Origin of the sequence: Actinobaculum sp. 352 (genome assembly GCF_003957265.1) — a bacterium.
Lineage (GTDB): Bacteria > Actinomycetota > Actinomycetes > Actinomycetales > Actinomycetaceae > Asp313.
This window is the reverse complement of record NZ_RQSN01000013.1, coordinates 1-55446: the sequence shown is the minus strand read 5'-3', so window position 1 is coordinate 55446 and position 55446 is coordinate 1. Positions and strand designations below refer to the sequence as shown.

The following is a 55446-nucleotide window of genomic DNA, read 5'->3' as shown; positions in this document are numbered from 1 at the left end:
TTGCGGCGAATCGGTTTGGGCGGGCTGGTAACGAGGTTAATGCGACGCAGGTCGGAGCAGCGTCGTCGTCTGGTGTTGCGGGCTGGGCCGGTGAGGCTGCCGATGCGTATATGGATCAGATTGAGGGATTGCATTCTAAGACGATGACCTTGTATGACGTGTTGCTTGACGCGGCGACGGCGTTGCGGACGTATGGGGATGCGGTGTTGGAGGCGATTGCGGATGTTGGCCGGGTGCAGAGTGACTATGACGCGGCAAAGGAGACGTATGAGCGTGGGTTGGACGTGGTCGATGGGTTAGAAGCCGATCTGGCTGCGAATCCGCATGTGGGTTACACCCAGTCGTATGTGGATACGCGTCGTGAGCGGTGTGAGTCGGAGTGGGAGGCGGAACAGTCGAGGTTGCAGGATAGGTATCGGGGTGTGTTGGAGGTTTTGGATGAGGCGGCGTCTACGGCGATGACGGCGTTGGCTGCGGCCCAGGACAAGATTGTGGATCCGAAAATGCCTTCTGGTTCGCGTGATGAGGTGGCGCTGAATGTGTTCGGTGATCTGCCCTATGTCTCGGGTGAGGCGGCCTGGGACCTTGCGCAAACCGATGCTCTCGAGATGTCGGACTACATCCTGGATGAGAAGGTGACGGCGGAGGAGGTTGCCGAGTTCAACGAGAAGTATGGCGATAAGCTCTCCGATCCCTTCGTCGCCAACGCGTTGATGCAGTACGTCACCCCGGAGGACCTGGTGAAGTATTCCCTGCAGGTGGAAGGGTTATCGCAGACCGTGCCGATTGACTCACAGTTGGTTGATGACACACTGGCTAACATTGGTGGGGCGATGGTGTTGGGTACTGGCGGGATGAATCTGCACGGTAGCAATGCCGAGCGGCAGGCGTGGTTGGAGGCCGTGCGGCCCGGGCTAAAGAACTCCTCCGGCCAAACGCTGGACCAACAGAATGACGCTTTCTTGCAGGCGATGAAGAAAACAGGGCGGACACAATACACACCACTCGGTCGTCTTGATCCCGGCTACACTCCGACAAATACATCACGGGATCCGGTTGATGGGTATTCACTGATAACCCAGATGATGGGTGAGGCGGGACGCCGGAACCCAGACCTTGCCCTCGGTTCCGCCTTCTTCCAGGAGACCAGTCGGGGCGTATCTGTCGCGGACGATATTGTGGCGTGGGACGCCGAGACTCTCGAAGACAGAATGGGTGGTAGAAATGCGTACGGCACCGGCTACGGCGGTTTCTCTACCTATCCCGAGCCAGTGGAACTGTTTGATTCCAGCACCGGCATGTATGACCCGATGCATGCCTTGTATACGTTGATGGACCGACCGGAGACTTTTGATGCCGATAGTGCGACTCCTGTACTCGCAGACTTGGAGGAGGGGCGGTTACGCGCGGTGCAGAGTTTCCTTGTCTCAGACACCCCTGAGGGTATGGATGTCAACCATGACGGAGTAGTGGATGCCGAGGACGAGCCAAAGAATATGACTCGCTATCTCACCGGTGATCGCCTGTACGGGGATTACTGCGGCTTCCCAGATGCTGGGGAGCAGTACGGCCAGGTTATTCGGCAGGCATCAATGCCGGAGGAAGCGCCGGAGTGGGGGCAGGTCAGCGAGGAGGAATGGCAAGCGTGGCGAACTGTGGACAGGAATGTCACGGAGATCGCTGCGAATTTCATGTTTGGATACCAGGATGGCTTGGATGCTCACGCGGGTGATTATGTTGATGGTCAGAATAAGTACGGTTACAACAATGCGGCGCTGCGATCATGGTCGGGTCTTATTCTAGCGCCTCATGTTGAAGGAATTGCCCTGTCATTCCATGGAGCTGGAGCATACAGCAGTGAGGGAATCTCGGCCTATGAGGACGGCTATGTCATTGCGCTTGACAGCGAGATGCGTGACAGCATATTCGGTGCCAACGGTATGATCCGTGACTTGGGTTTTGATTCCCCTGTGCGCAACAATAACGGTACCCCCGGCAATTTGACTGATGACTATTGGGAGGGTGGCCGTGCGCCGGCCATCGACAATCTGATCTTAGCTAGTCAGGCGCTGTTTGAAGAGCAGAGTAACGAGGCCTTCGCCGGTACTGGGAATGACGAACCGTCGACCGTTGTTGAACGCTGTACGCCGATGTTCGAAGCACTATTCACCGCTCCCGAGGATGCTACAGATCAACAGAAAGAAGCATTCAACCGGGTCAATGCGCGCTGGAGCGGGCTTATCGAGACTGGGATCAACCTTCTCCCCTACGGTCCCGTTATCAAAGGAGAATGGAACCAGTATTTTATCGAGCAGGGAGGTAAAAACGGTGTCGCGCCACTCTTACAGTCCTTTTTCCCGGAAGACAGTAAGGTTGTTGGCAATCAGACGGGGGCGCAAGTGAAGGTGGAACAGTATATGCAGGACACCTTGTACCAATCCATGACCACGTATGGTTCGTTTGATGGTGCTGCTATGTCGCCGGAAGAGTACTGTGAAAGGCTAAGTGAAGGTAGCGAAGACAAAAAAGGTGAAGATAGAGAAATATTTGTCGACGCCGACGGCGTCGTGATCCCTTTCAATGAGATGACTGATACTCAGCAGGAGACTTTTCGTGGCTATATAACCGCAATGTCGGACACGTCGGGAGGCTATGACGATGCGGTAGATTCAATCCGTTCATCGATGACAACCTCAGACGCCCACCATGACAATGCCTATGCAACAACTGGGGAAGAGCGGGACAGTTGATGTTCCGCAGATGCCATGCGACTCCAATAAGGTTGATCGCGGTGCTGGGCGCGGCGGTGTTCGCTATGTCATCGGCGGCGTGTGTTTCGGGTGGTCAGGACGCTGCGACGACGTCGTCTGTGCCGTCGTCGTTTGTGGCGACGGATGAGGTGGCGGATGTGATGGAGGCGGATGTGCCGGATGGGTGGGTGGAGTTTCCTCCTGATCCGCCGTTGGAGTATTTCGCGTCGTCTGATGGGTCGTATGGGTTGGATGCGCCGTCGATTCATGTGACAAGGTTTGCGCCTGCAGCTCTTCGGGCGAGTGGTAGGGACGGTTCCTTTGGTCTTGAGAGTCGTCTGATTGATGTGTTGCAGTCTTTGGTGGGTGAGCATGATGCTACGGATGTTGAGGTGTTGCCTGCGCGCTTTATTGATGGGAATCCAGCATGGGGCTATACGTACATTGAGACGGGGATGGAGACGGGGCGGCCAAAGCGGTGGGAGTGTTGGATGGTTGGTCGGCATGATGGATTGTGGAATATCAAGTTGAGATCGGCGCCTGGTCAGACGGAATTGCCGTCGGAGTTGGATGGGGTGTTGGACACGATCACGTGGAGGGAGCCGTAGATGAGCGGGCTGAGACCATGCCGTGTTCTGGAGGTGACAGTGGTTTGCGTGCTTGCGGTGTGCTTGGTGGCGTGTGGGGTGTATCGTCCGAAGGTTGCGGAGGTAACGCCGTCGGTGCCGTCGACGTTTGTGGCGGTGGAGGAAGAGGTGGCGGATATTGTGGAGATGGATGTGCCGGAGGGATGGGCGGCGGATAGTAGTAAAGGAAACGAGAGGTTGCCGGTCGTTCTTGTGTCACCTGACGGGGTGTATGACGGGGCGCATCAGGGGATTTCTATCCGTCTTTGGTTGCCAGCTGTCATATGGCCAGAATATGCGGTGGCTGAGGATACGTTTGATTTGGATGAGTTCCTTCGCCCCAGGATTCTTGGTGATATGAAGGATCATGAGTATACGGATTTAGCGTTGTTGCCCGCGCGGTTTGTTGATGGGAATCCGGCTCGCGGCTACACCTACGTTCAGACGGATGAGGCGACGGGGTCGGCGCAGCGTTGGGAGTATTGGGTTGTTGGTCGGCATGATGGGTTGTGGTCGATTGCCTTGTATTCGGAGCCTGGTCAGACGGAGTTGCCGCCGGAGTTAGATGGGGTTTTGGATACCGTCACGTGGAGCGAGCCGTAGATGCTCTGGCCGGGTGTGTCAGTGAAGCATGAGCGCGCGACGCCGCAGCAGGTGAAGGGATGGGAGTCGTGATGGGGGGTGTGTGTTCGCGTCGCGTGGCGGCGGTACTTTTGGCGGTGTGTGGGTTGGCCGTGTCACTGGTTGGGTGTGCGCCGAGTGTGCCCGGGGGCGGGCAGACTCCGACGGTTGTGAGTACTGCGACGTTTACACCGACGGAGCGAGACGCTGATGTGATGGATGCGGATGCGCCGCGGGGGTGGACGGTGATTCCGCAGGATCCGGATCCGGGGATGGATTATTTGGCGTCGGAGGATGGGAGCCGAGGGTTTACGGCGGCGTCGATCAGGGCAACGCGTGTTCCCGGAGACGTGATGTATGGAGTTGTCAAATTCGCCGATGAGCCAGGGACATACAGCTTGGATGTGATTGCAAAGGCGTGGCGGAGCCAGATCGAATACCATGGCGATCGGCGTGATGTCTCCGAGGTTCAGAGGCGTGTGATTGGTGGGAGTGAGGCTCGGGGGTATTCGTATGTGGAGACCGCTGGCAAGAATGGTGACATGTATTACGAGGTGTGGCTGGTGGGGCGGCATGATGGGTTGTGGCGGATCACGTTGACGTCGGCTCCGGGGCAGACCAGCCTGCCGGAGGGCCTCGCCGACGAGTTCCTGGACTCGATCACCTGGACTACACCGGCGGGTGCTACGTCGAGTGCGTCTGGTTGATGGGAAGGGGTGCCGTGGTGGGGAATGAGCCTGGTGTGCCCGGTGGCACGATAGGCTGGCGGTTTGTGGTGCTGGTAGCGGCGGGCATGCTTGCAGTGTCACTGACGGCGTGTGTTCCGGGTGGTCAGGGCGCTGCGACGACGCCGTCGGTGCCGGGGACGTTTGTGGCGACGGATGAGGTGGCGGATGTGATGGAGGTGGATGTGCCGGAGGGGTGGGTGGAGTTTCCTTCTGATCCGCCGTTGGAGTATTTCGCGTCGCCGGACGGTTTACATGGTTCGATGTCGGCAGCGATTGTCGTGACACGATATGGGCCGTCTGCTATTGGGGTGGGGACTAATGAGTCTTATAGTCTTGAGAGTCTTCTCATTGATACGTTGCAGAGTCGGATAGCGGAGCATGATGTTACCGATGTTGAGGTGTTGCCTGCGCGTTTTATTGATGGGAATCCGGCTCGTGGCTATCGGTACATTGCGACGGATGTAGAGGTAGGAGAGCCTGTACGGTACGAGTATTGGGAGGTTGGTCGGCATGATGGATTGTGGTCGATCACGCTGAAGTCGGCACCCGGGGAAACGGAGTTGCCACCGGAGTTAGATGGGGTGTTGGACACGATCACGTGGAGGGAGCCGTAGATGCTGTGGTCGGGTGTGTCAGTGAAGCATGAGCGCGCGGTGTTGTTGCGTGTGAAGGGGTGGGGGTTGTGATGGTTGGTGTGTGTTCGCGTCGCGTACTGGCAGTGCTTGTGGCGGTGTGTGGGTTGGCGGTGGCTCTGGTTGGGTGTGCGCCGGGTGTGCCTGGTGGTGGTCAGACTCCGACGGTTGTGAGTACGGCGGAGACTTTCGTGGTGGCTAGCGAGGTGGCCGATGTGATGGATGCGGATGCGCCGCAGGGGTGGGCGGTGATTCCGCAGGATCCGGATCCGGGGATGGATTATTTGGCGTCGGAGGATGGGAGCCGGGGGTTTACTGCGGCGTCGATTAGGGCAACGCGTATTCCGGCGGACGTGTTGTATTCGGCTGATTACGTGGTCCTTGGTGAGCGGGACGTCTATGACTTGGATAGGATTGCCGCTCGGACGCGGTACCGGGCGACTCGGCAAAGTAGTGTGAATCGGGAGGCGTCGCCGGTTCAGGAACGGATGATTGGTGGCAGTCCCGCCCGAGGCTTCTCGTATATCCACACCCGACAAGGCGTTGACATGTATTACGAGGTGTGGCTGGTGGGGCGGCATGATGGGTTGTGGCGGATCACGTTGACGTCGGCTCCGGGGCAGACCAGCCTACCGGAGGGCCTCGCCGACGAGTTCCTCAACTCGATCACCTGGACCACGCCCGCGACCATACCGGCAACCACACCGGCGGCATCCGCAAGCTCATCTGGATAAACACGCGAGCGCCTTGTGATGCGGCGGCAAGCCTGCCGAACCGGCATGAACCAAGCTCTGCTTTTATGTGCATGAGCGGGCGAGTCGCTGGTCTGCCCTGCCAGGAGACGACGGCCGATTTGCCTCGTGCGCCTGAGCGCGCGTCGCCTCAGTTCGTCTACGTGAGGGGCGCTGGCCCAGCCGAATACGCCGACCAGACGCCCCTCACAACTCCCTCACGAGTGCTCCCTACCCGCACACCTAAAGAAGTGAACGATACAGTGCCTCAATATCCTCGCGCGTGGCGGGGCGAGGATTACCCGGTGTGCACACGTCCGCGAAGGCATCCTCGGTCAGCGCGGCAATCCCGGGCTCGTCCACACCGATCTCGCTAATCGTCGTCGGATTACCCAAATCGCGGGTCAACTGTGCCACCGCATTAACCGCAGCCGTGCGCGCATCCTCCAGCGGCATGGTCTGCGCGTCGTCGACGCCGAAGGCCTCTGCGATATCCCGATACTTCTCGCCGGTGTATTCCGCGTTGAAGGCCATCACCGGGGCGAGCAGGATTCCGTTGGCGACACCGTGCGGCGCGTTGTAACGTCCGCCAAGCGGGTGCGCCATTCCGTGTACCAGGCCGAGGCCGACGTTGGAGTACGCCATGCCATTGATATATGCGGCGAGGCCCATCTGCTCAACGGCGTCGGTATCCCCATCGGCTGCCTTTCGCAGATTCTTCGCAATCATTTGAATGGACCGCAGGCACAACGCATCCGAGAGTGCCCATGCCCCGGGCGTGATATACCCTTCGATCGCATGCGTCAGGGCATCCAGGCCGGTCGCCACCTTCAACGAGCGCGGCATACCGTCCATCAGGCCTGGGTCGACGACGGCGATCACCGGGATGTCGTGCGGGTCCACGCAGACGAACTTGCGCTGCTTGGTCGTATCGGTGATGACATAGTTGATTGTCGTTTCCGAGGCGGTTCCGGCCGTTGTTGGCACACCGATAATCGGCACGCCCGGGTTCTTGGTGGGCGAGAGCCCCTCCAGTGAGAGCACGTCCTCGAATTCCGGGTTGGTGGCAATCACCGAGATCGCCTTGCACGTGTCTTGCGGACTTCCGCCACCCAGGCCGATGAGGATGTCAGCCCCGGAGGAACGGAAGGCAGCCAGACCCGCCTGTACTTTTTCTACGGGCGGGTTGGGAACGACGTCGGAGAACACCTCCCACGCGATTGAAGCCGCGTCGAGCAGATCGGTAATTCGGGCAACAGTTCCGTTTTCTGCCAGTACCGGATCTGTGACGATAAAGGCCTTGTTCAGGCCCCGACTGGCGATCTCGGCGGGGATATTTGAGATCGCGCCGCGACCGAAGTAACCGGTCTGATTGAAAATCATGCGGTAGGACATGGATACTCCTTTGCCATCGTCTGCCACACCGCATCGACTCCATGCTGCCGCGATTTCGGATCGCTGCGACGGCGCCTGGTTTGCGACGCCGCACCGCAGGGCCGCGTCGCCCACATAGGGTATGTGCGGGCTGTCGTAGCACCCATGCCGGCCCGCGACGAGCCATGTAAGCCCGCGACAAACCGCGTAAGCCCGCGACAAACCATGTAAGCTTGCGACAAACCATGTAAGCTCGCGACAAACCGCGTCAACTGCGTCCTTAATCGCCTGTGCATGTACGACCGCGCTGTGGCATCACTTTTCTTTGAAACTACATCGCACGCTTGGGAAGATCCAGGATCCAAGGTCCCGGACGGGATGCTGTGACCCGGACGGGATGCTGTGGTCCCGGAGGGGAGGCTGTAGCCCCGGAGGGGAGGCTGTGCGCGCTGCGACCGTTCCTGACGATGCCGCGATACTGAACCGCTGGCTTGCGAACGGAGCAAGGCAAGCAGGCCTGATAATGGTGCGATACTGACCCGCTGGCTTCCGAGCGTCACAAGGCAACCGCTAGCGTGCCCTCGCTCTTCGTACTGTTTTTGCTCTCCACGAATTCCGCCCAGGTACCCGTTGATCACGCACGCCGCTGGCAGTGCAAGATCGTTACCGCGTCACGCCACCATGCGCACGAGTTCACCGAGCATGGCTTTCCAGAAGGCGCGGGTTTCCTCCACAGCGTTCTCCGGCAGGTGTGAGTGCCGGACGATGACCCGGCTACGCGGCGTTCCGTCAGCCATGTCCGCCAGGGGCTTCAACGAAATACGGATACGTGAGCCGTCTGCGGCAAGAAAGTTTATACCCAAGCGTCCTTCACGTGCGCCCACCTCAAACTCGCAGTCCAGCCAGGCCCGGCGAAGATCGTCGTCGTCAAGCAATGGCCAGAGGGAAATGACATCACTGTGGACGGTGGCGGTAATGACGGCCGTGGTGGTGGGGTCGGCAACGGTGGGCGATACAGGCGCCTTCCGCTTGTGTTCGTAGTCAATGGCAACAGACTGCGCCCACCAGGCGTCGGCATCTTCTTTTCCACCCAACCAACGCACAATACGCTTATGATCCCAGTCGAAGGCGCCGGCTTCGTCCAAAGCATCAAACCACTCGCGGCGGCTACGCCCTGTTGCGCGCCGCAGCTGGGAATTACGCACCAGGTGGCGCTTGCCCACGTGCCGATAGTCCTTCGCCGAGGTCTTACCTCGTGCCACACGGTGTTCATTCGCCATGTCGGCCTCCCGCAGCTGTGCTAGTTTTCGGTCTATGTTCATTGTGCGGCCTGAACGATGTTTTTGGTAGCGATTTTCTGGAGCATCGTGAGAGGTCCGGGACAGCCGCCGAACAGGGGCGTGATCGTGGAGCGACAGGACAGTGAAAGAGGAGAAACAGGATCGGGATTACGGACAAACAGGGTGCCGGTTCTACAAGCGAGTGAAACCTTAGCGTGCTATGTCGGCATTCAGCGCTTAGCAAGCTGCCTCGCGGCGCAGAAGAGTGTGCCCTACGATGGAAACAAGGAATCAGAAGTTGATCCGAAGGAGCTGACATGAGTGTCAAATCATTCGTTCTTGGCGGCATCGCGGGCTATGTACTGGGGGCCAAGGCGGGGCGTGAACGTTATGAACAGATCGTCAAATTCTCGTCCGGCGTGTGGAACTCCAAACCGGTGCGAAACAGTGTAACGAAGGCACAGGACGCAGCTACTACCGCCGTCGATTCCGTCAAAAGCCGTGTCAAGCACGATGATGCAGGCAGCGACGAGATCGACGTTCCAGCTGTCGACTTCTAACCGGGGTGCACGTCGCTGACCTTTCGCCGGTAGCTTTCGAGGTTCTCGACGTCGGCGGGGTGGTGGTAGCTGCAATACTGGGCGGAATGGTCGCCCGCGAGCGGCATTTCGATCTGGTGGGTTTTATGGCCCTCGCCATCATGGCTGCTCTCGGTGGCGGAATGCTCCGCGATGTATTGTTGCAACAAGGTCCACCCGTGGCCTTGACTAATCCGCATTATCTACGCGGCGCACTTGCCGGTGCCACCATCGCCTTTCTTCTGCGCTTGCGGGGTAAATGGTGGAATCGCCTCCTTGTTGTGGCGGACGCATTTGTGCTGGGTTCCTGGTCGGCTACCGGTGCCGTGAAAACCCTGGAGGCAGGACTGGGCATCGCTCCCGCAGTGATGCTAGGCGTGATAACCGCAGTTGGCGGGGGTATGATCCGCGATATTGCCGTTGGTCGTACCCCCGCTATATTCGGCGGGAACACTCTTTACGCCACCTGCGCGCTCGTCGCTACAGTTCCCGCGATCCTTTTATGGAAGGCGGGGCACCCGTCGTTGGCCACGATTGCCGCAGCTGCTCTTGGCGGCGTGTTGTGTATCGCCGCGCGCTGGTTCAAATGGCGGCTGCCGCAGAATAACGATTACTCCGTTGCGACGTCATATGCACGCCTTAAAGCAGCAGCGGCGGATTATGCGCGGGCACGAGAACGTGCTGCCGCACATTCACGGCGCAGGAGGCGCGGGAAGCGGCGTGTGCGCAGGGGTGCGGCGTCGCCTACGAACGCAACTGCTACTGACAGCGGGCCGGAAGAATGCTGACAGCCTACGAATGATGAGCCGACAGAGCTAGAACACTGCAGGGCGGGTAAGGACGGCACCGGGCGGGTAGGGATGCCGCCGGGAGGGTAAGGACGGCACCGGGCGGGTAGGGATGCCGCCGAGCGGAAGAAACCACACTGGCAATGCGGTCGGAATGACGACCAAAGAGGATGCGGAACTCTTCGGGGCGCCGTCGATCATTGGATGGAGCCCCGATGGCTCGACGAGGACCTCGCAACAGCGAGGACTTCGCTCTTACGCTGCCCTATTACTCCGCGCGACATTACTTTGCGACGAGACTATTCCGCGACGAGCGTTCGGCCTTGCGCGCGTACCGTCTGTTCCGCCAAGTCTGCCAACTGCTCGCCGGTCAAACCGGGCCATCCATGGACATCGTTCGCCCACTGGGCAGGTACTGCGCTTGCACCATGCGCGGCGCCAAGCAGCGCTCCGGCAACGGTGGCAATAGTGTCGGTATCGCTGCCGAGACGTACAGCCTGGATGATGCCCTCCCGGACGGCGTCCTCGCCCGCCAGGTCGCGGACGGACCATACCGCAGACCAGGCGCACTGCAACGCCACTACGGTAAAACCGTTGCGATGCGGGATGATATTGCCGCTTTCGGCATCATCCAAGGCCTTCTCCCAGTAGTCGCGAGACTCCGGAATCATCAAGTCAAACCCGGAACGGATATCGATCTGGCCGGTGGTTACCGCTACGCGAATCGCCTCACTCCAAAGAATGCAGGACTCGTCGACCAGTCGATCCCAATGCGTGAGTCTGGCGATCTCCTGTGCTGCCTGCGCGGTAAGTTCCCGTGATCCGAGGTAAGCAATGCCAACCGGAGCAGTTCGCATAAGAGCTCCATTTCCGGCGGCGCGCTCTGTGCCCTCGGAGTACTCGCGTGCGGCTTGATGAAGACGATCAGATACGTCGTTACGCCGCCCCAGTTCGGTGGCACGAGTGAGAACTGCGCGGGTCTGGGTGCCGACATCGGTAGCGCCATCCTGCAGCCAGCCGAGGAATTTCTCACCCACGCGATCTTCGGCTGCCGGAGTCAGAAGCGAGATACCGCTGGCCGCCACTTGTGCAATACAGACTGACATCTGCGTATCATCCGACCATTCGGCCGGGGCGTAGGGGCCGAGTCCTCCTCCTATCATCTCGGGATTCTCCGGGACGGCCGCGAATTCATAGGGAACGCCGAGTGCATCGCCGCAGGCGGCAGCTAGAAGGCACCCGCGTGCGCGATCAATGATCTCATCGGTGACTGCGATGGGCAGAGCTTGTCGCGGTTGTTCGGATGGCTGCGGAATCGACATGGCTTCTCCTCGTTGACGGCCGATGCAGTACACAAACATTCTACCGGAAAGCTACCCAGCCGCGTCTGACGTTATTGATCAAGCGGTGCCGACTCGACAATGCGCATGACCGCGCTGCGCATCGTCTCAACAATATTCGCCTCGTGCTCTTCAGACCACCGCGCCAGCGGCATGGAGCAGGAGATGGCATCGCGCACAGGGCTGGTGTAGGGCAGCGCGAAGGCCACACAGCGTAGGCCAAGCGTGTTCTCCTGCGCTTCACGCGCGTATCCCCGCTCCAGGGTGAGTGCCAGGTCAGCGGCGAGCTCGTCGGGATCTGCAATTGTGTATTCGGTGAGCCGCGGCAAGGTATTGGGAATGAGTTCGCTACGGTGGGCCAGGAGGGCCTTGCCCAGGGCGGTCGTTGAAGCCGGCAGACGACGGCCTACTCGGGAGTATGCGCGCTGCTCTCGGTGAGATTCCTGTGTGAACAGATAGACGACTTGCGAGTTATCGATACGTCCCAGATGGAAAGTCTCGCCCAGTGTGGCGGCGAGGTCGGCCAGGATTGGCCGCACCACACGCACGTAGGGGTCTGAGTCGATATATGCAGTACCGGTGGTCAGAACGCGTATTCCCAAGGAATAGCCGTCGCTGGAATCGTTTTGTACCCAGCCGAGTGAAATAAGCGTGCGTAGAAGTGCATACACGGAGGAGCGAGGTGCGTCCAAGGCCTGGCATATCTCGCTCAGCCGAGGTGGCCGAGCCTGACGGGACGCAAGGAATTCAAGAAGCTCGACCGTTCGGCCGGCAGATTTAACACTGCGGACGCCGGTCTCCGCCACGGAGGTCGTCTTGCTCATGATGCTCCTTGCCGTCCCGGAAGTGTGGCGGGACGCTACTCGACATATGCAAATGCACGCTGGCGCCGAAACTTGTGAAACTCGGACCCTGGGGCAACAGGCGCAGCGGGCGCAAACTCCGGCGAAGACCAGTCTATCTATATATGTAGACAGATGGCAGAGGAACGCGAAAGCGGGGCGGCGTGGTGTGCGTGGTTGTGACGGGAAGTCGTTGACCGCTCGCATCCTCGGTGATGCTTGGTGTGGTCGCGGCAGCATTGGTGGAAGGGGATGCAAGCCGTCCGGAGACTCTTCGGTGTTCCGATGCTGTCGAGGGCTATTGGTGGAAAGGGTTCTCTCAACTATCCATCTTTGTGATGAAACACACTATAACAAGGACGAGAGTCTCTATACGCGGACGATCTGTTTAGTATTTAATACTAGATGAGTTCATATGTAGACAAAAGTCTACGAAAAGCGGTCGGAGTGATCGCTTCTTGAACTTCCGCACGGCGGACAGAAGAACAAGGAATAACAATGACGTTCAAACCTCATGGCATCATCCCGGCGCTAGTCACGCCGCTGGACAAGGATGGCGAACTCCTTGAACAGGGACTACGCGATGTTCTCGACTACACGATCAGCAACGGCGTCCATGGCGTATTTGTGCTTGGCTCTTCCGGTGAGATATATGGGTTGTCCGATGCGCAGAAGCGCCGCGTTGTTGAGATAACCGTAGAACACGTAAACGGACGAGTGCCCATCTACGCGGGCGCTTCGGAAATAACCACGCGCGATTGCATCAAGACGGCTCATATGGCGGAGGAGCTCGGGGGCGTTTCGGCATTGTCCGTTCTAACACCCTACTTCATGACACCAACCCAGTCCGAGTTGATCGACCACTACAAGGCCATCGCCGCAGAAACCGATCTGCCAATTCTGCTCTATTCAAACCCCGGCCGCACCCAGGTTCCGCTCGCCTTGAACACGGTGCTCGAACTTGCTCAGGTCCCGAATATTGTTGGTGTGAAGGACTCGGCAGGAAATATGACGTTGACTGCCGACTATCTGCGCGAAGTTCCGGAGGACTTCGCGGTGATCATGGGGCGCGATACGTTGATCTATCCGGCGCTGCGTATGGGCGCCGTCGGCGCCATTGCCTCGACGGCGAATATTGCGCCGCGCCTGCTCTCGGCGCTGTACAACGCATACATTGCCGGCGATGACGCCCGCGCCCTAGAACTGCAACAGCGACTCTCCCCGCTGCGCAACCTCGTTGACAAGGCCACCTTCCCAGTGGTCCTCAAGGAAGGATTGCGTTGCGCAGGTGTGGAGGCGGGTTACTGTTTTGCACCCGCACGCGAACTCGCGCCCGAATACCGCGGGCTGCTGCAAAAGGCTGTCGACGACGCAGTCAACTTCTGATCGGGGTAGACCCGATTCGCACATCAGTCCGGCGGCTCAAGTGTCGAGTGCATTGACGCAGTCTCGCACACAGCAGTCGCTGGCCAGACAACAATCAGGAGACTACATTGCCTCTCGTAATTCTTGCTGCTGGCATCGCACTGCTGCTAGTGCTGATGCTGGTATTCAAACTCAACGGATTTATTGCCCTGATCCTGGTGTCCATCGCCGTCGGGCTAATGCAGGGAATGCCCTTTGTGAGCGTCGACAGTTCGGCTGATGCCATCGTGGCCGCGGTTGCCGATGGCGCACGCAATTCGTTCGCCAATATCCCAGATGTCGAGACCGTCCAGAAACCAACAGCTGTCATGAGCGCCATCGTCGACGGCGTGGGTGGTCAAGTTGACGATCTGATCCTCATCCTCGGTTTCGGTGCCATGCTGGGTGTTCTTATGGCGGATATGGGTGCTGCTAACCGGCTGGCAAGCTCGTTGATCAACAGCTTCGGCATTAAGCGTGCCCAGCTGGCGATCGTCATTGTCGCCTTCCTCGTCGGCGTCGTCCTCTTCTGGGAGACCGCCTGGGTGATCCTTATCCCCATCGTGTTCGCTGTAGCGCGGCAACAGAAGTTGCCGGTTATGTGGTTGGCTATACCACTGGCTATTGCCCTCTCAACCATGCATTCCTTCTTGCCTCCGCATCCTGGTCCGACGGCGGTTGCGGGCCAGTACGACGCATCGATCGGAAAAACGTTGCTGTACGGCCTAATCATCGCCATTCCGATTGGGATGGTGGTTGCGCTCATATGGCCGCGCCTGAGTTTCGTCAAGAAGGTTACCGCTAACGTGCCCGAAGGTCTGGTCAGTGAAAAGGAATTCACGGACGAAACCATGCCGAGTTTCGGTGTATCCCTGGGAATCACCGCCCTTCCGGTGGTCCTCATTGCCGGTAGTGCCATTCTGGAGTTGACGCTGCCGGAAGGCAACATGGCCGTCAAGATCTTCGGTGCGATTGGCGATGCACCGGTTGCATTGCTTATCGGACTGCTCTCAGCACTGCTGTACTTCCGCCTCGGCCGTCGTATCTCGATGGACACCCTAATGGACTCATGCAGTAAATCGATTAAGTCGATTGCCATGATCATCTTCATCATCGGTGCGGGTGGCGCATTCAAGCAGGTCCTTCAGGCCGGCGGTATTTCTGATTACATCGGTGACCTCACGAATAACTGGGACGTGTCGCCGATTATCTTGGCGTGGGGCATTGCCGCCCTGATGCGTATCGCCCTCGGCTCCGCATCGGTGGCTGTTCTAGCCGCAGCCGGGATTGCGGCACCGCTCGTCGAGGCAGGTGGCGTTAGCCCGGAGGTCATGGTGCTGGCCACCGCCTGTGGCTCTGTTATTGCATCCCATGTGAACGATCCGGGCTTCTGGATGTTCAAGGAATTCCTCGGCCTATCGGTGGGTGACACCTTGAAGGTACGCACCACCTACACCACGGTGTTGGCCATTCTCGGCCTGGGCGGTTGCCTGCTGCTCGGAGCATTTATTACATCCTGAACTAGGGGCTCCGTTCGGGTTATCGAGCGCGGCTAGATTAGCGGACGGAGCTCAGGGAGAAGATCATGAAAATACCAACGATTGTGAAGGCGGATGTGTACCCCGTGGCAGGGCACGACTCCATGCTGTTGAACCTGGCCGGAGCACATCAGCCGTATTTCACACGTAACATCGTTGTTCTTGAGGATTCGGAAGGGCGCCGTGGTATCGGCGAGGTGCCAGGCGCCGAGCGCATTACGGGTGCGATCCAGGACGGTTTCAACGCCGTCGTCGGGCGGCCGGTAACGGGATATAAACACATTCTTCGTGAAGTCACCCGGGAAATGGCCGGGCGTGACGATGCAGATATCTTCTGGACCTTTGAACGTACTGCCATACATGCGGTAACCGCCATCGAAACCGCGCTACTGGACTTATTTGGCCAGTTTGCAGGGCTGCCGGTGGCAGAACTACTTGGCGATGGGCAGCAGCGCGACGAAGTCCGTGTGCTCGGCTACCTGTTCTACGTGGCCGATTCCAGTTCGACCGGGATGGACTATCTGCATGAGCCCGACGGCGACTGCGAGTGGTATCGCATTCGCCACGAAGAGGCAATGACCACCGAAGCTATCGTCAAACAGGCCGAGGCGGCTCAAGCCAAGTACGGGTTCAAGGATTTCAAGCTCAAGGGTGGCGTGCTGGAACCGGAACGCGAGGTCGATGCGGTTAGGGCATTGAAGAAACGGTTTCCAGATGCGCGCATCACCCTGGATCCCAACGGATGCTGGTCGGTGGCACAGGCAGTAGAGCTGTGCCGGGATCTACTCGGCGTACTGACCTACGCGGAAGATCCCTGCGGACCGGAAGAAGGTTTTTCCGGGCGGGAAGCACTGGGAGAGTTCCGGCGGCTTACCGGGATGCCGACGGCCACCAATATGGTGGCCACTACGTGGCGGGAGATGGCATCGACGCTGCTTTTGCAGGCCGTCTCCATTCCATTGGCCGATCCGCATTTCTGGACCATGCAGGGATCCGTGCGTGTAGCCCAACTGTGCCACGACATGGGCTTGACCTGGGGTTGCCACTCCAACAATCATTTCGACATCTCGCTGGCAATGGCCGCGCATTGCGGTGCGGCGGCTCCTGGCGAATACAACGCATTGGACACGCATTGGATCTGGCAGGAGGGCACTGAGCGTCTGACCAGCAAGCCTTTGCAAATGATTGACGGGAAGGTGCGCCTGCCCGATGCGCCCGGCCTCGGGATTGCCCCGGATATGGAGCAAATCTTGGCGGCACACGAACTATACAAGGAGAAGGTGCAGGGAACGGGGGCGCGTGACGATGCCATCGGCATGCGCTGCTTCATTCCCGACTGGACCTTCGATCCCAAGCGTCCTTCCATGGTTCGGTAGTAGAACCGGTGTGGAAGGTAGTAACCGACGATCACATAAGGAGTAGCAAAGTATGAAGATCGGATTCATTGGACTCGGCATTATGGGCCGTCCTATGGCGAAAAACCTCGTCAAGGCCGGGCACGAACTCTACGTGAACGACCGAAATGAGGAAACCGTTGCCGATCTTGTGGCGCAGGGTGCAACAGCTGCGGCCAATGCCAAGGAGGCGGCGGAGCAGGCTGAGCTCGTCATCACGATGCTGCCGAACTCGCCGCATGTCAAGAGTGTGGCCTTGGGTGAAGGCGGCATTATCGAGGGTGCGCACGAGGGATTGGTATACGTGGATATGTCATCCATTGCTCCGCTTGTATCCCGCGAAGTGCATGACGTACTGGCGGAGAAGGGGATCCCCATGCTGGACGCTCCTGTTTCTGGCGGTGAGCCCAAGGCCATTGATGGCACCATGTCGGTGATGGTCGGCGGAGACAAGGCCGTATTCGACCAGGTTGCTCCGGTACTGGACGCTATGGCCGGCGATGTGACCTACGTGGGCGAAATCGGTGCCGGCAATATCGCCAAACTGGCCAACCAGACCATCGTCGCCGTCAATATCGCGGCCTGTGCAGAAGCCTTCACTCTCGCACAGAAGGCGGGAGTTGATCCGGAAGCTGTGTACAAGGCCATTCGTGGCGGTTTAGCCGGATCAACCGTGATGGATGCGAAGGTCCCGATGATGCTGGAGCGGAACTTCAAGCCGGGCTTCCGCATCAACCTGCATATCAAGGATCTCGGCAACGTCTTAGACACGGGGCACGGGGTCGATGCTCCGCTTCCGCTGACCTCGCTGGTGCGCGAAATGATGAGCGTGCTCGACGGCGACGGTCACGCCGATGAGGATCATTCCTCCCTGGTCAAGGTGTACGAGAAGTTGGCCAATATCGAGCTGAAGCCCGGGCAGCCCGAAGCCTGAACCGAGTACTAACCGGCGGTGCGGGTCGGCATCTGTGTGCTGGATGACCGCGCATAGATACAGCCAGCAACTCGACGCGTCGGCCGCATCGGAAGGTCGTCGGTTGCCGCGCTGGCATGGGTAGTAGCCACCAACCGCCATTCCGCGCCGAAAAACTGCGAGGAGCATGGGCGGAGTCGGTAGGCGCGTAGTGCACCGCGCCGCCGGAATGACTCGAGAACACAGTGTTTCTCAAACGCCGCGCTACATCGTGCGCTGCTCGGGGCACGGTGTCAGGCCGGGCGGACGCCCAACGGCACTGTTTGGCACTGTGTCTCCCAACACCGCAAACCTCTTAACCACTTGAAACCCCTCAATTAGAGAAAGGACGACGATGTCCGTCCCAACAGTTGCAAAAGTCGATGTGTACCCCATAGCAGGCCGTGACTGCATGGAACTCAACCTGTCCGGAGCACATGGCCCGTACTTCACCCGCAATATCGTCATCATTGAAGATTCGTCCGGCAATGTCGGCGTCGGCGAAGTACCCGGTGGCGAGAAGATCACTCGCACCATTGAGGACGCCAAGCCACTTGTACTCGGGCGCTCGCTGGCCGAGTACAAGAACATTCTCGGCGAGGTTCAGGCCAAGTTCGCCGACCGCGACGTCGGCGGGCGTGGCCTACAGACCTTTGACCTGCGGACCACGGTGCACGCCGTAACCTGTATCGAAGCGGCTCTGCTCGACCTGCTGGGTCAATATCTGGGCGTTCCGGTTGCCGCCCTGCTGGGTGACGGCCAGGTACGTGACAAGGTGAAGACCCTCGGTTACCTGTTCTACGTCGGCGACCCGGATAAGACGAATCTGGAATACGTGCGCGAGAAGGACTCCGACGTCGACTGGTACCGGCTACGCCACGAGGAGGCGCTGACACCGGAAGCGATTGTGGCCTTTGCCGAGGCGACCGAGAAAAAGTACGGCTTCAAAGACTTCAAGCTCAAGGGCGGTGTGCTCGAAGGCAAGGAGGAGATGAAGGCTATCCTCGCCCTGAAAGAGCGCTTCCCGGATGCCCGCATCACCCTGGACCCGAACGGTGCCTGGTCCCTGAAGGAAGCCATCGAGCTCTGTAAGGACAAGGTGGGAATTCTCGCCTATGCGGAAGATCCGTGCGGCGCGGAGGAAGGCTTCTCGGGCCGGGAAATCTTGGCCGAGTTCCGCCGGGCCACCGGGCTGCCCACCGCGACCAACATGGTGGATACCGACTGGCGGCAGATGACGCATTCCATCGCTCTGCAGTCGGTGAGTATCCCGCTGGCCGACCCGCATTTCTGGACCATGCAGGGGTCAGTCCGGGTAGCGCAGTTGTGCCACGACATGGGTATGACGTGGGGGTGCCACTCCAACAACCACTTCGATGTGTCGCTGGCAATGATTGCCCACTGTGGTGCTGCGGCACCGGGTGAATACAACGCCTTGGACACCCACTGGATCTGGCAGGAGGGCCTGGAGCGCCTGACCAAGGATCCGCTGCAGATCGAGGGTGGCACGGTGACGATCCCGTCGAAGCCCGGCCTGGGTATCGAGCCGGATATGGATCAGATCCTGGCGGCTAACGAGCTGTACAAGGAGAAGGTTGAAGGATCGGGTGCACGTGACGATTCAATCGGCATGCAGTTCCTCATCCCCGGGTGGACCTTCGACAATAAGAAGCCAGCGCTGGTCCGCTGAGGCACAGGTCGGCCTCGAGGCGGTTGGGAAGGTAACTGCGACAACGAAACACAAGGGCCGTGGCTCCTTTTCCGCCGCCCGTATGCGGAACCTGGATCATCCGATTCGGATCTGTTCCCGTTTCCGCGTTCTGGTGGCCGGGGACTTCGCCGCTGCAGTCCCCGGCCACCCACATGCACCCGCCCGGCAACGGGTGTGCGGTGGTGGGTTGCGATGGCAGGCTGCGGCGACGGACGGGTTGCGGTGGTGCGGTCGGCGCGGTCGATCATGAACCCGAGACGGTAGGCCGCGCCGGGTGTATGGGCAAGAGGTGCTGGACCATGTAAGGAGCTGGCAGGTGTGCGGGAGCCGTGCCTGGTTGCGGGCGGGAGGCACATTCCGGTGGCAGCGGGCTAGGCTCGCCGCAGGAACAGCGAAGGAACTGCGAAGGAACTGCGACAGGGTGGCTGGCGTACCAGCGGCTGTCCTCGCCGTCGGATTCCGGAATGCTGGAAAGAGCGTGGGCTTGGCGCAGTTGAAAGCGTGGGCTCAGCGCAGTTGAAGTTGAAGTCGAATCCCGGAATGCTGGGAAGACGGGCCGGACTCACCTCAACCTGGAATCCGAGAGCTGTCTAGTCCCGGAATGCTGGGAAGACGTTCTACCCAGACGATCAGCCACCGGCCGAGAGGCGCCAAATCCCGGTATGCTGAGAGAACCGGGCCAGAATCGTTCCCATGGGCGGACGTACCTGTTACCTGTGGGTGGTAGCGTCGTCGCGGCATACACGTGCGAGACGGCCGGAAAACAAACGACCGAATCAAAGGATCGGACAACGAAGGAGTCGACCGTGAAGATTGTGTGTGCACCAGACAGTTTCAAAGAATCCATGAGTGCGGCCGAAGCCGCCGCCGCGTTGGCGGAGGGGGTGCACCGGGTCCTGCCCGAGGCGGAATGCGTGGAGATTCCCATGGCCGATGGTGGCGAGGGCTTCACCGAATCGCTGGCGGACGCCCTGGGTGCGCAGCGGTTGCAAGTGCCACTGCGGAACGGGCTCGGTGAAGATGCCGTCGGTATCATTGCCGCTACCGATAACCGGGCCATTTTGGAAGTGGCCGAGGCGGTGGGCCTGGGCATGGTGGAGCCAGAGCGCCGCCGAATCCGTGAGATGACCACGTATGGCGTGGGTCAACTCATTATCACCGCACTGGATGCAGGGGTGACGGAAATCCTCGTGGGGCTCGGCGGCTCTGGGACCAACGACGGCGGCGCCGGAATGTTGCGCGCTCTTGGCGTCCGTCTTCTTGACGCCGACGGCGCAGAACTGGACGGCAGCCCGTCGTCGTTAACCCGACTCGCCGCCATAGACGCCTCCGGCTTGGATCCGCGGATCCAGACGACGCGAATCCGTGTGGCCTGCGACGTCGATAATCCTTTGTTGGGTGAGCGTGGAGCGTCGGCGATCTACGGGCCGCAAAAAGGTGCCACACCCGAAGACGTGCAGTACTTGGACGGAGCCTTGCGAAATCTTGCAGACGTGGCCGGGCACCTGGACGGCCCGGCTTTGGCGGCCGGCGCGGGTGCGGCGGGAGGGCTGGGCTATGCCTTCACGGCCTTCTTGGGTGCGCAGCTCGAATCGGGTATTGATCTGGTCATCGAAACGGTGGGCCTGCGCGAGGCCATGGAAGGTGCCGATCTGGTTCTCACTGGGGAAGGCGCCATGGACCGGCAGACTCTCATGGGAAAGACCCTTTCGGGGGTCGCCCGCGCCGCTCAGCCCGCCGGGGTGCCGATTATCGCCTTCGCCGGGAAACTGGGTGAGGGCGTTGAGGAGCTGTACGATCACGGTTTCGTCGGGCTCATCCCGACCGTGGCCGGTGTGTGTACCTTGGATGAGGCATTGGCAGCTGGTCGGGATAACCTGGCCGATGCTGCTGAGCGGACGATGCGGCTGCTGCGAGTGGGTGCCGGGCTGAGGGCGCTGAGGTAGGCGTGGGGCTGGACGGGCTGCGCTAGAGCGAGGCTGGACGGGCTGCGCCAGAGCGGGGCGTTAGGGAACGGTGCCGACGCCGTCGATAATCGCGAGCATAAGCGGTGCGTTAGGGAACGGTGGAGAGGACTGCGGAAGAGCGCCGCACGGAGCGGTGGAAAGCGCCGCGGAAGGTATGCCTGTTCGGCGCCTATGGATTCATTCCGTGTTTTTCGGCAGAGTCCGAGTTTTTCACGGAGATGTACAAGCAACGAGGAGTGGATCCATAGTCTGCGCAACAGGGATCCGGCTGGTTGCGATGATGCTCCTTAGGCTTATGAGGGCCATAGTCCCTGCAACAGGGAACCGGCAGAGAAGATCATCTGTGAGCTGGCGAGAATCAACCATAGTCTGCACAACAGGGAACCGGCAGCCAGCGTGGGCGGCTGGTCAGCTGGCTGCGCCGTCGGGCCGTGGAGATGCCGGGAGGTAGCGTGGGTGGCTGGTCAGCTGGCTGCGCCGTCGGGCCGTGAGAAGTGTAGGGTTTTGCAAGAAGTGGAGCGAATAACCCGACCTTTCTTGAAAAACCCTCCATTTCTCGTAACATCGCCTAGCTCTGCACCGCGCATCGCCTAGCACCAGGAATCGCCTAGGTCACCACCATACATTGCATCGTTCTACGCCGCGCAATGCATGTTTACGTGATTGGCGCGGCGAAGCGGGCGCAATAGTAAGGACCTAACGGGGTGTATGGCCCGGGGAGTTGGTGATCGCGGTGGTTACCGTGATCATGAACCGGGCGACGGCGAAGACATGAGCTGCATCGTCGACTAAGGTACGAACTGGATCGACGACCAAGGCATGAACCGAAACGACAACCAAGGCATGAACCGGGCGACGACTAAGGTGTGGGCTCATGCCGTGACTGCGCGTCGATCCGCCGTCGTGGGATACGCGAGGAGAAGGAAGAGCCCTTCGAGGGGCTCATCGATTCTGCAGCATCCATTCGGGGGTTGCCCGGGGATCGCGGGGGAAGAATTGCAATTCGTCTGCAACATCTTGGGAGGTATATGGCGGGTTGAGGATGGGCTCATGATCGTAGTCGAAGTCGGAGCTGAGCTGGTAGTCCCGCTTGTTCATGGTGAACAGACCCTTGGTCCACGCCCCGCCACCGGGCCGAGCCATGGCAACGCGGACCTGCGCGGCGTGCTCAATGATTTCCCGCGGAACGGTGTTCTCCTCCCAGCCGCCGCGGCGTAGCAGCCTGGAGGAACGCAGAGCGCGAGTCTGCGCGGCGATGCGCTTACCGACGGCTTGCAACTCAATTGACACCTCCTCCACGCGGGCGGAACGCATCCAGTTGGCGCAGGCACTGGAGAGCGCCTCGATTGCCTGCATTTGTGTTTCAAAGGACCATTCACTCATAGGTATTACCTCAATGCTGTTCTGGACTGAGCACATTTGCTGTCTCCATGCGAAACAATACTGCATGCGTCAAAACGAACCAAAACAAACGGGTGGATAGCGCTTGTTAAACGGGCGAATATCACTTGTTCGGGGATGCAGGTGGGCAGTCATGGCGCTGTGCGTGCCAGCGTTACTGTCGGTGTGATGCGGCAGGTCCCATTCGCTGGACATCCATGCCACGGCGCACAGCAGCGCTACCCTTCCGCCTCTTCGATGATGATGCGTCGGGTCTGATAACCTTTCTCGCCGGGCAGCGGTTTTGGCGGAAGACCGTTTCGCTCGCGGAGCCGGTGGAGTGCGCGCCGGTTGTATTCGAGCATTGCCATGTAAAAGTCGTGGAAGTCGGTGTATTGGTCGATGAGTTTGTCGGCGAACCAGACGACGGCGCCTGCACCTGGGGTTTCGGGTTTACCCATGAGAAAAATGTCGATGTCAGTGGCTGATGCGGCGATTGGGAAATAGTCGACGATGGGGATGTTATCTGCTGCCAATGCGTCAGTGGTTTCCGGAAGACCGAGGATGGACTGGGTACGTTGGTACAGAGGGCCGTCGGTGAGCTCACTGGTGGAGAATATTGCGACGTCGTGATGGAAGTTAGGCCAGCCGTTGGCGGCCAGCAGGAAGGTGCGGTAGGAAGCGGGAAGTTGGAAGCCGAGGTGCATCTCGGCCGCGATGACCTCATCTTCGGTGGCGTGTACCTTCGGCAAGGAGCGGTCTAGCTGGCTGCGCCCCTCGGCCTCTATCTGCTCCAAGTAGATTAGACATCCCAGGCCGATGTACTCCGGCCAGCCGATTCGGCTGTTCTGGGAAGTGCTGGCATTTTCTGGCGTTGTCATGTGTTATTCCTGGTGTTCTGTTGGCGCACGGTGTAACCCGGCGTTGATATGCGCTTCGAGAGCAAGGACCTTCCTGCACTGCGGAAGCTTGCCGAACAGGTTCCGGATAGCAAGGAGTCTCTGGATAGCAAAGAGTCTCTGGATAGCAAGGAGTCGTTGGCCGGATCCTTCCTGTACTGTGGGGGGCTTGCCGCTGCGGGGGCTCCCCAACAAAGTAATGGGCTTGCCGCTGCGGGGGCTCCCCAACAAAGTAATGGGCTTGCCGCTGCGGGGGCTCCCCAACAAAGTAATGGGCTTGCCGCTGCGCGAACTTGCCGCTGGTGCCGATCAGATCGGCGGGGCCTTGGGTGACCTTGCTGTACTGTACCGCAGGGCACGCCGCTGCGGAAGCTTGCCTTTAGGCGGGCCGGGTCGGTGAGAAGTGTCGGGTTTATTTGGAAGTGTCGTGAGAAAGGCGAAGTTTCTTGAAATTCCCGACACTTCTTGAGCGGGCGTGGCTTGAGCGGGCGTGGCTTGAGCGGGCATGGCTTGAGCGGGCTTGACTTGGGCGGTACGTGGCGTGCGCAGGCCGGGGTCAGCTGCTGACTAGAAGAGGCGGTGTGTGCGGGCGGAGGTTGGTGTACGGGCTTTCTGGTGTGGCTGCGTGCGATTGGCATGATGTTCGCCTTGTCTGGCGTGCCCGTGACCCGGGAATTTGTGTTGTAGGTCATGGCGGGGGTAGGCTACGGGTAATTTAATCATGCTTGCCGGATTCGGGTTCTCACCGATCGGCCTGAGATGAAGGAGTCTAGATCATGCCGACGCTCGCGGAGATCATCACGTGGCGAAGTGGGCCGTTGCGGGACGCAAGTCGCGTGCTGCAGAGTGCCGCGAATCGGTATGGGGAAGTGGCGGAAGCCCTCGCTGGTTATGTTAACGATGACGAGACCTTTGTGGGTGTGACTGCGGATGCGGAAGCTGCATCGCGGCGGGCCTTGGTTGATGACATGGGTGATATGCAGCGGATTCTAGAGAAGGCTGCCAATGATTTCACTGCGGTGGCAGATGCGGTTGATGAGGTGGTAGAGGATGCGGAGGATGTTCGCCAGTATGTGAATGAGCTTCGTTCCAATGCCGAGATGACTGAGACGGATGTGCAGGCAATGTCTCAGAATGGCAGGGGACGTTGTAGTTCTAAGGGCGAGGCGATTATTACGGCGTTGCGGAATGTATATGCGGAGTTGGGCGGGTTGCAGGAGGCAGGGGAGAAGCCGAGCGCTGCGATACTCTCGCACGGTGTATCTGCTCCGAAGAAGGGGTGGACTGTTGAGGAGGTCAATGATTGGTGGACGTCGCTATCACGGGAGGAGCAGGAGACGATTATCACGAGTCATCCGGAGTGGATCGGCAACTTGAATGGGATCCCGGTTGATGACCGGCATGATGCGAATTGCAATCGGATCGACGGTCTCTTGGCGGAGGTGACTCCCCAGTTTGAAGCAAAGCAGCGGGAATTGGATCAATACTTGGATAGTGCTACTGATCCGGACCCGAACGTGTTGAGAACTCTTTCGCTGGAAGTGGAGCATCTACGGGATAAGAAGGAGGGGCTGGAGGCGCTGCAGCAGGCGTTTGCAGATGATGATGGTGACCATAAGTTGGTGAGTTTGGATGCGACGTCGGGGGATCATTTGCGGGCGGTGGTGGCAATTGGTGATGTGGATCGGGCGGACCGCGTGATGGTACATACTCCGGGGATGACCTCAACGGTTAGGGGTACGTTGGCGACAGAGTCCGGCGAGTGGGGTAGTGGCGTGCAGGATGTGCAGAACGTCTTGGATGAAGGGTACAGACAGTTGGAACATGAGGGTCGTGATGAGCAGGTGGCGGGCGTGGTGTTTTTGGGGTATGACGCCCCGCAGTGGAGTGAGTTGCTGACGGGGAACTCGGTGGCGCTGAGTAGTAGTGCGAAGGAGGGTGGTGCGAATCTAGCCGGGTTGCTGGAGGGAATTCAGGCCACGCATGAGGGGGACTTACACCTGGTGGCGTCGGGACATTCGTATGGGTCGACGGTCACGGGGTATGCACTGCGGCAGTCCACGGTTGCCGACGAGGTGATGGTGATGGGTTCACCAGGGATTACAACCACGCAGAACAAGGATCTGAATATGGTGCCCGGTCATGTCAATGTCGGCGAGGCGCACGGCTTTGACTTCGGTGGTGATGGCGATCTTGTGGCTGATCTGGGTCGGTTTGGTGGTGATCCGAGCGATTCGCGGGAGTTCAACAGGATTGGTACGGATGAGTGGACGAGTCCGGAGGGGGTGGAATACACGGATTCGAAGAAACATTCGCAGTATTACGGTGTGGGGCGGACTTCGACATATGACCAAGGGAGCGTGTTGATCGGGAATGGCGTGGTTGCCGGGGCGGAGGGGTGATGGTGCGGCGCCTGCGGTACCTTGTTGGCTCTCTTCTCGTGTTAGGAGCGTGTATGTCTGGGTGTGCTGATTTTTCGGAGCGGTATTACGGGCGGACGGATGAGTATTTGCCTGCTCGGGAAGTGCCCTATAGCGAGGCGCGGCGGGAAGCGATCCTGTTGCTCTTAGAGTTGCAGCAGACGCTGACGGACGAGTTCGACGTGGGGGAGTGGACCCCACCTTCCTTAGGCGGGCGACGTCAGGTGGGGAGGTCGGATTCGGGGTGTCCGGCGGGGACTGTGCGGGAGACGTGGTCGTTGGCGACGGCGGGGCCGCTGACGGAGGAGACGTGGCCGCAGGCCGTGGACCGGTTCACCGAGATCCTCACTCCGCTAGGGTTCGGCAAACCGATTGACATCGCGGTGGCGAAAGACACTCCCAATGTTCTTTTTGTGAATGAAGAAACTGGTGTCCAGGTGGACTTTGGCTACAACAAAGCGACTGCGGTCAGGGTGACAACTGGCTGTGTGCGCGGTAAGTGGTCGCAGGACTGGCCCGCGGGTACCGAGGTGATCCCAGAGGAGCTGCGCACCACGGGCCGGGCCATCCACAGTGGTGAACCGGAAGAATGGGCACCGTATGTTGTGCCGACCGAAGACACGGAATGAGATCCCATGCATTCCGCACCGTTGTCTCACGTTGCGCCCATGGCCGTGGTGCTGGGCGTGTGGTCTGCCATGCATACCCCTGGCGTAGTAGCAGGTGCTGAGCAATGACTGTGCAGTGTGCTCTTCTCCGGTCCAGTGGTGCGGGGCGGCATCGGTGTCGTGGTGTGGTCATCGTCTGTCTGGTGGCTGGTTCCCTGCTCGCGGCGTGTGCTGATTTTTCGGAGCGGTATTACGGGCGGACGGATGAGTATTTGCCCGCGCGCGAGGTGCCGTATGCGGAGGCGCGGCGGGAAGCGATTCTGCTGTTGATGCGTTTGCAGCAGACGTTGAGCGATGAGTTCGGCGTGGGGGAATGGGCACCGCCACCGTTGGGGGGCGTCTCGCAGGTTGATACGTCGGATTCGGGGTGTCCGTCCGGCGGGGACGGTCCGGGAACGTTGGGCCTTGGCGACGGCGGGCCCGCTCACGGGGGAGACGTGGCCGCAGGCGGTGGACCGGTTTGCGGAGATCCTCACGCCGTTGGGGTTTGGTGGTCCGGTGGACACGACGGTGCGGGCGGAGGATCGTACGGTGGTGTTTTTTAATGAGGAGACGGGCGAACAAGTGGAGCTGGGGTCGTATAAGCGGACTTTGGCGATGGTGAGTACGGGGTGTGTGCATGGTGAGTGGTCGCAGGATTGGCCGGAGGGTACCGAGGTGATCCCGGATGAGTTGCGGACCACGGGTCGGGCGATCCGCAGTGGGGAACCGGAAGAGTGGGCACCCTACAGTCCGCCGAGCGACGGGGGTGGGGACTGATGGTTGGGGCTTCGTCGGGCCGTGGAGCTGTGGATTCTGCGTTGAGGGTCTTGGATGCCCTGCAGGGAGTTCCGGGCGAGGCGCACGGCTTTGACTTCGGTGGTGATGGCGATCTTGTGGCTGATCTGGGTCGGTTTGGTGGTGATCCGAGCGATTCGCGGGAGTTCAACAGGATTGGTACGGATGAGTGGACGAGTCCGGAGGGTGTGGAGTATACGGACTCGAAGGGTCATTCGCAGTATTACGGTGCGGGGCGGACCTCGGTCCATGATCAGGCGAGTGTGTTGATCGGGAATGGTGTGGTTGCCGGGGCGGAGGGATGATGGTGCGGCGTCTGCGGTACCTTGTTGGTTGTTTTCTACTGTTAGGAGCTTGTGTGGCTGGTTGTTCTGATTTTTCGGAGCGGTATTACGGGCGGACGGATGAGTATTTGCCTGCTCGGGAGGTGCCCTATAGCGAGGCGCGGCGGGAGGCGATCCTGCTGTTGATGCGTCTGCAGCAGGCACTGTCGGATGAGTTTGGTGTCGGTCAGTGGCGGCCGGCACCGTTGGGAGGAGGCTCGCAGGTTTTGACGTCGGATTCGGGGTGTCCGGCGGGGACTGTGCGGGAGGAGTGGCTGTTGGGGACGGCGGGGCCGCTGACGGAGGAGACGTGGCCGCAGGCGGTGGACCGGTTTGCGGAGATCCTCACGCCGTTGGGGTTTGGTGGTCCGGTGGACACGACGGTGCGGGCGGAGGATAGTACGGTGGTGTTTTTCAATGAGGAGACGGGCGAACAAGTGGAGCTGGGGTCGTATAAGCGGGCTCTGGTGGTGGTCAGTACGGGGTGTGTGCGTGGTGAGTGGTCGCAGGATTGGCCGCAGGGCACCGAGGTGATCCCGGAGGAGCTGCGCACCACGGGCCGGGCCATCCACAGTGGTGAACCGGAAGAATGGGCACCCTACAGTCCTCCGAGTGACGGGGGTGAGGACTGATGGTCGGAGTGTCCTCATATTCCGGAATCCGGTTTGCTGTGCAGAAAGCTATGCCATGCTGCGCGGCGCCTCTGGGCTTCAACCGGTGGTTGTGGCACGGCGTGGGCGCTTCTCGTACCGGTGAGGGCTGAGTGATCAGTATGCAGCGTGGTTCTATCCGGGCTTGTGGCAGGGCGCGGCGTCGGCGTGGTGTGATCATTGTCTGCCTGTTAGTTAGCGCTTTGCTTGCGGCGTGTTCTGATTTTTCGGAGCGGTATTACGGGCGGACGGATGAGTATTTGCCCGCGCGCGAGGTGCCCTATAGCGAGGCGCGGCGGGAAGCGATCCTGTTGCTCTTAGAGTTGCAGCAGACGCTGACGGACGAGTTCGACGTGGGGGAGTGGACGCCACCACCCCTGGGAGGAGGCGAACAGGTGGGGAGGTCGGATTCGGGGTGTCCGGCGGGGACGGTGCGGGAGACGTGGTCGTTGGCGACGGCGGGGCCGCTGACGGAGGAGACGTGGCCGCAGGCCGTGGACCGGTTCACGGAGATCCTCACCCCGTTGGGGTTTGGTGCGCCATCGGATGGGACAGTGGCGAAAGACACTCCCAATGTTTTCTTCTTTAACGAGGATACGGGTGTTCTGATTCGTTTTGGGTATAACAAGGCGACTGCGGTGATGGTGACGACTGGCTGTGTGCGCGGTAAGTGGTCGCAGGACTGGCCCGCGGGTACCGAGGTGATCCCGGAAGAGCTGCGCACCACGGGCCGGGCCATCCACAGTGGTGAGCCGGAAGAATGGGCGCCTTACACTCCGCCAGCAAAGGAAGAGGAAGGAGGTGAAGAGCGATGAGTGATTTGACTGCGGACCCGGAAAAACTGCGAAACCGAGCGGATGACGTTGACGAGCATGCGCAGAATATCGGTGAAGTGGCGGGTGCTTCGGAGATTGATGCTTCGGCTTCTGCTCTACCGAGCGAGTCGTTGTCGGATGAGGCGGTGGCAGCATCGGACGCATTCACGGCAGGCAAGAAAGCAAGTGTTCGCCGCCTAGAGGAATTGGCGTCTGGGTTACGGGGAACTGCGCAGGACTTCGAGGACACCGACCAACAGGTCAGCGCGTCCTTAGCCGACCTGGCCTACGGGGGCGACTCACTCCTCTAGTTTCTACGCATAGCGCCTCGGTACGCACTCATAGCACCTCAGGCCGAATTACTCCCGATGGCGAGGACTGGCGATTATGAGGTTGTTGTACCTGGATTTCTCCGTTGAGCAGCGCGCATAATCGTTCGGGGCAAATGGGCATGTGGAGTGACCTTGCATACGAAGGCCGCGACAGCATCCCGAACCGCATCAGATCAACGGTTAGCGTATGAGTAGTTCGAGTAGTTCGAGTAGTTCGCGCGGTGCGCGCCGCGCGAGTTTGTACTCAGCGAGTGTGGGACCGGGCGGGACGGAAAGCTGGCGCAGGCTGAGGGGACGGTCTGTGCTAAGCGCGCATGGGGCCGAGGCTGCGCTGCTCCGGGGATGCGGCAGGGTGAGGTTTGAGTTAGGCATGCAAGGGCGGAGAATCGCGTGAGACGCGAGACCTGAAACACATAGGCGGAACGCCCGAGGGGGAGGGCTCGGGCGTTCCGATTATTGGAGGCAACGATGCGAATTGTCTGTGATTTCTCTTTGCTGCGCTCAGCCAATTCGGTTCTAATCATTGCGACGGCGCTGGGCGGCCAGCACATGCCGCTCCAAGGGTTCGCAGGCGGCCAAGGCCAGCAGTGTCAACCCGATTCCCGCCAATGTAACTATGGCAAGGCGAATGATCCCGGCCGGTTCCACGCCCTCCGTCGCCGCGAGACTGCCAAGAGCGACTCCCAAAACGCCCGTCACGACCGTCGCGAGGAACAAAGGCCGAACCACCTGGTTGAAGCGCGTCATGCCGAACATGCGAGTCGGGAAACCCGTTTGCGCCAAGGCATGCGTCTCCGGTGCCCGGTCGAACACTGACGAAGACTGGTTCATCAGCGTTGACAGAGCCGTGACCGCGAAACCGAACCCAATCGTGATGTACACGCCCGTTACCACGTCGGTAAAGAACCAGTCGTCGGGTCCGGAGCTCTCGCCGATAACACTGACGAATCCGGCAATGAAACTGAGGAGCGCCAAGGCGCCAACAGCCCGCCAGGCGGCGCGCGGATCATCCAGGATACGACGCATGGCCAACAGGGTGGATGCCGAACGGGTCTTCGTAGCCGGGCGAGCAAGTAACTGTAATACCCACGGACCCACAACGTACACGCTTCCAATCATTACCGAGGTTATTACCGCGACGGTCACCAAGTAATCACCATCGGACATCTGTGGATGCAACTGTGCCCAGGCGATGAAGGCGGCGATAACAACCACGAACAGAATCGGGCGCCAGTGGCGTAGAGCCGGACTCGCCTCCCGCCGCGCCACCCCAAGCGGGGAGATCCGTACGCGGCTGAGGCCGACGACCGTGGACGCCAGCGTGATGAGGAGCAGTCCGGCCAGGATGATGGCGAGCAGCCACACTGGGAGCAACATTTGGTGGGCATTGATCGGTGTCTTGAGGAAAGAGATGTTATGCCAGAGCGGCAACGTTAGGAAGTACGCGAAGGTGCCAATGGTTGCGCCAACAACCCACTGTACAAGGGTTTCCACTACGGTAATTGCCACGGTTTGCCCGCTGGTAACGCCAATGAGGCGCAGGGAGGCGAGTCGTTCAGAACGGCCGCGTGCACCGAGTCGCGCTGCTGATGCGCCAAGTGTCGCAATCGGAATAACAAGCAGCGCGCCTGCAAAGAGGGCCAACACGTAGTAACTGGGAGCGTATCGCTCCACCATCTCGCCCATATTGCGGAACTGTTCGGGATGATCATTCCAACTCTTGAACATCCAGATGCCGCCCGCCAGGGTGAGGGCCATCAGCGTAGAAAGCATGAAGGAGAGAACGGCCAGCACGTCTAGCAAGGCGTCGCCGGTACGGGTACGCAGGCGGGCCGCAGTCAAATGTGGTGTGAGATGCAAGACCTGGTTCATCGCACACCTTCATTCCGGTAGTTGGCCTGATCCTGGTAAACCCCGTCCAGGGAGGCAGCGTAGGCAGGAGTAGACGAATTGGGATAGTAGACCGGCGGCTGTTGCGGCTGCTCATCGGCGGCGGAATCCGCGTGGATGCGACCGTCACGAATCTCGACCAAGCGCTCGCACCAGGCCGCTACCTGCGTATCGTGAGTGACGACGACGAGCGTTGTGCCGGCCATACGGGCCGTTGCCGTGAGGATCTGCATCACCTCATGCCCCGTCGCCTGATCGAGGGCACCGGTCGGTTCGTCGGCGAAGACGACTGCGGGTGAACCGGCCAGCGCTCGGGCGATAGCAACTCTCTGCGCTTGCCCACCGGACATTTCGCCCGGGCGACGACGTGCCTCGGCGGCCAGTCCGAGCCGGGTGAGCCAGTCGTTGGCTGTTTTCAAAGCCTGGCGGCGTGAGCTACCCTTAAGCAGCAGTGGCAGAGCCACATTCTCGTGTGCGGGCAGTTCAGGGATGAGCTGCCCGTCCTGGAAGACGAAGCCGAAGTCGGTCAGGCGAAGGTGGGACCGAGCAGCGTCGGACAAACCGGAAACCGAGGAATGCCCGAGCATTACTTCGCCCGACGTGGGCGGCAGGATGCCGGAGAGGCAGTGTAGTAGGGTCGACTTACCGGAACCGGAGGGGCCCATGATGGCGACCGTTTGCCCAGCCGGGATGGTGATGTCCACACCGGCGAGAGCATGAACGGAGCCGAAGTTCTTTGTCAGCGCGCGCCCCGTAAGAGCGCGGTCAGTGCGATGTGTTTTCTTCATGTCTCTATTCCATCCGCTAGTGGGCGGTTATCCCAGAGGGTTGCCTATCGTTCCATGGTAGAGCCAGCTCTACTCCTGTGGTGGAGTGAGATTCGCATGTGGTGCGCGCGGTTAGGATAGGCATATGCGAGAACGCGGTGGGGATCCGGGCATAAGCGGGAGTGGCCGCCTGCTGTGGCGAATGGCCGGAGTGGTCCTGGTGCTGACCTGCGTTATCGGGATGGTCGGTTTAGGACTTCTCAACCTTATGTATGCGGCACCGTTGCGCACGCCGAGTTTCTTGGTGTATCTCGCATTTTTCTCGTGGATCGCGGCGATGTGGTGGAGTTTGGCTCGTTTCCGGAGGACTGTCCGCAAAAGGACTGCGGAAATCGAGGACACGAGCGGCCCGTTAAGCCCCAGCGCGGTAGCGGAACTGACGGAGTCCCGCCGCGAGATTGTCGCGGCCTTTGAGATTGAACGTCGTCGTATTGAACGCGATCTACACGACGGTGCCCAGCAGTATCTTGTGACTGCTTCGATGAATCTGGGCGAGGCGGATCTTGTGCTTGATAGTGCGGTGGTGGATGGTCGTGTGGTCCCGGAGAAGATGCGCGAGGTGCGGCGTTTGTTGAGCCGTGCACAGGACGATGCCGAGTCTGGGCTGCGCGCTCTGCGCAACACGGTGGCGGGAATCCATCCCAAGGTGCTCTCCGACCTTGGTTTGGAAGCGGCAGTGCGCAACCTGGCCGGCGACAGTGCTATGGACGTCGTCGTTCGGGTGCCGCATCCGCTGCCTACCATTCCCGAAGGAGTCGTCGCCGCCGGGTATTTCTTCGTCGCGGAGGCACTGACGAATGCCTCCAAGTACGCTCCCGAGGCGCATGTGTCGATCGTGTTGGTTGCCGACGACGACCTGCACCTCAGCGTGCTCGACGACGGCCCGGGCGGCGTCGTTGTTCGCCCCGATCATGGACTGGCAGGGATGCGGGAGCGGCTGGCGGCATTCGGAGGCTCGCTGCAGGTCAGTAGTCCGGAGGGCGGGCCGACGGTTTTAATCGCGCGTATTCCCCTGCTGCTGCGCAATGGTGAGTTTGGTGTTAGTCCATCGGTGGTTGGGACTCTCCAGAATGAGGACGCGGAGCAGAAACCGGAGACCGTTTCGGCTCCACAGAGTAAGGATAGCTTGAGCGAGCACCATGACGCGGACAAGCGGGACTCGGACCGGAAAGTACCAGACACTTCATCGGGGCGGATGCCATTTGCATCACCACCGGCACCGTCCCAGGCGATTCAGGAGGACAAGCAGTGAAACTTATTGTCGCCGACGATTCGGCCCTCTTCCGGGAAGGCCTGGTTGGATTGATGGAGCGGCAGGGGCATGAGATTGTTGCACAGGCCGCAACGGCTCCCGAGTTGCTCGCCATGGCACAGAGCGACGAGGCCGACGTGGTTGTAACCGATGTGCGTATGCCGCCGGGAATGTCCGACGACGGTCTGCGGGCCGCTGTGCAGCTGCGCGAGTCGCGCCCCGACATGGGCATCATGGTGCTCTCGCAATACGTTGCTCCGGCGTATGCGACACGGCTCTTCGACCCGAGTGCTCCCAGCGTGGGCACTGGCGGCTTGGGATACCTCCTCAAGGATCGAGTTGCCCGCGTGGCCGACTTCATCCGTTCCTTGGCCGTGGTGGCGGCGGGCGGCGTCGTCGTCGATCCAGAGGTTGCAACTTCGCTGGTGCATGGGAAAACGTCGCGGCTGGACGCGCTGACTGCGCGGGAAATCGAAGTGTTGGAGCTTATGGCGCAAGGGCTTTCCAACCAGCAGATCTGCGACAAGCTGTACCTCTCGTCTGCGGCGGTATCCAAACACGTTGCTGCCGTATTTGCCAAACTGGGCATGGCTCCCGGGGAGGAGAATCGCCGCGTGCGTGCGGTCCTCGCCTATCTCACCGAGACGGCGGGGCGGTGACGCTAGGGTGGCAATTGATGCATACTGTCAGGTTATGTGGTAACGTAGCGGAGCAATTGTAGTAGAGGGTGGGGTCAAGTGCCCCGAGCCTTCGCATACGACCACAAGAAAGTTGCGTGATGAAAGAGTTTCTTCAGTCCAAGTATGTCCGTTATGCCGGGTACGGTGTGCTGGCTGCGGCTGCCGCCATTTCTTTGGCGACGCAGGATTGGTGGAAGGCGGCCATAGCGGGGGTTCTTCTAGTCTTATTCTGGTGGTCTGATAGAGGGATACAGTCTGAAGAGGATGCTGGAGCGAAGGAATAAGCGGAACGTTTCTCTCCGGCATGGAGTTCGGCACCTGCCTCGTGGCTAGGCTCTCCACCGACTAGGTCTTTACTGATCGCAAGTGGTGAACGTGGCGCCGATGCCGACCTTCGCTGGTCCGGTCTGTTTCTCGCGACGCGTGGCGACTACGGCGCTCGCTCCTACGGCCCTTACGGCTGCCATACTCGCTGTTATTCAGATCCTGCCTGCAGAATTCTCCGGGTTTTTCATCAACCTCCAGGTTATTCGCGGAGAACTGGGGAAAACCCGGAGAATATGGCGAGGTTGGCGGGTGGAGGCGTGGATAGGTCGTCGGTGGTAGCAGCGCGAGACGTCAGTTGCGCGTGACAGACACTGGAGAATACAGATAGATGGGCGACTGACGGCGGTTCAAGGAACATCACTCCGGCAACGCATCCTGTAACGCAGTGCCAATCCAGTACGCTGAAGAGCGATGCGAGTGATTCTTTTCGACCTCTACGGACTGTTCGTTGTGCCGTCCGAGCCGTTGGAGACAGTGTCTGGTCCTTCCGGCTGGGAACCGGAGTTGTTCTGGCGGCATTGGATGGGGCCGCTGCGCCATGTATACAATGCCGGCCTCGTTTCCGACGCCGAATTCGGAGCGATGGTCGAAGAGGCTGCGGGCCGAGAGCTTGCCGATTTGGAGGCGGTGGTGGCGGCGGATGTCGCACTATGCCACACATACGACAACGCACTTATTGCCTTTGTGCAGGAACTGCATGCGCGGGGCGTGCGAACCGGCCTCCTCTCGAATATCACCGCTGCGGAAGCGGTTCGCCAGCGGGAGCTTTCGCCGTGGTTTGAGCTTTTCGACCCGCTGTGCTTATCGTGTGATATTCATGCGGCCAAACCGGAACCCGAAGCCTTTCACATCGCGCTGAGTGGATTTGGCACGGAGATGGATCCTGCCGATGTGCTTTTCTTGGACGACACCGTTGAAAACCTGGAAACGGCCCATCGGCTCGGATTCGCCACGCACCACTATCTGGATGTCACCGGTGCCCGCAACGCCATCGAGCAGCATCTGCTCGGCCAACGGGTATGTTTTGAAACGGCGCGATGACTGTTCCCACACGGGACTTGTCCCGTAGACTCTATGCCAGGCAGATGGCCGCATCCATGCTGCTCAATGACAGAGCAGGGTGAGTTTACGCGGCGAAGACGATGAAAGGAAACAGATGCGCGTCTTACTATTCGACTTATTTGGACTCTTTCTGCGCAACCAGACCCCGGAATCTTTCGGTCGGATCGCCTCCGTCGCCGGAGTCACACCCGAAGAACTAGAGCCCGTCTACCGCGGTGAGAACCGCCATCAGTACGACGCCGGCATATACCGAGCCGAACAGTACTGGAAGGTCGTGGGCGACGAGTTGGGTGTGAGTATCCCCTGGCAGGAAGCGCAAATGGCCGATATGGACTCGTGGAGTGTACCCGACGACGACATGATCGCGTTTGCGCGCGAGTTGCGTCAGCGAGGCACAACGATGGCCCTTCTATCAAATATTCCCGATGACCTCGGCGCACGCATGCGTCGAGAGCACCCGTGGATTGCTGAGTGTTTCCACCCGGCGATCTTCTCCTTCGAGCATCTTATGGCCAAGCCCGAGGAACGAATCTTCAACTTCGCATTAGAAGGCCTGGCGGCGGAAGCGGGGACGGAACTTGTGCCGGCCGACGTGCTCTTTACAGATGACACGCTCGTGAATATTCAAGTGGCGCAAATCCTCGGCTTCAAGACCCACCATTTTCAGGGGCTTGATGGTCTGCGGCCAGTGGTGGAAGAACACCTGGCCGGGTAGCACCCATTCTTTGCAGCGACGACGCACGTGAGCACTTCTTTTTCCGACCTATTCGACTCCCCGCTGCCCGTGGCGTCGTACCTGGGTACCATTCGGCAGCACTTGGATGTGCCGGGGCGAGATTCGGATGTGCCGCTGCGGCAAGAGGACCCGAGCACGCTTCGCGCCGATCTAACAGATGCGGGTGGGAAGGCGACGGAACTGTCTGAATCCTGCTCCGCTACCGCGATGGCGATTGGCGTGCATCCCAGCCGTACGCTTGTTATCCAAGCCCCGCCCGGTACCGGAAAGACCACACTGATCCCGCCGCTTCTTGCTCACCACCTGCAACATGCGCCCGCAACTCGCGTTATTGTCACCCAGCCGCGGCGGGTGGCGGCACGAGCGGCCGCGCAGCGTATCGCCGCATTGTTGGGGGAGGAAGTCGGCGAACGTGTTGGCTACACGATCCGGGGCGAATCCAAACGCAACCGACATACCGTCATCGAGATGGTTACGCCGGGTGTGCTTCTACGCCGCCTGCAGCGAGACCCCGAATTGCCGGGTGTCGGCGCGGTGATTCTCGATGAGGTGCATGAGCGGCAACTCGACTCGGATCTGGCGCTCGCGTTCTGCCGGGATGTGCAAGGAGCTTTGCGTGAGGACCTTCTGCTGATCGCTATGTCCGCCACCGCGGACACGGCCCGATGTGCCGATGTGTTGGATGCCGAGGTCGTGGGCATTCCAAGTGAAGGGTACCCGGTTGACACGCGCTGGGCGGCTCCCACGCCTACGGCCTCCCCGCTTGGACCCCTTGCAGGCGAGGCCATGGGTGTACGCAACGAGTTTCTCACGCATGCGGCGCAAACTGTTCGCCGGGCATTACGTGAGGTGTCTGAGGGCGACGTGCTTGCTTTTCTGCCGGGAGTGCGGGAAGTTAACGAGGTCGCGGAACAACTGAATGGCTGTGGAGCGCAGGTGTTGCGTTTGCACGGCTCCCTTCCGGCAACGGAGCAGGATCGGGTGATTCGCGGCAACGGTAGCGCTGGCGAGTACCCGGCCGATCATGCGCGCCGCGTCGTCGTCACGACGGCAGTAGCGGAGTCGTCACTGACTGTTCCCGGCGTGCGGGTGGTGGTTGATGCCGGCCTGTCGCGTGAACCGCGGCTGGATTATGCCCGCGGTGTGGGTGGCCTAGTGACCGTGCGCGAGTCACGCGCCAGTGCCATGCAGCGTGCTGGGCGTGCGGGACGCGAAGCGCCCGGGGTCGTCTATCGATGTATGGACCAGGCGACGTGGGCGCGCCTGCTTGAGCAGTCGGCACCGGAAATACGAACGGCCGATCTGAGTGACTTTGCACTGCAGACCGCCTGCTGGGGCGCGCCTGGTGGGAGGGGCCTTGCGCTGCTGGATGAGCCGCCTGCGGCAGCGCTGGAAGCGGCGACCAGGCATTTGGAGACCTTGGGCGCATTGGTGGACGGGCGAGCGACTTCGCTCGGGCGGCGCCTGGCTGAATTACCGGTTGAGCCCCGGATAGGAAGGGCATTGCTCGAAGCCACCGAGCATATCGGCGTTACTACAGCGGCGGAGATCTGCGCCCTGTTGAGTGAGGAGCTTCGACTTCCCGGAGCCGATGTGACACGCGAATGGCGGCGCGCGACGCGCGGGAATTCCTGGCGGGCACAGGCGCGGCGGCTGGAGCGACTTGCGGCATCCCACCTTGAGATGGGTGCGCAGCATGCGGAAGGGCGTGTAGCCTGCGACGATGACGTCGCCGACGAGCGGCCTTCCGCCGCAAGTGGTCGAATAGCGGATGGTGGGCCTGACGGCGCTGGCGATGCACAATCTGCTATCGGGAATGCTCGAAAGATGGACGGTGCCCCCGACGACGCTCACAGCGCACGGGCCCAGCTGGTGGCTGGAGGGCAGCGGCACGACGTCGAGGCCTTCGGCGGGGACCTGAATCTGAGTAGTGAGCGTGCCGAGGGATATTGGGCCCTGGTGATTAGCCTCGCCTACCCCGAAAGAGTGGCCCGCTTGCGCGAGTCCACGCCCGGAGCGCGTGGTCCCAGTCCTTCCGGGCAGGGCGCCACACGCACGGCCGGGCGACGTTACCTACTGGCCAACGGAGTGGGAGCTATTCTCCCGGAGGGATCGCCGCTGACCGGAGAACCCTGGTTGGCCATCGCCCACCTCGAACGCCCGCAGGGGCGTGCCGATGCGCGTATCCGCTCCGCCGTGCCGATTGGCGAAGCGGAGGCGATTGACGCCGCCCGGGCATTGCTGGTGGAGAGCGACGACGTCGTCGTGCGGCGAAACCGGCTCCGGGCCCGGCATACCCGGCACCTGGGAGCCATCGAATTAACCGCCATCGAAAGTGATGTGGCGGACCCGAGGCATGCCCGTTCCTTTCTAACTGCCGCGATTGCTTGCGGGGACATCGCCCCGCAATGGTCGCGAGCGGCACGTGAGTTGCAGCGACGCCTGGCCTTTCTCCACGAAGTAATGGGCGTTCCGTGGCCCGACGTTGACGACCACGTATTGCTCGATGCCAGCGAGAGCTGGCTGGCACCAGAAATAGAAGCTGCTGCACGCCATGGCGCAGTGCCGATGGTTGGTGTAGACCAGCTGCGGCGAATCCTCCCATGGCCGGAGGCGGCGCGTTTGGAGGACCTGGCGCCTGAAAAGGTGAAGGTGGCAGGCGGTGCCGAGCTCCGAATTGACTATTCGGACGACCGTCCGCGAATTCGCCTCCGGGTGCAGGAGGCCTTTGGTTGGGTGGAAACGCCGCGAGTTGCAGATGATCGAGTCGCAGTAACAGTGGAGTTGCTTTCGCCGGCGGGACGGACGGTGGCCGTCACCGACGATCTGGGCAGTTTTTGGCGCGGCCCCTACGCGCAGGTCCGAGCGGAGATGCGTGGGCGCTATCCGCGGCATTCATGGCCTGAGGATCCCCTGCATGCCGAGCCTGCCCGGCATGTGCGGCGTGCTCGGCATCGTTGATCTGCTAAGCGAAGGGGACCGGCGCATGCCGGGGCGAGTTCCACGTACCGCGAAGACCTTCCGGGTTGACGCGGGACTCCTCAGGGGTCGACCCGTCGCTTCGCGGCACGTGGACGGGATTTGCTGACAGTGGTCCCGGAGCATAAGGACCCTGTGCCAATATCCCCGCACACTCGAAATATCAGGAGATGGACGTGCACTATCTCGGAAGGCTCTGCCCGTGTGGAAGCAACGCGCGGGGTTGAGGCCGCCGAGGGTGATGTACGCGGGAATCTTGACTCGCGTGGAAGCGTCCGAAGAAAGTACGAGTGGCTCGCGGGCTCTTACTCTTCCGCTTCCTGCGCTTCCTTTCTTCTGCCGTAGCGGCGGTGGAACTTTTCCACCTGTCCTGCGGAGTCGACGATCCGCGCTTTCCCAGTGTAGAAGGGGTGGGAGGCGGAGGAGATCTCCACATCAATAACCGGATATTCGCGGCCGTCTTCCCAGACGATGGTCTTGTCGGACGTGGCCGTTGATCGTGTCAGGAATGCAGAATTCGCGGCGCGGTCGCGGAAAACGACGTAGTCGTAGTGGGGATGAATGCCGGGTTTCATTAGCGGACCTCCTTGAAGTCGACATGCCGACGAATGATGGGATCGTATTTGCGTAACACGAGCCGATCAGGGGTGTTGCGGCGGTTCTTGCGCGTCGTATAGGTGAAGCCCGTGCCGGCGGTGGACTGGAGGCGAATAACCGGACGCAGGTCGCGTGATGTTGCCATGATCCTCTTTTCTTGTATTCGTGATGGAGACTTGTGCCCACGGGTCTCTTATGTTCGTGGCGGAAACCCGTGCCTGGGACTGGGAACGGGAGCTAGAACTTCTCGCCGCGTGCGCGCATATCGGCAACCACCGCCTCAATACCGAGGCGGTCGATGGTCTTGATCCCCTTGACGGATACGTAAATTGTGATCTTGCGCCCAAGCGAGGGAACCCAGTACGTCTTCTTCTGAATATTGGGGTCCCATCGGCGATGGGTGCGATGGTGGGAATGTGAGACGGACATCCCAAACCCGGGTTCGCGCCCGGTGACCTGACAACGACGCATTAGCCCTGCCTTCCTTTGAAACGGGGATTTTTCCGGTTGATAACGTAGACCCGACCACGACGGCGAACCACCTGTGAACCGGGCTGGTTCTTGAGGCTTTTCAGCGAAGCTCTGACCTTCACACGCAACTCCTTAGTGATAATCATTCTCATGTAGTGTAGCCTGTCGGTATGAAGGCTGGCGAATTGGAGATAATTCCCGTACTAGGCATGGAGCCGTCATCGCGGAAGAATGCGGCACGGAGGATTGCTGCGGACCACGATGCCATAGTGGTGTCAATCCACCTCGGCGAAGGACGCCCGAGTGATGATGTGTTGCGTGAGGCAGTTGATGGCCTGTTGGAGGCGGGAGCACATCGCGCAGTCCTGGAAATGGGTGAAGAAGTGTTGACCACCGAGGTGATCGGGGCCTTCACTCAACTCCCGCAGGCGTATATCGCCGCAGTGGTGGCCGTCGTCGATCCGGATGATGCAGTCCGCGATCTCACGGGGGAGGACTACCTTGTCCGCTTACACGACGACGGCGTCGGCTCCTTCCAAGTGCCGCGTGCTGTTCTTTTGACGTCGCAACTGGAATACGCTACGACTCTTATCCTCTCCGATGATGGCCGAGCGCGGTGTGTGCGGTTCAGCCGCACCGATGTGGCATCTTTTGCCATGGCCCTCGGGCCCAGTGCCCAGATTGTGGAGTGGAATGGGCGCGATGCCCTTCCCGCACCGAGACCCGTGCAAGATCTATTCCGCACCACGCCCGGGTGGCTTCGTGTGCTTAATCACGGCTCGTCTGATGGTGTGGGTTACCGAAAACGTGGTGGAGTTCGCGTGCCGGGGAGCCCGGGTGGCGGACGTAGTGCCGGGTTGACTGGATCGGGCCAGGGCGAGGTGACGGTTGCGAAGGGGCCGAGTGGTTCCATCCGCTCTCCTCGGGCGGGCCAGGCACGCAGCGCAAACCGGGTGGGTGGTGTGCTGCCTGCGTGCGCGCCGATGTGGGCCGGGAGCCGCACGCGCGCCTTTCATTACCGGCGCGAGCGGCCATTTCACCCGGGACGCCTTTTGCAGTGTCTTGAAGAAGGTGCCGACTGGGCACCGCTTTTGCGAGTAGCAGGTTTCACACGCATCGCGTCACGCCCGGGCATTCTATCCCTCTGGGAGCAAACGGGTGTCACAATCTCCGTCGACCCGTACGAAGTTGATTGGTGGGCGGATCGCCAAACAGCGGCGGAATATGGCATCGCGAATGCGTATGAATTCGCTATCGGGGCCCAAGTGGGGGGTGATACTGACTCGCTGGGATATGGTCCCGTGGAGCGTTGGCGGGTGGATATTGGACCATTGCCTGATATTGGCGAGGCAGTGCTGGGGCAGGATATCGTCGCCATTGGAGTGGACCTGGATGCGGTACGTCTGGAACGTGAACTCGATGCCTGCCTTTTGACTAACGAGGAGTTTCTCGACGGCGTGTGGGCGTGGATGACGTATGAGGACGCCTTTCCAGAATGATAGGGGCCATCGGCAGGCGTTCGAGTCAAGGCGGTAACTCCTTCCGAGCGCGATCTGCGTGACTCGCAGACGTGTGTGCACCCACCCGTCGCGGGGTCGGAGCGTAAATTCCAGCCCGGGTGGCGTGCGGACGTGTGTGCGGACTCGACGCCGACACCGCAAGCGCAGACATCCAGCCCGCGTGGCGTGCAGACGTGTGGGAAGATATGAGAATGCGGCCCACATTCCGTGAGATTTACACCCAACTGCTCAGCCGAGTCGATGCGGGCCGTTGGTGGTCGGCAGCGACGCGTTTCGAAATGATGATCGGCGCTGTTCTTGTACAGCACACGGCGTGGCGGAATGTCGAGTCTTCCTTGGAACTCTTGGACGCACGGGGACTGTTGGACGCGCGTGCCATATGCGACGCGGAGCAGGAGGAGATCATCGCGGCAATTCGCCCCTCCGGCTTCATGCGGGCGAAGTCGCGCACCTGCCGGGAGGTGGCGGAATGGACGCTCCGTCGGCAAGAGGCACCGATGCCGAATATGACGGGCGCGCAATCGCGAAGGACCGACCCGGAGGTGACTGAGTCGAGTGAAGGAGCTGCGAAGGGATTCGACTCTGAGGGAATCCACTTGCGGGGATTCGATTCGAAGAGGCTTGACCCGGAGCGTGCTCTCGCCGAAGCCGTTGCGGTGCTCAGCGATGAACAGTTACGTGATGAACTGCTGGCACTGGTCGGCGTCGGGCCGGAAACTGCGGATGTGATTGCGCTGTATGCCTTCCGTCGCCCCGCTTTCATCTGGGATAGCTACGCGCGCAGGATGCTTGCGGCACTGGGGTACGAGGTGCCGGACGGATACGAACGTGCGCGCGCGGAACTTGGACAATTTGTTGCGGGGGAGGGGTTCTCGGTCGAGGAGTTTGCTACCTTCCACGGTCTCATCGTCGAAGCGGGCAAACAGGCTCGTGCTGCGGGCGGGTGGGATAACTTCCTGTGATGGTTGCCTGATGAGATGAGTGCGCATGCCGGTTGGCCAGAGGTGCCCCAATGACTATTGGCGCCGTTATTCGCAATGCTGTGCATGTATTCCGCGAGACGTGGCTTCCACCTCGCCGAGGCGACCGAGGCTATGCGCAACTTGATGTATTCCGCGAGGCATGGCTCTCACAGGTGTTGTCCGGAAGAATATGTGCCGTTTCGACCCGAGCGCGTCGCTGGGGCTGGGGGCGCTGCGGTTGCGGGGAACAGAACCGTTCTGACCGGAATCAGGTCGCCCTTGCCAGGAGTAGGCGCTTTACCAGGAGGCGGCGTCCTGACCGGAGTGCACTTGCCGGACGGGAGTCAGTGCGCTGACCAGACAGGGCTAACAGCTCCGGGATGACTAGTGTCTTTGGTTGGTGCCAGCGGCCAGTGCTGTGGCGGGAGCAGTGATCAAAAACCTTTGGACTGTCTCCAACAGATGCAAAGTTCGGAGAACCGAACTATAGTATTCGCGTGAGACGACAAACGAGAATGAGTATCATCCTGCTGGCGGGTGTTATGGGAATGCTCGCCGCATGTTCCGGCCAAGGCACAGCACAGGATGCAGAGAAGGCGAAACCTGTAGTTTTGACGACTTTCACCGTGCTCCAAGACATGGGAAAAGAGGTGGCTGGCGATCACCTCATCGTCGAATCGATAACCCAACCCGGTGAAGAGATTCACGACTTCCAGCCGAGTCCTGACGACATAAGACGGGGGGCCGACGCCGACCTAATCCTCGCCAATGGACTGGGGTTGGAACGCTGGTTTGAGCGATTCACAGCTAACTCCGGTGCTAAAACGGTTGTCCTTTCGGAGGGGGTTGCACCAATCCCGATTGCGGAGGGCGAGTACGAGGGTGAACCGAATCCGCATGCGTGGATGAGCCCCGAAGCAGCAAAGACTTACGTCGACAATATGGTAGAGGCATTCACGGAACTTGACCCGGAGCACGCTGCCGATTTCGAGGCTAACGGAGAGCGGTACAAGCAACAACTCGATTCTATCTCGACGGAACTGAAAGACGAATTGGCGCGGGTGCCAGAGGCGAGCCGTGCTCTCGTGACCTGCGAGGGAGCCTTCAGCTATCTCGCACGTGACGCGGGATTGACCGAACAGTACTTGTGGGCCGTTAACGCGGAAGGGGCATTGACCCCGCAACGTATCGCAGCGGTGCAGGATTTCGTGACGCGCAACAAGGTTCCGGCTGTGTTCTGTGAATCAACCGTGGAAGGGAAAATGGACCCCATCGTGGAAGCGACTGATGCGAAATACGGCGGCACGCTTTATGTGGACTCGCTAACCGAGGAGGGTGGTGACGCACCCACCTACCTCGATCTATTGCGATACGACGCCCGTACGATTACCGGCGCCTTGACGGGAGATGGAACCAAGAAGTGACATCTATCGACGCAGCGGCGCTTGTCGTTCAGAATCTCACGGTCCACTATGGTGCCGTCCAAGCGCTGACTGGAGTGGACTTCACCCTGGAACCGGGTCGGGTATGCGGTTTGGTAGGGATGAACGGATCCGGCAAGTCATCCTTGTTGACGGCCATTGCCGGGACAACCCGCTCGCAGGGTGAAATGACGGTGTACGGAGAACCGGTACGCCGGGCGCGCCGCCGTGGCATGATCGGATTTGTTCCGCAAGCCGACGGGGTAGATAAGGACTTCCCTGTCACCGTCGACGACGTCGTTCTTATGGGTCGTTACGGGCTGATGGGGATGACGCGACGCCCGCGGCAGGAGGATAAAGCCACTGTTGACGAAGCGCTGGCACGCGTCGAATTGACGGACCTGCGTGTCCGCCGGATAGGTGCACTGTCCGGCGGACAGCGCAAGCGCGTGTTTATCGCACGCGCCTTGGCACAAGGTGCCCGGCTGCTACTTCTGGATGAACCCTTTGCCGGAGTGGATAAACCCAGCGAACAGGCCATGATCCGGCTATTACGTAGCCTTGCCGACGAAGGCGTGGCGATCCTCGTTGCCACTCATGATCTGGCTGGTCTGCCGGATCTATGCGATGAGACCCTACTTCTGCTACGCCGCGTGCTTTTCCATGGGCCCCCTGCCGATGCTCTGCGTCCAGAGACTCTCGGGCAGGCCTTTGGAATGGCTGCAATGGAGGGTGGTAATGCCTGATTTATGGACCTTATTCGGTCAAATGTGGGCCTACAACTTTATGGTTCGCGGTGTGGCGGTTACCCTCGTGACGGGTGTGGTCTGTGCTGTCATCAGTTGTTGGCTGGTCATGATCGGATGGTCGCTGATGGGGGATGCTCTTTCCCATGCGGTGCTTCCCGGCGTGGTCATTGCCTATCTAGTTGACATTCCTTTCTCGGTGGGGGCCATGGTGGCAGCGTTGGTCGTCGTCGGGCTGATATTCACAGTGCGGCACACCTCGCGTGTAAAACCTGATGTCAGTATGGGCGTTGTGTTCACGATGTTCTTCGCATTCGGGTTGGTGCTGGTATCAAAGAATCCATCGAATATTGACCTCAACCATGTGCTGTTTGGTGACCTGCTTGGGATCACGAACACCGACATGTACCAGGTGCTTGTGCTGGCACCGCTAGCACTGGTGATTCTGCTCCTCAGGAGACGCGACCTAACGGCTTACGCTTTCGACCCGGTTCATCTGGAGGCGATCGGGATCTCGACACGGGGAGTTGCCGCCACCTTGCTGGTCTGCCTTGTCCTAACCGTGGTGACGGCGATGCAGGCGGTAGGCGCGATTCTCATCGTCACGCTGCTCATCACTCCTGGCGCTACAGCGCTGCTGTTGACCGAGAGGTTTACGCGGATGCTAGTGGTCGCCCCGGTGTTGTCCGTGTTCACGTCGCTTACCGGAATCTATCTGTCCTATTGGTTTGACACGGCATCGGGTGCCACGGTGGTTGCCGTCGGTGGAGTTGTTTTCTTCCTGGTGTGGCTGGTGTCGCCGCGCGGTCTGCGTGGTTTCCTTTTCGCGCATCGCAAGGGTGAACCGTCCGAGGCAGTGGCGGAGGTTCGAGGATCAACGGCACGATGAGCTTGTGCGGGTGGTGTCAAGGCCGCGACGTCGCATCGACCCTCTGGGAACTGCGGCGCCCGGCACCTCCCGCTAGACGGTCTGCATGAAGAAAGCGGCAGGTGGAGCAGGTCCGCGACTTGAAGGGCGCCACAGTGGCCAAGTGTGCGACGAGTGTGATGGATGCTGCAGCAGGCATTCGTTCATCGATTCAGAGTTCACACCGAGCGCGTGCCGAATCCCTGGCGATAAAGTCGGGCGGCGTCGGTAATGTGCGGGTTCGCGCCAGGATGGCGTAGACGAGCACGAGGGCGATCAGGTAGGGCACTCCCACGTAGCGAACGACCGGCATCGTGGTGGGCAATACGATGAAGACGGCTATCGAGGCCACGATGACCAGCCAATTCACCAGTGGTGCACCCCGTAACCGGTGGGCAGCAGGAGTGAGTCCGGCCGCTTTCCTTTTGGCGCGGAACGCCAGATGCGTTGCCATGACGATGATCCATGTGAGCAGTACCCCGACCGTGGCGCAGCCGTAGAGGTACATGAATGCCGCATTGGGGCTGATCAAGGAGAGGATGGAGGCGATCACCATACCCAGCGTTGCAATGGCGACTGCTCCACGCGGTGCCCCACGAAGTGAGGTGTGGGAGGCGAACCGCGGCGCCATACGATCAAGTGCGAGCGAATGAATCATGCGGCTTGATGAATACAGGCACCCGTTGGCGGCCGATAGCGCGGCGACGATGAGGATCGCGTTCATGATGTCGGCGGCCGCTGGGATTCCAACCACGTCCAGTACCTGCACGAAAGGTGACTCGGTCACCTCGCCCGAGGATGCAGCTGTGACCGTCCACGGCTGCAATGTCACCACAATGAAAAGGGCGAATATGTAGAAGAGCAGCAGGCGCCAAATCATGGTGCGCGCGGCTCGTGGCACGTCGCGCTCCGGGTGTTCCGACTCAGCGGCGCCGACGGAGACATTCTCAATGCCTCCGAAGGAGAAAACGGCCATACAGGCGGCGGTCAGCATGCCGGTGAAGCCGGTGGCGAAGAAACCGCCGTGCGCCGTGAGGTTGTGAAAGCCGACCGCCGGGCGCCCCGGAAGGCCTGTAAACAGCAGTACGGCTCCCAGCAAAATGAACACGACGATTGCGGTCACCTTAATCATGGAGAACCAGTACTCGCTTGCCCCGTAGAGGTGGACCGTGGCCAGGTTCAGTCCGACGATGAACAAAGAGCACAGGACGGTGCCAACCGCCAGTGGCAGGCCGGGAAACCAGAACTTCAGATATGTGGCGGTAGCAGCAACTTCGGCACCAACCGCTATGAGCATGGTGATGGCGAAATTCCAACGAGCGACGAATCCGCCGAAGCGACCCAGATATGAAGCCGCTGCGGCGCCGTGTCCACCGGGCACGGGATGTGTGGAGACGATCTCCGCCAGGGCCCAGACAACCGCAAGCGCCGCACTGCCCGCCAGCGCGTAAGAGAGCACCGTCGCAGGGCCTCCCAGGCTGATGGTGGATCCGGAACCGAGGAAGAGCCCGGTGCCAAGAGCTCCGGACAGCCCGATCATGGAAACCTGTGCGCTCGTCAGGCGGCGTGAGAGGTGTGTATGCGCCTCCGGCGCATGATGCCCACTGAACTGAGGGTGCTCACTGTTCTCTACGTGCTCGCCCGTCGGTTCATGTTCACTGGATTGGCTCATCGCGGCCCTTTCCCGGTTGTGCGTGATACGGTTCGTCCCTTCTGATAGAACCGCATGGCACATTCTAGTCAGCTGACGATATGCCTTCCGCACGTGACCGGAGTAGAAGGCCGAGGCGATGCCGTTCCCTCAGCCGTATGAATACATCTCATGCCTTGGCCGCTTCTGACTGCGGGCGCGGGGATGGGATGTATGTGTTGATGCGCTAGGGGTGAGCGCATTCCTTTCGGACGCCCGAGGTGGGAATATGTATGTGTTGTACACGCTGGCAGCGAGTTCTTTTTCGGCCATCAAAGCCTTTTGGTCCACCGAAGCGAGGAACTGTGCTGGTGCAAACGGCGCCCTGCCCGGCGTGTCCGGTTCCGCACATCGGAGTGGAGATCCTTACATGGCTGCCAGATCAAGGGTGACAGAGCCTTCGGACATGTCGCCGGATCGCAGGTGTAAGTCGGGGATGTGGCGCACGTGCAAGGCGGCGACAGTCCATCAGTGGGTGGAGGTTATCAGTAGGTGAGCACGGACTTGGGCAGTTGCGGTTGTACTATCGCCTCATGGTGATGGCTGTTTACAGGATCGCGGCGCCGGAACTAGGAGGTCTGGTGGCATGTTGTGGTGGAGGATGATGGCTCGAGGTGCTACGTGGTTCGAGTGCGCAATGCCGACCGAGCAGCGGCAGAACCGGTGGGCTGCTGCTACGGGGCGCCCTAGCCGGATGGCTTTGCGTGCAGTGGGTGCCTGTGCCACGGTCCTGCTTTTGTTATGCGGCTGTGGAGGTGAACCAGTGATATCGCCGACGACCCCGGCTGTAGAAGAGACAGGGGAAGGTACGGGAACAGGAAACAACGTGGTTTCCACCGGCGGCTCGGCAACGCCGACCACGCAGAGGCCACAGCACAATCGACAAAACCCCGCGGGCATACAGAAGCGAACTGATCCTCCCGAGACGGCAATTCCGTCGGTGAAAACCGACCCCATGGTTCCCCCGACGCCCACACCGAGTGTTGCACGTGAGTAGTGTATTCGCTGACATGGGTCGCTGGCGAACGCGGGAGTGCCCACCCGTGAGAAACGCAGCATCATGCCGAGCAGGAATAGGTGTGTGCCAGTGTCCACCGTTCGTTGCGAGACACGAGAGAGCGTCGACGTCGTCGTCGGTAGACTTATGGCCGTGCCAACAGCTACGGCCGAGGAACAAACTCCGCGCCGGGAGCGAATCAACCGATGCGGAGCTCTGCGCGCTCGAAGGGACTCGAACCCCCAACCTTCTGATCCGTAGTCAGATGCTCTATCCATTGAGCTACGAGCGCAAGTTCGCTTAGGACAACGAATACTGTACCGCTGTGAGGCGTCTAGAACAAAACGGAAGATCATGGTGGCTATCACATTTCGCCGGGAAACGTGTGGTGGAGTCGGTGTAAGAACACGGAGCGTGGGTGGATATGCAGTGCGGTGGCGAAGTGAGACTATGCGCATGGGTACATGAACACGAGGGTACAAATGTTCAGAAAAGGGCGGGGTGTGAATGCAAGAGGACGCGCGCGCTCGGAAGAAGGCGGTGGAGTGGAAGGCGCAGAACCTTCGTATGGGAACACTGTGGGAACCTTGGCGCTATTCACCGACTCTTTGATAAGCCCGGGGAAGGCTTTAGAATGTTCGCCATGGAAAAAGAGCGTGACATGGCCACCGCTTGGCGCGAGTGGCGCGACCAGCGTGATACTGCGCTGGCCGAGGAGCATGGCTGGCTCAGTCTGATCTCCTTTACCTGGCTTTCGGAGGAACGATCCCGGGTTGCACACTTTCCGGGGTACTGGTACACAGATCGGGACGAGGCAGCCGGATCGTTCCGCAAGGGAACATCATCAACTACGCATTCGGCAGATGTGCGACGCAACGGAGAGTCGTTCGCTGGCGAGGCCGTTTTCGCCTTGGAAGACGGCGAGTCTGATTTTTCGTTATCGTCGGGAACACGGGTTGCGGAAGTCGTGCGGCGCGGAGGGCGCTACGCAGTGCGGGTGCGTGATTCATCCGCGCCAACGTTGTTGGCTTTTCAGGGCGTTCCCGTGTTCGATTACGATCCGCAGGCCGTCGTCGTTGGTGAATTCATCGCATATGACGAACCACGTGAGGTGGCGATTGAGACGGCCCGGAAATCCGTTCGGGGCCGGGTGAGCCTGGTGGGGGAAGTTGAATTTACATATGCCGGCGAGCAGTGTCGTCTAGCGGTACAGGGGCGGCAGGACGATGAACTCACCGCCGTGTTCTATGACCTGAGTAATGGCACGACGACTGCGGACTGGCGTTCCGTCACCTTTGGCGGTCCTGGGGGCGCGCGTGGGAGTGTGACGATTGACTTCAATCGCGCGCTGAACTTCCCCTCCGCCTTCACTCCTTTTGGCACCTGTCCCAAGCCGCCGGAGGGCAACACCTTGCAGGTGTCGGTTTTGGCGGGAGAACGCCGCCCGATGCCGTGGATCGACCCGGATGCAAGCGCGCAGTAGCCGCTTTTGGCAGTGCCAGCTGTCAACATAGACGGATGGGCGGGTGGTATGACCATTCGCCCATCCGTTCTTTGTAGATGGGCCGACGGTTGGGGCAGACGCGCCCGCCATCGCCATGCGGCTAGCCCGGAGGGGGCTGGTGCCCCTACCATGCTACCGGCTGTGCATGCTACCCGAGGGCGCCGAGCGCCTTGGCCTCGTGACGATCCACCAAGCTTCGCCTGCGCGCGTTACCTGTGTCTCACGGGGGTAGTCGACGTGCATGAGAGCCAAGCTTCGCCTGCGCGCGTTACCCGAGGGCGCCGAGCGCCTTGGAAAGCATCGGTCGCACCGGAAGGTCGTAAGTACCCACGTACTCTTCGACATTCCCTTTGAATTGCCGTTTGAAGTGCAGCACGCCGGCGTCGGATGCCTGTTCGGTGAAGTCGCCGGTGATCCCGAAGAAGTTGTACCACCGCACGTCGTGCGCAATGGCCCACTCAAACATGGCCCGATGAATCAGGTAGATGCCGTAATACGACTGGTACTGGGAATAGGAGCCCGACAGCAGGTAGACCAGCTCATGCGGAGAGTGGATGAAGAAACCAGCCGCCAATAGCACTTCGTTGCCATCGTGTTCCTGGATGGCTCGGGTCTCTTCCTCTCGGCGATCAAGTAACTCGAGCCGGGTACGGTACTCTTTGAGGGTATTACGTTGTTTCTTCCCCAAATTACGCCCTTCGGCTTCTGCCTGAGCCTCACGCTCCTGCAGTTCCGCAACCTTTGGCAGAATGTCCTGGCGTTCGGCAGTAATGAGTTCCAGCGCCTTATCGCAATTCAGGTAGGCCGCGGGTAACATGCAGTTCTCCGGGCCGAGCTGCTCCAACAGGTCGCGGTAAAAAGAGAAGGCGTTGATTGAAATATTGTGCATAGCGGTGTGCTCTGCCGTGTAGTTCATGATCTGCTCGAAGTCAGGGAACTCTTCAGGTGTGAGAAAGCGGACCTCGACTCCATTGGTTCCCTTGCGGTTAAATCCCGTGCGCACCACTTGGCCGCAGGAAGCCATTGCGTCGGGAAAACTCATAGAGCCAAGATCCTTGACGTACACGTAGCGCATCTGGATATCGGACGAATCGTAGAACTCACGCTCCACGCGCGAGGCCCCGAGCGCTCCCATGATCTGGTCAAAGACGAATGCCTGCGGGTTGTCCTCAGTTGGGGTAATGTCCTCATAGAATCGGCGGGACAATAGCGGGTTGAACCGTAGTGAGACGATGCGACGATCCTTGGCGAGGAAAAGCTTGAGCTGGGCGAAGAAGGTGGCCACGAGTTCTGCATCCGACCAGTCGAGATGGGGGCCATAGGCGATGGTCGCACGGCGGAAAAGTCGCTTCCAGGGCTGAAGAAGCACAGCTGCGGCGGCAACAACTTGTTCGCGTCCGGTGGCCCCATCATCGACTAGCCCGACAAACTCGACGTCGTACCCTTCAGCTCGACGAACGGCGGCATAGGACGGCAACTGGGTGTAGAAGAAACGGTCCTGGGATTGCGCGAATGCCGTGTAGGCAGATTCAGACAGGCGGACAAATCTCATGGCACTATTTTCCCCAATCCGCCTGGGGTGTGCAGGGGTGTTACTGGGGAAGGAATGGGAATGGCGATGTGGAATGCATCAAGTTACTGAGCGTGTGGGATGGTACGGCGGGAGTCGGGTGCGAGAAGTGGAGGGTTTTACAAGAAGTGTCGTGATATTCCCGAAGTTTCTTGATGCACCCTCCACTTCTTGTTGCTCCGGTGGCGTCTTAGGGGTTGCCTCGGGTGGCGTCTTGCCCGGGCGGGGCGGAGGATTGCCTTTGCCGGAAGCGTAGGCGAACTCTCTTCAAGTCCCCTGCAGTGGGGATAATGCTGCTATGCGGTTGGCAGTCGCATGCGAGGTGCGACGGCTACTGGAAGTTGTGCTTGGTCAAGAAACGCATCGCGGCGGTGGAGGAGTGATCGTCCCGAAGCCCTGCGAGTGGTAGGACGTCCAGTCAAGGAGGTGCCAGATGAATCTATTTGATCTACCGGCCGCAGAGGAATTGGTCTCAGCGCTTTTCGTCATGCTCTTCTGTGGACTGATCGGCGTGGAGCGGGAGGTTCGCCGCAAAGACGCCGGGATTCGCACGCATATCCTCGTCGGCTTGGGAAGCTACCTGTTCACCTTAGTGTCGCTGTACGGGGTTCCGGAGATGCTCACGGGCAACCTGCGTTGGGACGCCTCGCGGATCGCCTCGCAGATTGTTTCCGGCATTGGTTTCATCGGCGCGGGCGTCATCTTCTTCGAGCACGACAGCGTGCGAGGCCTCACCACCGCCAGTGCGATCTGGGTGGCTGCCGCGATTGGTATGGCGTGCGGTGTCGGCATGATCACCATTGCCGGGCTGGTCGTAGTTCTTTATTTCATTGTGATCTTGGCTGTTGCTCCGTTGGTACGCCATCTGTTGCATCGGGGCTCAGATGGAACCCTGCGGATCACCTATCTCGATGGCTGCGGGGTGTTGCGCTCTCTGCTCTTGGAGGCGACCGGCAGGGGATTCGAGACAATGGTGACGGCGAGCCGACAGGTTGATCGCGGTGGGCGGAAGGACGTCGTCGTCGATCTGCATGTGACAGGTGGAAAAGATGTGCCGGAGCTTGTCACGGCCCTCTCGATGCTCGACGGCGTCGTTGGTGTCGAATTGCTGGAGGATCCGGAGAGATGAGGTGAGGTGTAGTGGAGCCGGGCCGGATGCCGTCACGTCTACCACGGTGCAATCCTGCTCGGGGGAATCGGAACCGCATGGAAATGAGGGAGAAATGATCGGAAAGTACACTGTTGTCACGCTCTGCGGCAGCACGCGCTTTAGGGAGGCTTTTTTGGAGGCGCAGAAGCGACTGACGCTGGCGGGCAATATCGTCATCAGCGTCGGCTTGTTCGGCCATTCCGGCGACGACGAGGTCTGGGAGGGGATGCCCGAGGACACCCGCACGAAGACGAAGGAGATGCTCGACGACATGCATAAGCGGAAAATCGACATGGCCGACGAAATCTACGTGATCAACGTGGGCGGCTACATCGGTGCCAGCACGGCCTCGGAGATCGAATATGCGCGGCGTGCAGGGAAGCGAGTTCGTTACCTGGAAGGCTAGCGCTAGTCCCCTAATTCGGGGCGATGCAGGGCAAACGGACTAGGTGTGGCTTTTCCCTTGCCCATTGGCCTGTGGAAACAGATGCCGCGTGATGATGGCCAGTAGGCCAATCACCTGCGCAGCACTACCAACAATCCAGGTACTCAGAGCCGTTGCCGATATGGCAGAAGCACGGCACGTGTAGATGATGATTAGAACAATGTTGGTGAAGGAGAGCGCAAAGACGATAAGTAGGGTGACCCAGAAGAGCCATTTTCGCCACGCGGTGTTCTGAGTTGTTTGTTCTGCCTCTTGTTTTCGGATTGCAGCCTCTTGTTCGCGGATGTCTGCGTCTGCATTAGCAAGCCGCGAGCCGGCAGAATCGTCTGGGGAAACAGGACCCTGAGTTTCAGTCGCCTCTTTGCCGGGCCTCAGGCAGACATCGTCGCTGGCCTGTTCTGTCTCCCATGAACTTGGATCGACAGGCGGGTTCTTAATTCTGGGATTGTCGGGTTTACTGAGGTTGCGGTCCAAGGGGACATCGTTGATGCCGCACAACTCGTCCCAAGAAGTGGGGTCCGCGTGCCCCTGATCATCCCCGGTCAATCGAAACCCCTAGATTTCGCGCTCTGTTCCTGGCTGCTGTAGGCGTGACGCCAAATCTACGTGTTAGGCGGTCGACTGTAAGTCCATCATCAACGGCATCAATGAACTCCTTGGTTGGCATTAGGAGGTAGGCGGCGAACCATTCGGCAAACCACTCATGCGCGTCTTTCGGTTGAGAATCGTCTCGGTGGTCCACGAAGGAGTACTCATCGTCCTCCTGGATACGGCGTTCGAACCAGTGTCCAAGTTCATGAGCACATGTATAGTTTTGCCGCCGATCGGGTTCGTCAACGGCTAGGTAGATCTCAGCAGGTTTACCCTGCTCTTTCACGATCCGGCCTGATTCGCCTTCGGGCAGAACCGCAGTATAAACATTCATTCCGAGAGCCACGGCAATTTTGACAGGATCCACCGGAAAAACGCCGTCCCAATACTTAGCGCGGGCCTGTTCGGCTTCGTCGCGAGCACGGTCTTTGATCAACATCGTCTACACCTGCCTTCCGTTACGGCTCTTGTGTCAATGGTAAACGCTTGCTCCGACACAAATTGTTTCATTTGTGGGTTCAAAATGCGGTACCGCCGACTAAGACACTCTTCAACTGTATAAAGGCGGCTGCAATGGCAGATCGGCTGCGATGAGGAGCCTTAGACCGGCTCGAATTCACGCACCAGTTCGACGACGGCGTCGTCGCGCCCGTTGGCGAGAATATCGTCACGCACGGTGGGCCAACTGAGCGCGCGACGCATCAGTTCAGCGTCGTACTGGGTGAAGGTCTCAACCATGCTCCGCTTGGTGATGGTGTTGAGTCGTTTGCACATGCGAGTATCGGCAGTCTTCCTTTCCGCATCCGTGGGTGGATATCCGCCACCGAAGTCGCCGTCGAAGAGCTTGTCGAGCGTGCATTGCAGGTTGATCTCGCCAAGCCAGCCGAAGTTCAGGCCAAGCGGTAGCGAGATGGCGTTGCCGTCATTGATTCGTCCGAAAAGGAAGGCGTCCTGTGGCGTCTGCACGAATCCGCAGATGACGGAGGGAAGACTGTTGCACGCGAGCATCATTCCTTGACCGGAGGAGCAACCCGTCACGACAAAGTCCACCGCACGACTGGAGAGCAGCAAACTGACAGCCGTGGCGGCATCGATATACGAATAGGGGTGGGCGTCCTCGTGGTGCAGCCCGAAGTTGATGACGGCATCGTTGCGATTGTTACGCTTGATCGCGTTGACGGTGCAGCGATACAGAGTCTCATTCTTGGAACGCTGCGACGCGGCCTGAATAACGCCGATTCTCATGCGGATGGCCTTTCTGGGTTATAGGGGCTTAAGGCCCGGATTGTTGGGGTCGTTGGTCACGGGCTGTAAAACGTTGATACCCCGCCGATTGCTCGACGGGGTACCGTGCCTCTGGCGGAGACGGCGGGATTTGAACCGATCCGCGCGGCGGTAACCATCTAGCGGTGGGGTACCCCAATGTAGCCCCTATGGGGTTTGTGGTGTGGGGTGTACACCCCACACCAGCGAACAGTGCCCTACATCACATACTCACGGCTTGACAGACTAGCCAGTGTGGGCATAGGATACTAGTACAGGCAGGGAGAACAGCTCCCAGCCACTAACCGAGAGGACGGCCACGATGGCCACCACATTCCA

54 protein-coding genes and 1 tRNA gene are annotated in these 55446 nt (G+C 60.0%); 36 read left to right on the top strand and 19 right to left on the bottom strand.

Going from position 1 to position 55446, the window contains the following annotated elements:
• From EKN07_RS12650 to EKN07_RS11300, 6 genes are all read left to right on the top strand, one after another.
• On the top strand, positions 1 to 2750 hold a 2750-nt coding region (locus EKN07_RS12650), incomplete at its 5' end, for a hypothetical protein (RefSeq protein ID WP_164546666.1).
• 65 nt (positions 2751 to 2815) lie between these two features.
• Entirely contained in the window at positions 2816 to 3358 is a 543-nt protein-coding gene (locus EKN07_RS11320) for a hypothetical protein (RefSeq protein ID WP_125482376.1), read from the top strand.
• Positions 3359 to 3979, top strand: a complete 621-nt coding sequence (locus EKN07_RS11315) for a hypothetical protein (RefSeq protein ID WP_108714745.1) — start codon at positions 3359 to 3361, stop codon at positions 3977 to 3979.
• A gap of 59 nt (positions 3980 to 4038) precedes the next feature.
• Complete coding sequence (locus EKN07_RS11310) at positions 4039 to 4704, top strand: hypothetical protein (protein WP_126146436.1); 666 nt, start codon at positions 4039 to 4041, stop codon at positions 4702 to 4704.
• A 14-nt stretch (positions 4705 to 4718) separates the two neighbouring features.
• Positions 4719 to 5339 (top strand): hypothetical protein, encoded by a 621-nt coding sequence (locus EKN07_RS11305; protein WP_206435724.1) that lies wholly within the window; start codon positions 4719 to 4721, stop codon positions 5337 to 5339.
• 80 nt (positions 5340 to 5419) lie between these two features.
• Positions 5420 to 6091 carry a hypothetical protein gene (locus tag EKN07_RS11300; protein WP_125482378.1) on the top strand — a complete coding sequence of 224 codons (672 nt, stop codon included), beginning with the start codon at positions 5420 to 5422 and terminating at the stop codon, positions 6089 to 6091.
• A gap of 240 nt (positions 6092 to 6331) precedes the next feature.
• On the opposite strand, the gene fucO is transcribed toward EKN07_RS11300, so the two are convergent.
• Together fucO and EKN07_RS11290 are read right to left on the bottom strand one after the other, a co-directional pair.
• Entirely contained in the window at positions 6332 to 7483 is a 1152-nt protein-coding gene (gene fucO, locus EKN07_RS11295; protein ID WP_126146433.1) for a lactaldehyde reductase, read from the bottom strand.
• A 650-nt stretch (positions 7484 to 8133) separates the two neighbouring features.
• A complete protein-coding gene (locus EKN07_RS11290; protein WP_125482379.1) occupies positions 8134 to 8784 on the bottom strand; it encodes a hypothetical protein in 651 nt (216 codons plus the stop codon).
• A gap of 275 nt (positions 8785 to 9059) precedes the next feature.
• Between EKN07_RS11290 and EKN07_RS11285 the strand changes: the two genes are divergently transcribed.
• Together EKN07_RS11285 and EKN07_RS11280 are read left to right on the top strand one after the other, a co-directional pair.
• Entirely contained in the window at positions 9060 to 9302 is a 243-nt protein-coding gene (locus EKN07_RS11285) for a hypothetical protein (protein WP_108714751.1), read from the top strand.
• Between the two features lie 5 nt (positions 9303 to 9307).
• Positions 9308 to 10108, top strand: coding sequence for a trimeric intracellular cation channel family protein (locus tag EKN07_RS11280; RefSeq protein ID WP_241228192.1), 801 nt, complete (start codon positions 9308 to 9310; stop codon positions 10106 to 10108).
• A 299-nt stretch (positions 10109 to 10407) separates the two neighbouring features.
• Here EKN07_RS11280 and EKN07_RS11275 read toward each other — a convergent pair whose 3' ends face one another.
• Together EKN07_RS11275 and EKN07_RS11270 are read right to left on the bottom strand one after the other, a co-directional pair.
• The gene (locus tag EKN07_RS11275; protein ID WP_108714752.1) at positions 10408 to 11430 is read right to left on the bottom strand and encodes an ADP-ribosylglycohydrolase family protein; all 1023 of its coding nucleotides are present in this window, start codon (positions 11428 to 11430) and stop codon (positions 10408 to 10410) included.
• Positions 11431 to 11501: 71 nt separating this feature from the next.
• On the bottom strand, positions 11502 to 12272 hold the full coding sequence (locus EKN07_RS11270) for an IclR family transcriptional regulator (RefSeq protein ID WP_108714753.1): 771 nt from the start codon (positions 12270 to 12272) through the stop codon (positions 11502 to 11504).
• Between the two features lie 516 nt (positions 12273 to 12788).
• Here EKN07_RS11270 and dapA point away from each other — a divergent pair.
• The 6 genes from dapA to EKN07_RS11240 all read left to right on the top strand — a co-directional run bounded on the left by dapA (position 12789) and on the right by EKN07_RS11240 (position 21235).
• A complete protein-coding gene (gene dapA / locus EKN07_RS11265) occupies positions 12789 to 13676 on the top strand; it encodes a 4-hydroxy-tetrahydrodipicolinate synthase (protein ID WP_108714754.1) in 888 nt (295 codons plus the stop codon).
• A gap of 107 nt (positions 13677 to 13783) precedes the next feature.
• Positions 13784 to 15214: a gluconate:H+ symporter gene (locus EKN07_RS11260; RefSeq protein WP_108714755.1), complete on the top strand. Its 1431-nt coding sequence runs from the start codon at positions 13784 to 13786 to the stop codon at positions 15212 to 15214.
• Positions 15215 to 15279: 65 nt separating this feature from the next.
• The gene (locus EKN07_RS11255) at positions 15280 to 16608 is read left to right on the top strand and encodes an enolase C-terminal domain-like protein (RefSeq protein WP_108714756.1); all 1329 of its coding nucleotides are present in this window, start codon (positions 15280 to 15282) and stop codon (positions 16606 to 16608) included.
• 52 nt (positions 16609 to 16660) lie between these two features.
• Complete coding sequence (gene garR / locus EKN07_RS11250; RefSeq protein WP_108714757.1) at positions 16661 to 17560, top strand: 2-hydroxy-3-oxopropionate reductase; 900 nt, start codon at positions 16661 to 16663, stop codon at positions 17558 to 17560.
• A gap of 373 nt (positions 17561 to 17933) precedes the next feature.
• Positions 17934 to 19268, top strand: a complete 1335-nt coding sequence (locus EKN07_RS11245; protein ID WP_108714758.1) for an enolase C-terminal domain-like protein — start codon at positions 17934 to 17936, stop codon at positions 19266 to 19268.
• Positions 19269 to 19951: 683 nt separating this feature from the next.
• Positions 19952 to 21235: a glycerate kinase gene (locus EKN07_RS11240; protein WP_241228191.1), complete on the top strand. Its 1284-nt coding sequence runs from the start codon at positions 19952 to 19954 to the stop codon at positions 21233 to 21235.
• Between the two features lie 717 nt (positions 21236 to 21952).
• Here EKN07_RS11240 and EKN07_RS12895 read toward each other — a convergent pair.
• From EKN07_RS12895 to EKN07_RS11230, 3 genes are all read right to left on the bottom strand, one after another.
• Complete coding sequence (locus tag EKN07_RS12895) at positions 21953 to 22132, bottom strand: hypothetical protein (RefSeq protein ID WP_125482380.1); 180 nt, start codon at positions 22130 to 22132, stop codon at positions 21953 to 21955.
• A 66-nt stretch (positions 22133 to 22198) separates the two neighbouring features.
• On the bottom strand, positions 22199 to 22639 hold the full coding sequence (locus EKN07_RS11235) for a hypothetical protein (protein ID WP_108714760.1): 441 nt from the start codon (positions 22637 to 22639) through the stop codon (positions 22199 to 22201).
• A 236-nt stretch (positions 22640 to 22875) separates the two neighbouring features.
• A complete protein-coding gene (locus EKN07_RS11230) occupies positions 22876 to 23517 on the bottom strand; it encodes an SMI1/KNR4 family protein (protein WP_126146432.1) in 642 nt (213 codons plus the stop codon).
• A 794-nt stretch (positions 23518 to 24311) separates the two neighbouring features.
• Here EKN07_RS11230 and EKN07_RS11225 point away from each other — a divergent pair.
• From EKN07_RS11225 to EKN07_RS11190, 8 genes are all read left to right on the top strand, one after another.
• On the top strand, positions 24312 to 25937 hold the full coding sequence (locus EKN07_RS11225) for an alpha/beta hydrolase (RefSeq protein WP_126146431.1): 1626 nt from the start codon (positions 24312 to 24314) through the stop codon (positions 25935 to 25937).
• Between the two features lie 53 nt (positions 25938 to 25990).
• On the top strand, positions 25991 to 26584 hold the full coding sequence (locus EKN07_RS11220) for an LppA family lipoprotein (RefSeq protein WP_164505390.1): 594 nt from the start codon (positions 25991 to 25993) through the stop codon (positions 26582 to 26584).
• A 182-nt stretch (positions 26585 to 26766) separates the two neighbouring features.
• On the top strand, positions 26767 to 27168 hold the full coding sequence (locus tag EKN07_RS11215) for a hypothetical protein (protein ID WP_126146430.1): 402 nt from the start codon (positions 26767 to 26769) through the stop codon (positions 27166 to 27168).
• Positions 27155 to 27382, top strand: a complete 228-nt coding sequence (locus EKN07_RS11210) for a hypothetical protein (RefSeq protein ID WP_126146429.1) — start codon at positions 27155 to 27157, stop codon at positions 27380 to 27382. Before EKN07_RS11215 ends, EKN07_RS11210 begins: the two co-directional genes overlap by 14 nt.
• 41 nt (positions 27383 to 27423) lie before the next feature.
• Entirely contained in the window at positions 27424 to 27705 is a 282-nt protein-coding gene (locus EKN07_RS11205) for a hypothetical protein (protein ID WP_125482381.1), read from the top strand.
• Positions 27706 to 27758: 53 nt separating this feature from the next.
• Positions 27759 to 28355, top strand: coding sequence for an LppA family lipoprotein (locus EKN07_RS11200; RefSeq protein WP_126146428.1), 597 nt, complete (start codon positions 27759 to 27761; stop codon positions 28353 to 28355).
• Positions 28356 to 28495: 140 nt separating this feature from the next.
• On the top strand, positions 28496 to 29188 hold the full coding sequence (locus tag EKN07_RS11195) for an LppA family lipoprotein (RefSeq protein ID WP_108714768.1): 693 nt from the start codon (positions 28496 to 28498) through the stop codon (positions 29186 to 29188).
• On the top strand, positions 29185 to 29499 hold the full coding sequence (locus EKN07_RS11190; RefSeq protein WP_108714769.1) for a type VII secretion target: 315 nt from the start codon (positions 29185 to 29187) through the stop codon (positions 29497 to 29499). Before EKN07_RS11195 ends, EKN07_RS11190 begins: the two co-directional genes overlap by 4 nt.
• 537 nt (positions 29500 to 30036) lie before the next feature.
• Here the strand turns inward: EKN07_RS11190 and EKN07_RS11185 are convergent.
• Together EKN07_RS11185 and EKN07_RS11180 are read right to left on the bottom strand one after the other, a co-directional pair.
• Positions 30037 to 31392 carry an FtsX-like permease family protein gene (locus tag EKN07_RS11185; RefSeq protein ID WP_126146427.1) on the bottom strand — a complete coding sequence of 452 codons (1356 nt, stop codon included), beginning with the start codon at positions 31390 to 31392 and terminating at the stop codon, positions 30037 to 30039.
• Positions 31389 to 32198 carry an ABC transporter ATP-binding protein gene (locus EKN07_RS11180; protein ID WP_126146426.1) on the bottom strand — a complete coding sequence of 270 codons (810 nt, stop codon included), beginning with the start codon at positions 32196 to 32198 and terminating at the stop codon, positions 31389 to 31391. Before EKN07_RS11180 ends, EKN07_RS11185 begins: the two co-directional genes overlap by 4 nt.
• 124 nt (positions 32199 to 32322) lie before the next feature.
• Between EKN07_RS11180 and EKN07_RS11175 the strand changes: the two genes are divergently transcribed.
• From EKN07_RS11175 to EKN07_RS11150, 6 genes are all read left to right on the top strand, one after another.
• Positions 32323 to 33489 carry a histidine kinase gene (locus tag EKN07_RS11175; RefSeq protein WP_241228190.1) on the top strand — a complete coding sequence of 389 codons (1167 nt, stop codon included), beginning with the start codon at positions 32323 to 32325 and terminating at the stop codon, positions 33487 to 33489.
• On the top strand, positions 33486 to 34148 hold the full coding sequence (locus EKN07_RS11170) for a response regulator transcription factor (protein WP_126146425.1): 663 nt from the start codon (positions 33486 to 33488) through the stop codon (positions 34146 to 34148). The genes EKN07_RS11175 and EKN07_RS11170 overlap by 4 nt, the downstream gene beginning before the upstream one ends.
• Before the next feature lie 119 nt (positions 34149 to 34267).
• Positions 34268 to 34453 (top strand): hypothetical protein, encoded by a 186-nt coding sequence (locus tag EKN07_RS11165; RefSeq protein WP_108714773.1) that lies wholly within the window; start codon positions 34268 to 34270, stop codon positions 34451 to 34453.
• 454 nt (positions 34454 to 34907) lie between these two features.
• Positions 34908 to 35537: an HAD-IA family hydrolase gene (locus EKN07_RS11160; protein ID WP_108714774.1), complete on the top strand. Its 630-nt coding sequence runs from the start codon at positions 34908 to 34910 to the stop codon at positions 35535 to 35537.
• Positions 35538 to 35652: 115 nt separating this feature from the next.
• Positions 35653 to 36273 (top strand): HAD family hydrolase, encoded by a 621-nt coding sequence (locus EKN07_RS11155; protein WP_126146424.1) that lies wholly within the window; start codon positions 35653 to 35655, stop codon positions 36271 to 36273.
• A 27-nt stretch (positions 36274 to 36300) separates the two neighbouring features.
• Positions 36301 to 39255, top strand: a complete 2955-nt coding sequence (locus EKN07_RS11150) for an ATP-dependent helicase C-terminal domain-containing protein (RefSeq protein ID WP_126146423.1) — start codon at positions 36301 to 36303, stop codon at positions 39253 to 39255.
• 323 nt (positions 39256 to 39578) lie between these two features.
• Here the strand turns inward: EKN07_RS11150 and EKN07_RS11145 are convergent, their stop codons facing one another.
• From EKN07_RS11145 to ykgO, 4 genes are all read right to left on the bottom strand, one after another.
• Positions 39579 to 39848, bottom strand: coding sequence for a type B 50S ribosomal protein L31 (locus EKN07_RS11145; RefSeq protein WP_108714776.1), 270 nt, complete (start codon positions 39846 to 39848; stop codon positions 39579 to 39581).
• Positions 39848 to 40015: a 50S ribosomal protein L33 gene (gene rpmG, locus EKN07_RS11140; RefSeq protein ID WP_108714777.1), complete on the bottom strand. Its 168-nt coding sequence runs from the start codon at positions 40013 to 40015 to the stop codon at positions 39848 to 39850. Before rpmG ends, EKN07_RS11145 begins: the two co-directional genes overlap by 1 nt.
• A gap of 92 nt (positions 40016 to 40107) precedes the next feature.
• Positions 40108 to 40341, bottom strand: a complete 234-nt coding sequence (gene rpmB / locus EKN07_RS11135) for a 50S ribosomal protein L28 (protein ID WP_108714778.1) — start codon at positions 40339 to 40341, stop codon at positions 40108 to 40110.
• Positions 40341 to 40463, bottom strand: coding sequence for a type B 50S ribosomal protein L36 (ykgO, locus tag EKN07_RS11130; RefSeq protein ID WP_108716579.1), 123 nt, complete (start codon positions 40461 to 40463; stop codon positions 40341 to 40343). The genes rpmB and ykgO overlap by 1 nt, the downstream gene beginning before the upstream one ends.
• A gap of 48 nt (positions 40464 to 40511) precedes the next feature.
• Here ykgO and EKN07_RS11125 point away from each other — a divergent pair, with 48 nt between their 5' ends.
• From EKN07_RS11125 to EKN07_RS11105, 5 genes are all read left to right on the top strand, one after another.
• Positions 40512 to 41840, top strand: coding sequence for a GTP-binding protein (locus EKN07_RS11125; protein ID WP_108714779.1), 1329 nt, complete (start codon positions 40512 to 40514; stop codon positions 41838 to 41840).
• A 212-nt stretch (positions 41841 to 42052) separates the two neighbouring features.
• Complete coding sequence (locus EKN07_RS11120) at positions 42053 to 42823, top strand: hypothetical protein (RefSeq protein ID WP_164546664.1); 771 nt, start codon at positions 42053 to 42055, stop codon at positions 42821 to 42823.
• Positions 42824 to 43320: 497 nt separating this feature from the next.
• A complete protein-coding gene (locus tag EKN07_RS11115; protein ID WP_346962695.1) occupies positions 43321 to 44247 on the top strand; it encodes a metal ABC transporter substrate-binding protein in 927 nt (308 codons plus the stop codon).
• Positions 44244 to 44990 (top strand): metal ABC transporter ATP-binding protein, encoded by a 747-nt coding sequence (locus EKN07_RS11110; protein ID WP_205647275.1) that lies wholly within the window; start codon positions 44244 to 44246, stop codon positions 44988 to 44990. Before EKN07_RS11115 ends, EKN07_RS11110 begins: the two co-directional genes overlap by 4 nt.
• Positions 44983 to 45879, top strand: coding sequence for a metal ABC transporter permease (locus tag EKN07_RS11105; RefSeq protein WP_108714781.1), 897 nt, complete (start codon positions 44983 to 44985; stop codon positions 45877 to 45879). Before EKN07_RS11110 ends, EKN07_RS11105 begins: the two co-directional genes overlap by 8 nt.
• 190 nt (positions 45880 to 46069) lie before the next feature.
• Here EKN07_RS11105 and EKN07_RS11100 read toward each other — a convergent pair whose 3' ends face one another.
• Together EKN07_RS11100 and EKN07_RS11095 are read right to left on the bottom strand one after the other, a co-directional pair.
• Entirely contained in the window at positions 46070 to 47569 is a 1500-nt protein-coding gene (locus EKN07_RS11100; RefSeq protein ID WP_240611308.1) for an amino acid permease, read from the bottom strand.
• Positions 47570 to 48803: 1234 nt separating this feature from the next.
• Positions 48804 to 48876, bottom strand: a tRNA-Arg gene (locus tag EKN07_RS11095).
• Between the two features lie 351 nt (positions 48877 to 49227).
• Between EKN07_RS11095 and EKN07_RS11090 the strand changes: the two genes are divergently transcribed.
• Positions 49228 to 50067 carry a DUF1684 domain-containing protein gene (locus tag EKN07_RS11090; protein WP_164505393.1) on the top strand — a complete coding sequence of 280 codons (840 nt, stop codon included), beginning with the start codon at positions 49228 to 49230 and terminating at the stop codon, positions 50065 to 50067.
• A 289-nt stretch (positions 50068 to 50356) separates the two neighbouring features.
• Here EKN07_RS11090 and EKN07_RS11085 read toward each other — a convergent pair whose 3' ends face one another.
• The gene (locus EKN07_RS11085; RefSeq protein WP_108714783.1) at positions 50357 to 51640 is read right to left on the bottom strand and encodes a peptidoglycan bridge formation glycyltransferase FemA/FemB family protein; all 1284 of its coding nucleotides are present in this window, start codon (positions 51638 to 51640) and stop codon (positions 50357 to 50359) included.
• Positions 51641 to 52091: 451 nt separating this feature from the next.
• On the opposite strand from EKN07_RS11085, the gene EKN07_RS11080 reads away from it, so the two are divergent.
• On the top strand, positions 52092 to 52787 hold the full coding sequence (locus tag EKN07_RS11080) for an MgtC/SapB family protein (RefSeq protein ID WP_126146421.1): 696 nt from the start codon (positions 52092 to 52094) through the stop codon (positions 52785 to 52787).
• Between the two features lie 94 nt (positions 52788 to 52881).
• Positions 52882 to 53214: a hypothetical protein gene (locus EKN07_RS11075; protein WP_126146420.1), complete on the top strand. Its 333-nt coding sequence runs from the start codon at positions 52882 to 52884 to the stop codon at positions 53212 to 53214.
• A 39-nt stretch (positions 53215 to 53253) separates the two neighbouring features.
• On the opposite strand, the gene EKN07_RS11070 is transcribed toward EKN07_RS11075, so the two are convergent.
• The 3 genes from EKN07_RS11070 to EKN07_RS11060 form a co-directional block, all read right to left on the bottom strand.
• Positions 53254 to 53727, bottom strand: coding sequence for a hypothetical protein (locus tag EKN07_RS11070; protein WP_125482385.1), 474 nt, complete (start codon positions 53725 to 53727; stop codon positions 53254 to 53256).
• Between the two features lie 58 nt (positions 53728 to 53785).
• Complete coding sequence (locus tag EKN07_RS11065) at positions 53786 to 54283, bottom strand: ImmA/IrrE family metallo-endopeptidase (RefSeq protein ID WP_108714787.1); 498 nt, start codon at positions 54281 to 54283, stop codon at positions 53786 to 53788.
• Positions 54284 to 54444: 161 nt separating this feature from the next.
• Positions 54445 to 55089: an RpiB/LacA/LacB family sugar-phosphate isomerase gene (locus EKN07_RS11060; RefSeq protein ID WP_126146419.1), complete on the bottom strand. Its 645-nt coding sequence runs from the start codon at positions 55087 to 55089 to the stop codon at positions 54445 to 54447.
• Between the last annotated feature and the right edge of the window lie 357 nt (positions 55090 to 55446).

What these genes read in the sequence shown, in the direction of transcription:
- EKN07_RS11320 (WP_125482376.1), top strand. Translation starts at nt 2,816, where the DNA reads ATGTCATCGGCGGCGTGTGTTTCGGGTGGTCAGGACGCTGCGACGACG.
- EKN07_RS11315 (WP_108714745.1), top strand. Translation starts at nt 3,359, where the DNA reads ATGAGCGGGCTGAGACCATGCCGTGTTCTGGAGGTGACAGTGGTTTGC.
- EKN07_RS11310 (WP_126146436.1), top strand. Translation starts at nt 4,039, where the DNA reads ATGGGAGTCGTGATGGGGGGTGTGTGTTCGCGTCGCGTGGCGGCGGTA.
- fucO (WP_126146433.1), bottom strand. Translation starts at nt 7,483, where the DNA reads ATGTCCTACCGCATGATTTTCAATCAGACCGGTTACTTCGGTCGCGGC.
- EKN07_RS11290 (WP_125482379.1), bottom strand. Translation starts at nt 8,784, where the DNA reads ATGAACATAGACCGAAAACTAGCACAGCTGCGGGAGGCCGACATGGCG.
- EKN07_RS11285 (WP_108714751.1), top strand. Translation starts at nt 9,060, where the DNA reads ATGAGTGTCAAATCATTCGTTCTTGGCGGCATCGCGGGCTATGTACTG.
- EKN07_RS11275 (WP_108714752.1), bottom strand. Translation starts at nt 11,430, where the DNA reads ATGTCGATTCCGCAGCCATCCGAACAACCGCGACAAGCTCTGCCCATC.
- EKN07_RS11270 (WP_108714753.1), bottom strand. Translation starts at nt 12,272, where the DNA reads ATGAGCAAGACGACCTCCGTGGCGGAGACCGGCGTCCGCAGTGTTAAA.
- dapA (WP_108714754.1), top strand. Translation starts at nt 12,789, where the DNA reads ATGACGTTCAAACCTCATGGCATCATCCCGGCGCTAGTCACGCCGCTG.
- EKN07_RS11255 (WP_108714756.1), top strand. Translation starts at nt 15,280, where the DNA reads ATGAAAATACCAACGATTGTGAAGGCGGATGTGTACCCCGTGGCAGGG.
- garR (WP_108714757.1), top strand. Translation starts at nt 16,661, where the DNA reads ATGAAGATCGGATTCATTGGACTCGGCATTATGGGCCGTCCTATGGCG.
- EKN07_RS11245 (WP_108714758.1), top strand. Translation starts at nt 17,934, where the DNA reads ATGTCCGTCCCAACAGTTGCAAAAGTCGATGTGTACCCCATAGCAGGC.
- EKN07_RS11240 (WP_241228191.1), top strand. Translation starts at nt 19,952, where the DNA reads ATGCTGAGAGAACCGGGCCAGAATCGTTCCCATGGGCGGACGTACCTG.
- EKN07_RS12895 (WP_125482380.1), bottom strand. Translation starts at nt 22,132, where the DNA reads ATGAGCCCACACCTTAGTCGTCGCCCGGTTCATGCCTTGGTTGTCGTT.
- EKN07_RS11235 (WP_108714760.1), bottom strand. Translation starts at nt 22,639, where the DNA reads ATGAGTGAATGGTCCTTTGAAACACAAATGCAGGCAATCGAGGCGCTC.
- EKN07_RS11230 (WP_126146432.1), bottom strand. Translation starts at nt 23,517, where the DNA reads ATGACAACGCCAGAAAATGCCAGCACTTCCCAGAACAGCCGAATCGGC.
- EKN07_RS11225 (WP_126146431.1), top strand. Translation starts at nt 24,312, where the DNA reads ATGCCGACGCTCGCGGAGATCATCACGTGGCGAAGTGGGCCGTTGCGG.
- EKN07_RS11220 (WP_164505390.1), top strand. Translation starts at nt 25,991, where the DNA reads ATGTCTGGGTGTGCTGATTTTTCGGAGCGGTATTACGGGCGGACGGAT.
- EKN07_RS11195 (WP_108714768.1), top strand. Translation starts at nt 28,496, where the DNA reads ATGCAGCGTGGTTCTATCCGGGCTTGTGGCAGGGCGCGGCGTCGGCGT.
- EKN07_RS11190 (WP_108714769.1), top strand. Translation starts at nt 29,185, where the DNA reads ATGAGTGATTTGACTGCGGACCCGGAAAAACTGCGAAACCGAGCGGAT.
- EKN07_RS11185 (WP_126146427.1), bottom strand. Translation starts at nt 31,392, where the DNA reads ATGAACCAGGTCTTGCATCTCACACCACATTTGACTGCGGCCCGCCTG.
- EKN07_RS11180 (WP_126146426.1), bottom strand. Translation starts at nt 32,198, where the DNA reads ATGAAGAAAACACATCGCACTGACCGCGCTCTTACGGGGCGCGCGCTG.
- EKN07_RS11175 (WP_241228190.1), top strand. Translation starts at nt 32,323, where the DNA reads ATGCGAGAACGCGGTGGGGATCCGGGCATAAGCGGGAGTGGCCGCCTG.
- EKN07_RS11165 (WP_108714773.1), top strand. Translation starts at nt 34,268, where the DNA reads ATGAAAGAGTTTCTTCAGTCCAAGTATGTCCGTTATGCCGGGTACGGT.
- EKN07_RS11160 (WP_108714774.1), top strand. Translation starts at nt 34,908, where the DNA reads ATGCGAGTGATTCTTTTCGACCTCTACGGACTGTTCGTTGTGCCGTCC.
- EKN07_RS11155 (WP_126146424.1), top strand. Translation starts at nt 35,653, where the DNA reads ATGCGCGTCTTACTATTCGACTTATTTGGACTCTTTCTGCGCAACCAG.
- EKN07_RS11145 (WP_108714776.1), bottom strand. Translation starts at nt 39,848, where the DNA reads ATGAAACCCGGCATTCATCCCCACTACGACTACGTCGTTTTCCGCGAC.
- rpmG (WP_108714777.1), bottom strand. Translation starts at nt 40,015, where the DNA reads ATGGCAACATCACGCGACCTGCGTCCGGTTATTCGCCTCCAGTCCACC.
- rpmB (WP_108714778.1), bottom strand. Translation starts at nt 40,341, where the DNA reads ATGCGTCGTTGTCAGGTCACCGGGCGCGAACCCGGGTTTGGGATGTCC.
- EKN07_RS11125 (WP_108714779.1), top strand. Translation starts at nt 40,512, where the DNA reads ATGAAGGCTGGCGAATTGGAGATAATTCCCGTACTAGGCATGGAGCCG.
- EKN07_RS11120 (WP_164546664.1), top strand. Translation starts at nt 42,053, where the DNA reads ATGCGGCCCACATTCCGTGAGATTTACACCCAACTGCTCAGCCGAGTC.
- EKN07_RS11105 (WP_108714781.1), top strand. Translation starts at nt 44,983, where the DNA reads ATGCCTGATTTATGGACCTTATTCGGTCAAATGTGGGCCTACAACTTT.
- EKN07_RS11100 (WP_240611308.1), bottom strand. Translation starts at nt 47,569, where the DNA reads ATGAGCCAATCCAGTGAACATGAACCGACGGGCGAGCACGTAGAGAAC.
- EKN07_RS11090 (WP_164505393.1), top strand. Translation starts at nt 49,228, where the DNA reads ATGGAAAAAGAGCGTGACATGGCCACCGCTTGGCGCGAGTGGCGCGAC.
- EKN07_RS11085 (WP_108714783.1), bottom strand. Translation starts at nt 51,640, where the DNA reads ATGAGATTTGTCCGCCTGTCTGAATCTGCCTACACGGCATTCGCGCAA.
- EKN07_RS11080 (WP_126146421.1), top strand. Translation starts at nt 52,092, where the DNA reads ATGAATCTATTTGATCTACCGGCCGCAGAGGAATTGGTCTCAGCGCTT.
- EKN07_RS11075 (WP_126146420.1), top strand. Translation starts at nt 52,882, where the DNA reads ATGATCGGAAAGTACACTGTTGTCACGCTCTGCGGCAGCACGCGCTTT.
- EKN07_RS11065 (WP_108714787.1), bottom strand. Translation starts at nt 54,283, where the DNA reads ATGTTGATCAAAGACCGTGCTCGCGACGAAGCCGAACAGGCCCGCGCT.
- EKN07_RS11060 (WP_126146419.1), bottom strand. Translation starts at nt 55,089, where the DNA reads ATGAGAATCGGCGTTATTCAGGCCGCGTCGCAGCGTTCCAAGAATGAG.